The organism is Nocardiopsis kunsanensis DSM 44524 (genome assembly GCF_000340965.1).
Classification (GTDB): Bacteria; Actinomycetota; Actinomycetes; order Streptosporangiales; family Streptosporangiaceae; genus Nocardiopsis; species Nocardiopsis kunsanensis.
The window spans coordinates 57,672-114,926 of record NZ_ANAY01000001.1 but is presented as its reverse complement, the minus strand read 5'-3'; the positions used below and the strand labels follow the sequence as shown (position 1 = coordinate 114,926).

General features: G+C 70.8%; 54 protein-coding genes (2 of these 54 running past the window's edge). 33 read left to right on the top strand and 21 right to left on the bottom strand.

Annotated features, from left to right (window positions below; all coding sequences use genetic code 11):
* A protein-coding gene (locus tag D456_RS0100555) for a S9 family peptidase (protein WP_017574199.1) crosses the window boundary here: on the bottom strand, positions 1 to 2,031 show its 5' portion. Its footprint begins 168 nt before the window's first position; only the first 2,031 of its 2,199 coding nucleotides appear in the window; the start codon lies at positions 2,029 to 2,031; its stop codon lies beyond the left edge, outside the window.
* 93 nt (positions 2,032 to 2,124) lie between these two features.
* On the opposite strand from D456_RS0100555, the gene mshB reads away from it, so the two are divergent.
* Both mshB and D456_RS0100545 read left to right on the top strand, forming a co-directional pair.
* Positions 2,125 to 2,991 (top strand): N-acetyl-1-D-myo-inositol-2-amino-2-deoxy-alpha-D-glucopyranoside deacetylase, encoded by an 867-nt coding sequence (mshB, locus tag D456_RS0100550; protein ID WP_193373791.1) that lies wholly within the window; start codon positions 2,125 to 2,127, stop codon positions 2,989 to 2,991.
* Positions 2,992 to 3,027: 36 nt separating this feature from the next.
* On the top strand, positions 3,028 to 3,519 hold the full coding sequence (locus D456_RS0100545) for a hypothetical protein (RefSeq protein ID WP_017574197.1): 492 nt from the start codon (positions 3,028 to 3,030) through the stop codon (positions 3,517 to 3,519).
* A gap of 7 nt (positions 3,520 to 3,526) precedes the next feature.
* On the opposite strand, the gene D456_RS0100540 is transcribed toward D456_RS0100545, so the two are convergent.
* The 3 genes from D456_RS0100540 to D456_RS0100530 all read right to left on the bottom strand — a co-directional run bounded on the left by D456_RS0100540 (position 3,527) and on the right by D456_RS0100530 (position 6,384).
* Positions 3,527 to 4,546 (bottom strand): site-2 protease family protein, encoded by a 1,020-nt coding sequence (locus D456_RS0100540; protein WP_017574196.1) that lies wholly within the window; start codon positions 4,544 to 4,546, stop codon positions 3,527 to 3,529.
* Positions 4,547 to 4,628: 82 nt separating this feature from the next.
* A complete protein-coding gene (locus D456_RS0100535) occupies positions 4,629 to 5,984 on the bottom strand; it encodes a hypothetical protein (RefSeq protein WP_017574195.1) in 1,356 nt (451 codons plus the stop codon).
* A gap of 157 nt (positions 5,985 to 6,141) precedes the next feature.
* A complete protein-coding gene (locus D456_RS0100530; protein ID WP_017574194.1) occupies positions 6,142 to 6,384 on the bottom strand; it encodes a putative acetyltransferase in 243 nt (80 codons plus the stop codon).
* A 183-nt stretch (positions 6,385 to 6,567) separates the two neighbouring features.
* Here D456_RS0100530 and fdxA point away from each other — a divergent pair, with 183 nt between their 5' ends.
* The gene (fdxA, locus tag D456_RS0100525; protein ID WP_017574193.1) at positions 6,568 to 6,885 is read left to right on the top strand and encodes a ferredoxin; all 318 of its coding nucleotides are present in this window, start codon (positions 6,568 to 6,570) and stop codon (positions 6,883 to 6,885) included.
* A 223-nt stretch (positions 6,886 to 7,108) separates the two neighbouring features.
* On the top strand, positions 7,109 to 8,215 hold the full coding sequence (dapC, locus tag D456_RS0100520) for a succinyldiaminopimelate transaminase (RefSeq protein ID WP_017574192.1): 1,107 nt from the start codon (positions 7,109 to 7,111) through the stop codon (positions 8,213 to 8,215).
* Positions 8,216 to 8,269: 54 nt separating this feature from the next.
* Here dapC and D456_RS0100515 read toward each other — a convergent pair whose 3' ends face one another.
* Positions 8,270 to 9,139: a hypothetical protein gene (locus tag D456_RS0100515; RefSeq protein WP_017574191.1), complete on the bottom strand. Its 870-nt coding sequence runs from the start codon at positions 9,137 to 9,139 to the stop codon at positions 8,270 to 8,272.
* A gap of 206 nt (positions 9,140 to 9,345) precedes the next feature.
* Here D456_RS0100515 and D456_RS0100510 point away from each other — a divergent pair, with 206 nt between their 5' ends.
* The 7 genes from D456_RS0100510 (at position 9,346) to D456_RS0100480 (ending at position 15,672) form a co-directional block, all read left to right on the top strand.
* On the top strand, positions 9,346 to 10,182 hold the full coding sequence (locus D456_RS0100510; protein ID WP_017574190.1) for a 2,3,4,5-tetrahydropyridine-2,6-dicarboxylate N-succinyltransferase: 837 nt from the start codon (positions 9,346 to 9,348) through the stop codon (positions 10,180 to 10,182).
* A 141-nt stretch (positions 10,183 to 10,323) separates the two neighbouring features.
* Entirely contained in the window at positions 10,324 to 11,382 is a 1,059-nt protein-coding gene (gene dapE / locus D456_RS0100505; RefSeq protein WP_017574189.1) for a succinyl-diaminopimelate desuccinylase, read from the top strand.
* 211 nt (positions 11,383 to 11,593) lie between these two features.
* Positions 11,594 to 12,355 (top strand): LOG family protein, encoded by a 762-nt coding sequence (locus D456_RS0100500; protein ID WP_017574188.1) that lies wholly within the window; start codon positions 11,594 to 11,596, stop codon positions 12,353 to 12,355.
* Positions 12,356 to 12,409: 54 nt separating this feature from the next.
* Complete coding sequence (locus D456_RS0100495) at positions 12,410 to 12,907, top strand: hypothetical protein (RefSeq protein ID WP_017574187.1); 498 nt, start codon at positions 12,410 to 12,412, stop codon at positions 12,905 to 12,907.
* Positions 12,908 to 13,074: 167 nt separating this feature from the next.
* Positions 13,075 to 13,665, top strand: coding sequence for a hypothetical protein (locus D456_RS0100490; RefSeq protein ID WP_017574186.1), 591 nt, complete (start codon positions 13,075 to 13,077; stop codon positions 13,663 to 13,665).
* Between the two features lie 286 nt (positions 13,666 to 13,951).
* Entirely contained in the window at positions 13,952 to 14,119 is a 168-nt protein-coding gene (locus D456_RS25285; protein WP_017574185.1) for a DUF3117 domain-containing protein, read from the top strand.
* A 77-nt stretch (positions 14,120 to 14,196) separates the two neighbouring features.
* A complete protein-coding gene (locus D456_RS0100480) occupies positions 14,197 to 15,672 on the top strand; it encodes a leucyl aminopeptidase (RefSeq protein ID WP_017574184.1) in 1,476 nt (491 codons plus the stop codon).
* Positions 15,673 to 15,734: 62 nt separating this feature from the next.
* On the opposite strand, the gene D456_RS23405 is transcribed toward D456_RS0100480, so the two are convergent.
* Together D456_RS23405 and D456_RS0100470 are read right to left on the bottom strand one after the other, a co-directional pair.
* Positions 15,735 to 16,439, bottom strand: a complete 705-nt coding sequence (locus D456_RS23405; RefSeq protein WP_017574183.1) for a GNAT family N-acetyltransferase — start codon at positions 16,437 to 16,439, stop codon at positions 15,735 to 15,737.
* Positions 16,440 to 16,930: 491 nt separating this feature from the next.
* A complete protein-coding gene (locus D456_RS0100470; RefSeq protein ID WP_026115439.1) occupies positions 16,931 to 17,521 on the bottom strand; it encodes an O-methyltransferase in 591 nt (196 codons plus the stop codon).
* Positions 17,522 to 17,878: 357 nt separating this feature from the next.
* Between D456_RS0100470 and sigE the strand changes: the two genes are divergently transcribed.
* The 4 genes from sigE to D456_RS0100450 all read left to right on the top strand — a co-directional run bounded on the left by sigE (position 17,879) and on the right by D456_RS0100450 (position 21,840).
* Positions 17,879 to 18,463: an RNA polymerase sigma factor SigE gene (sigE, locus tag D456_RS0100465; RefSeq protein WP_040698448.1), complete on the top strand. Its 585-nt coding sequence runs from the start codon at positions 17,879 to 17,881 to the stop codon at positions 18,461 to 18,463.
* Complete coding sequence (locus D456_RS0100460; protein WP_017574180.1) at positions 18,463 to 19,149, top strand: anti-sigma factor family protein; 687 nt, start codon at positions 18,463 to 18,465, stop codon at positions 19,147 to 19,149. Before sigE ends, D456_RS0100460 begins: the two co-directional genes overlap by 1 nt.
* Complete coding sequence (locus D456_RS0100455; protein ID WP_017574179.1) at positions 19,146 to 20,210, top strand: hypothetical protein; 1,065 nt, start codon at positions 19,146 to 19,148, stop codon at positions 20,208 to 20,210. The genes D456_RS0100460 and D456_RS0100455 overlap by 4 nt, the downstream gene beginning before the upstream one ends.
* Positions 20,211 to 20,775: 565 nt before the next feature.
* Positions 20,776 to 21,840 carry a S1C family serine protease gene (locus tag D456_RS0100450; protein WP_017574178.1) on the top strand — a complete coding sequence of 355 codons (1,065 nt, stop codon included), beginning with the start codon at positions 20,776 to 20,778 and terminating at the stop codon, positions 21,838 to 21,840.
* A gap of 77 nt (positions 21,841 to 21,917) precedes the next feature.
* On the opposite strand, the gene D456_RS0100445 is transcribed toward D456_RS0100450, so the two are convergent.
* Positions 21,918 to 23,057: an Mrp/NBP35 family ATP-binding protein gene (locus D456_RS0100445; RefSeq protein ID WP_017574177.1), complete on the bottom strand. Its 1,140-nt coding sequence runs from the start codon at positions 23,055 to 23,057 to the stop codon at positions 21,918 to 21,920.
* 416 nt (positions 23,058 to 23,473) lie between these two features.
* On the opposite strand from D456_RS0100445, the gene D456_RS0100440 reads away from it, so the two are divergent.
* Positions 23,474 to 24,475: a CPBP family intramembrane glutamic endopeptidase gene (locus D456_RS0100440; RefSeq protein WP_017574176.1), complete on the top strand. Its 1,002-nt coding sequence runs from the start codon at positions 23,474 to 23,476 to the stop codon at positions 24,473 to 24,475.
* Here D456_RS0100440 and D456_RS0100435 read toward each other — a convergent pair.
* Entirely contained in the window at positions 24,465 to 24,926 is a 462-nt protein-coding gene (locus D456_RS0100435) for a hypothetical protein (RefSeq protein WP_017574175.1), read from the bottom strand. The genes D456_RS0100440 and D456_RS0100435 overlap by 11 nt on opposite strands.
* On the bottom strand, positions 24,923 to 25,420 hold the full coding sequence (locus tag D456_RS0100430) for a GtrA family protein (RefSeq protein WP_017574174.1): 498 nt from the start codon (positions 25,418 to 25,420) through the stop codon (positions 24,923 to 24,925). The genes D456_RS0100435 and D456_RS0100430 overlap by 4 nt, the downstream gene beginning before the upstream one ends.
* Positions 25,421 to 25,629: 209 nt before the next feature.
* Here D456_RS0100430 and D456_RS0100425 point away from each other — a divergent pair, with 209 nt between their 5' ends.
* The 3 genes from D456_RS0100425 to D456_RS0100415 all read left to right on the top strand — a co-directional run bounded on the left by D456_RS0100425 (position 25,630) and on the right by D456_RS0100415 (position 27,807).
* Positions 25,630 to 26,787 (top strand): 5-(carboxyamino)imidazole ribonucleotide synthase, encoded by a 1,158-nt coding sequence (locus D456_RS0100425; protein ID WP_017574173.1) that lies wholly within the window; start codon positions 25,630 to 25,632, stop codon positions 26,785 to 26,787.
* Positions 26,788 to 26,819: 32 nt separating this feature from the next.
* Positions 26,820 to 27,320: a 5-(carboxyamino)imidazole ribonucleotide mutase gene (gene purE, locus D456_RS0100420; RefSeq protein WP_193373794.1), complete on the top strand. Its 501-nt coding sequence runs from the start codon at positions 26,820 to 26,822 to the stop codon at positions 27,318 to 27,320.
* Positions 27,321 to 27,444: 124 nt separating this feature from the next.
* Positions 27,445 to 27,807 carry an NUDIX domain-containing protein gene (locus D456_RS0100415; protein ID WP_017574171.1) on the top strand — a complete coding sequence of 121 codons (363 nt, stop codon included), beginning with the start codon at positions 27,445 to 27,447 and terminating at the stop codon, positions 27,805 to 27,807.
* A 9-nt stretch (positions 27,808 to 27,816) separates the two neighbouring features.
* On the opposite strand, the gene D456_RS0100410 is transcribed toward D456_RS0100415, so the two are convergent.
* On the bottom strand, positions 27,817 to 28,392 hold the full coding sequence (locus D456_RS0100410; protein WP_017574170.1) for a TetR/AcrR family transcriptional regulator: 576 nt from the start codon (positions 28,390 to 28,392) through the stop codon (positions 27,817 to 27,819).
* A gap of 72 nt (positions 28,393 to 28,464) precedes the next feature.
* Between D456_RS0100410 and D456_RS0100405 the strand changes: the two genes are divergently transcribed.
* A complete protein-coding gene (locus D456_RS0100405; protein WP_017574169.1) occupies positions 28,465 to 30,006 on the top strand; it encodes an MFS transporter in 1,542 nt (513 codons plus the stop codon).
* Positions 30,007 to 30,073: 67 nt separating this feature from the next.
* On the opposite strand, the gene D456_RS0100400 is transcribed toward D456_RS0100405, so the two are convergent.
* The 3 genes from D456_RS0100400 to D456_RS0100390 form a co-directional block, all read right to left on the bottom strand.
* A complete protein-coding gene (locus tag D456_RS0100400; protein WP_017574168.1) occupies positions 30,074 to 31,405 on the bottom strand; it encodes a UDP-glucose dehydrogenase family protein in 1,332 nt (443 codons plus the stop codon).
* A 233-nt stretch (positions 31,406 to 31,638) separates the two neighbouring features.
* Positions 31,639 to 32,298: a hypothetical protein gene (locus D456_RS0100395; RefSeq protein WP_017574167.1), complete on the bottom strand. Its 660-nt coding sequence runs from the start codon at positions 32,296 to 32,298 to the stop codon at positions 31,639 to 31,641.
* Positions 32,299 to 32,309: 11 nt separating this feature from the next.
* Positions 32,310 to 33,824: an LCP family protein gene (locus D456_RS0100390; protein ID WP_017574166.1), complete on the bottom strand. Its 1,515-nt coding sequence runs from the start codon at positions 33,822 to 33,824 to the stop codon at positions 32,310 to 32,312.
* A 274-nt stretch (positions 33,825 to 34,098) separates the two neighbouring features.
* On the opposite strand from D456_RS0100390, the gene D456_RS0100385 reads away from it, so the two are divergent.
* Positions 34,099 to 35,094, top strand: a complete 996-nt coding sequence (locus D456_RS0100385; protein WP_017574165.1) for a glycosyltransferase family 2 protein — start codon at positions 34,099 to 34,101, stop codon at positions 35,092 to 35,094.
* Positions 35,095 to 35,204: 110 nt separating this feature from the next.
* A complete protein-coding gene (locus tag D456_RS0100380; protein WP_017574164.1) occupies positions 35,205 to 36,269 on the top strand; it encodes a DUF4429 domain-containing protein in 1,065 nt (354 codons plus the stop codon).
* A 77-nt stretch (positions 36,270 to 36,346) separates the two neighbouring features.
* Here the strand turns inward: D456_RS0100380 and D456_RS23400 are convergent, their stop codons facing one another.
* Both D456_RS23400 and D456_RS0100370 read right to left on the bottom strand, forming a co-directional pair.
* On the bottom strand, positions 36,347 to 37,108 hold the full coding sequence (locus D456_RS23400) for a glycerophosphodiester phosphodiesterase (RefSeq protein ID WP_017574163.1): 762 nt from the start codon (positions 37,106 to 37,108) through the stop codon (positions 36,347 to 36,349).
* Entirely contained in the window at positions 37,108 to 37,860 is a 753-nt protein-coding gene (locus D456_RS0100370) for an IspD/TarI family cytidylyltransferase (protein ID WP_017574162.1), read from the bottom strand. The genes D456_RS23400 and D456_RS0100370 overlap by 1 nt, the downstream gene beginning before the upstream one ends.
* A 407-nt stretch (positions 37,861 to 38,267) precedes the next feature.
* Here D456_RS0100370 and D456_RS0100365 point away from each other — a divergent pair, with 407 nt between their 5' ends.
* The 8 genes from D456_RS0100365 (at position 38,268) to D456_RS0100330 (ending at position 45,426) form a co-directional block, all read left to right on the top strand.
* The gene (locus tag D456_RS0100365) at positions 38,268 to 39,113 is read left to right on the top strand and encodes an ABC transporter permease (protein ID WP_017574161.1); all 846 of its coding nucleotides are present in this window, start codon (positions 38,268 to 38,270) and stop codon (positions 39,111 to 39,113) included.
* On the top strand, positions 39,113 to 40,024 hold the full coding sequence (locus D456_RS0100360; protein ID WP_017574160.1) for an ABC transporter ATP-binding protein: 912 nt from the start codon (positions 39,113 to 39,115) through the stop codon (positions 40,022 to 40,024). The genes D456_RS0100365 and D456_RS0100360 overlap by 1 nt, the downstream gene beginning before the upstream one ends.
* Positions 40,025 to 40,219: 195 nt before the next feature.
* Positions 40,220 to 41,026, top strand: a complete 807-nt coding sequence (locus D456_RS0100355; RefSeq protein ID WP_040698397.1) for a hypothetical protein — start codon at positions 40,220 to 40,222, stop codon at positions 41,024 to 41,026.
* Positions 41,023 to 41,667, top strand: a complete 645-nt coding sequence (locus D456_RS0100350) for a DUF5941 domain-containing protein (protein ID WP_017574158.1) — start codon at positions 41,023 to 41,025, stop codon at positions 41,665 to 41,667. Before D456_RS0100355 ends, D456_RS0100350 begins: the two co-directional genes overlap by 4 nt.
* Before the next feature lie 16 nt (positions 41,668 to 41,683).
* Positions 41,684 to 42,415, top strand: coding sequence for a phosphocholine cytidylyltransferase family protein (locus tag D456_RS0100345; RefSeq protein WP_017574157.1), 732 nt, complete (start codon positions 41,684 to 41,686; stop codon positions 42,413 to 42,415).
* Between the two features lie 5 nt (positions 42,416 to 42,420).
* Positions 42,421 to 43,470: an iron-containing alcohol dehydrogenase family protein gene (locus tag D456_RS0100340; protein WP_017574156.1), complete on the top strand. Its 1,050-nt coding sequence runs from the start codon at positions 42,421 to 42,423 to the stop codon at positions 43,468 to 43,470.
* Positions 43,448 to 44,218 carry a CDP-alcohol phosphatidyltransferase family protein gene (locus tag D456_RS0100335; protein WP_017574155.1) on the top strand — a complete coding sequence of 257 codons (771 nt, stop codon included), beginning with the start codon at positions 43,448 to 43,450 and terminating at the stop codon, positions 44,216 to 44,218. The genes D456_RS0100340 and D456_RS0100335 overlap by 23 nt, the downstream gene beginning before the upstream one ends.
* A 341-nt stretch (positions 44,219 to 44,559) precedes the next feature.
* Positions 44,560 to 45,426: a glycosyltransferase family 2 protein gene (locus D456_RS0100330; RefSeq protein WP_017574154.1), complete on the top strand. Its 867-nt coding sequence runs from the start codon at positions 44,560 to 44,562 to the stop codon at positions 45,424 to 45,426.
* A 139-nt stretch (positions 45,427 to 45,565) separates the two neighbouring features.
* On the opposite strand, the gene D456_RS0100325 is transcribed toward D456_RS0100330, so the two are convergent.
* From D456_RS0100325 to D456_RS0100310, 4 genes are all read right to left on the bottom strand, one after another.
* Positions 45,566 to 46,171, bottom strand: a complete 606-nt coding sequence (locus tag D456_RS0100325) for a malonic semialdehyde reductase (RefSeq protein WP_017574153.1) — start codon at positions 46,169 to 46,171, stop codon at positions 45,566 to 45,568.
* A 100-nt stretch (positions 46,172 to 46,271) separates the two neighbouring features.
* Positions 46,272 to 47,441, bottom strand: coding sequence for a glycosyltransferase (locus D456_RS0100320; protein ID WP_017574152.1), 1,170 nt, complete (start codon positions 47,439 to 47,441; stop codon positions 46,272 to 46,274).
* 272 nt (positions 47,442 to 47,713) lie between these two features.
* Positions 47,714 to 49,075 (bottom strand): nucleotide sugar dehydrogenase, encoded by a 1,362-nt coding sequence (locus D456_RS0100315; RefSeq protein WP_017574151.1) that lies wholly within the window; start codon positions 49,073 to 49,075, stop codon positions 47,714 to 47,716.
* Between the two features lie 100 nt (positions 49,076 to 49,175).
* Complete coding sequence (locus D456_RS0100310; RefSeq protein WP_017574150.1) at positions 49,176 to 50,903, bottom strand: glycosyltransferase family 4 protein; 1,728 nt, start codon at positions 50,901 to 50,903, stop codon at positions 49,176 to 49,178.
* A 191-nt stretch (positions 50,904 to 51,094) separates the two neighbouring features.
* On the opposite strand from D456_RS0100310, the gene wecB reads away from it, so the two are divergent.
* From wecB to D456_RS0100295, 3 genes are all read left to right on the top strand, one after another.
* Positions 51,095 to 52,207: a non-hydrolyzing UDP-N-acetylglucosamine 2-epimerase gene (gene wecB, locus D456_RS0100305; RefSeq protein WP_017574149.1), complete on the top strand. Its 1,113-nt coding sequence runs from the start codon at positions 51,095 to 51,097 to the stop codon at positions 52,205 to 52,207.
* Between the two features lie 212 nt (positions 52,208 to 52,419).
* A complete protein-coding gene (locus tag D456_RS0100300; RefSeq protein ID WP_017574148.1) occupies positions 52,420 to 54,162 on the top strand; it encodes a hypothetical protein in 1,743 nt (580 codons plus the stop codon).
* A 55-nt stretch (positions 54,163 to 54,217) separates the two neighbouring features.
* Positions 54,218 to 56,434 carry a glycosyltransferase gene (locus D456_RS0100295; protein WP_017574147.1) on the top strand — a complete coding sequence of 739 codons (2,217 nt, stop codon included), beginning with the start codon at positions 54,218 to 54,220 and terminating at the stop codon, positions 56,432 to 56,434.
* Between the two features lie 9 nt (positions 56,435 to 56,443).
* Here the strand turns inward: D456_RS0100295 and D456_RS0100290 are convergent, their stop codons facing one another.
* Positions 56,444 to 57,255, bottom strand: partial view of a sensor histidine kinase gene (locus tag D456_RS0100290; protein WP_026115435.1) — the 3' portion only. Its footprint extends 475 nt past the window's final position; 812 of the gene's 1,287 nt are visible here — the last part of the coding sequence; its start codon lies beyond the right edge, outside the window; it ends in the stop codon at positions 56,444 to 56,446.

Genomic DNA, 57,255 nt, shown 5'->3' with positions numbered 1-57,255 from the left:
GACCACGTTGTCGTCGGAGAGGCCGTGCACGAACATCACCGGCCGCTCCAGGCCACCGGCGTCGGCCAGCAGGGAACTGCGCTCGTAGGCCTTCGGCTCGCCCTCCGGGGTGCCCAGGTACCGCTCCGTGTAGTGGGTGTCGTAGAGCTCCCAGTCGATGACGGGGGCACCGGCCACGGCGGCGTGGAAGGCGTCCGGCCGACGCAGCACCGCGAGTGTGGCCAGGTATCCCCCGAAGGACCACCCCTGGATCCCCACGCGGGAGGTGTCCAGGCAGCCGAAACGCTCGGCGGCGTCCTCCAGCGCGGCGACCTGGTCCTCCAGGACGGGGCCGGCCAGGTCGAGGTGGACGTCCTGCTCCCACTCCACCCCCACGCCCGGGGTCCCACGACCGTCGGCGATGAGTACCGCGAAGCCCTGCTCCGCGAACCACTGGCTGCTCAGGAACGCGCCCCGTGCGTGCAGCACCCGCTGCGCGTGCGGGCCGCCGTAGGGGGCGACGAGTACCGGGAGCGGGCCGTCGCCGTCGGAGTACCAGGACGGCAGCACGAGGGCGCTGGGGATGCGGCGCTGCCCGGCACGCCAGAACTCCACGCGCGGCTCGGGCAGGTCCGGTTCCTGTGCGAAGCTCTCGATCTCGGTCCGGGACTGCCGTGTCTGCGTGCTGGCGTTGCGCACGACCACGGTGCGGACACCGGTGTGGTCCATGGACCGGTGCTGGAGCACGAGGGTGTCCCCGCGCAGGCGCCCGGAGCGGAGCCCGCCGTGTGCGTCGCTGTCGGACGGGCCGGTGTCGGTGAGGTCGACCGGGGCGGACAGGCCGCTCTCCAGGTCGACCAGCCACAGGGAGACCTCGCCGGGACGGTCGGCGGGCGAACCCGAGTACAGGATCCTCCGGCCGTCCACGCTCACGACACCGCGCACGTACACGTCCGCCGGGCTGACCGGGTCCTCGTCCACGTACACGCGCCGAGCACCGTCGCCGTCGCGACCGATCCACACCAGGGCACCGGAGGAGGTGTGGTCGGGCACGCCCGGCATGAGCTCGACCCACACGTCGTCGGTCTCGGTGAGGGTCTCCACGACGAGACCGGTCACCGGGTCCGCCGAGAACAGGATCAGGGTGCGCTGGTCGCGGCTCTGCCCGGTGAAGACCACCGTCGGGGTGCCGTCGGGGCCGGTCGTCCAGCCCGCGGTCGGCAGGTAGGGCAGGGCCTCGCGGTCCCACTCCACCCAGACGGGTGCCGGATCGCCCTCGGCCCGCTGCCGTGCGGCCGGGACGACCGGGAGGACGGCCAGGCGCACGTCCGGGTTGCCGGTGCCGGCGGCCGGGTAGCGGAGCGCGGTCGGCTCCTGCCCCGGGGAGGCCGGGTCGTCCACGTACCAGCGGGCCACACCGGACTCGTCGACCCGGGTGGCCAGCAGGGAGGAACCGTCCGGAGCCCACCAGAAACCGCGGAACCGGTTCATCTCCTCGGCCGCCACGAAGTCGGCCAGTCCCCAGGTGACGTGTTCGCCGTCGGGAGAGGCGATGACCCGGTCACCGTTCTCGGGTTCGGCGTCGGAGATGTCGATGACCTTGAGGGCGCCGCCGCTGACGTAGGCGACACGGTCGCCGGCCGGGTTCAGCTGCGGGTCCACGACGGGCTGGGTGGCCGGCAGCTCGCGGGGTTCGCGGTCGTCACCGGCCAGGTCGACGTGGAACAGGCGGCCGGAGAGCGTGAAGACGGCGCGGGTGAAGGCACGGTCGACGGTGTAGGAGACGATGCCGCCGCCGTGCTCGCGCAGGCGCTCGCGGCGGGCCCGCTCCTCGGGGGGCAGGTTCTCGTCGTCGGCACCGAGGGCCCGCGGGTCGGCGAGGATCTCGGTGGTGCCACGCTCGGTGTCGTGGATCCACAGGCACGTGGCCGGGTCCGAGCCGTCACGGGAGCGGAGGAAGGTCACCCGGTCCCCGTCGGCGGAGACCTGGAAACCACGGGGTACCCCGATGGTGAAACGCTGGGTTCGGGCCTGTTGGCGAGGAAAACTCATACGGCGATTGTGTCGTACGCGGGTGAGGACGGGTTCCGCGCCGGGGCACCCTGCGGTCCGGAAAGAACCGGCCCGAACGGTATCGTTCCCTGCGTGATGGACAGGCGACTGATGATGGTGCACGCGCACCCCGACGACGAGAGCATTGTCACCGGCGCCACTCTGGCCAAGTACGCGGCCGAGGGCGCCCAGGTCACCCTGGTGACGTGCACGCTGGGCGAGGAGGGCGAGGTCATCCCCGCGAACCTGGCGCACCTGGCCTCCGACCGGGACGACGCCCTCGGCGAGTACCGGGTCGAGGAACTCTCCCGGGCCTGCCGGGCGCTGAACGTGCGTGACCAACGGTTCCTCGGGGGAGCGGGACACTACCGCGACTCCGGGATGATGGACGGGCCGACCAACGACCACCCGGAGGCCTTCTGGGGCGCCGACGTCGACGAGGCCGCGCTCCGGCTCGCCGAGATCATCCGGGAGACCAGGCCTCATGTGCTGGTCAGCTATGACGAACACGGCGGCTACGGGCACCCCGACCACATCCAGGCGCACCGGGTCACACGCAGGGCCTGGGACCTGGCCGCGGACCGGTCGGTGCCGGGGGAACCGTGGCAGGTGGAGAAGCTCTACGCCATCGCGCAGCCGATCTCGCAGATCGAGGAGACGGTGCGGAGCATGAAGGCTTCCCCCGGACCCTTCACCGCCCCCGGATCGGTCTCCGACATCGCACGCGGAACACCGGACCCGCAGGTGACGACGCGCATCGACGCGAGCAAGCACTGGGCGGCCAAGGCGCTGGCCATGCGTGCGCACGCCACACAGATCACGGTGGACGGGGAGCGGTTCGCTCTGTCCAACGACATCGCGCAGAGGCTGGATGCGGTGGAGCACTTCACGCTGCTGCTCGGGCCGCCGGTGCGGCCGGGTGAGGACGGGTACGAGACGGACCTGTTCGCCGGGCTGTGAGGCACCGGTGCCCGTGACCGCCTACCCTCGGTTCACGTGACCACCACAGAGCCTCAAGAGCCCCGGCCGAGCAAGTCCTCCGATCCCGCCGAGACCCTGTCCGCGGCACTGACGGGGGCCACCTGTGTGGTCGTGTTCCTGCTCGGGACAGTGCTGGGCACGGTGTCCACTGTCAGCGCCGGATGGTTGACCCGGTACTGGGACGGCGGTCAGCCCGCGCCCGCGCTCGCGATCACCGGTCTCGTCGTCTTCGTGGTGCTGCTGTACTGCCTGTGCCGCCTGCTGGCCTGGGGCGGGCGGCGCCAGTCCGTGGTGGTCGCGTTCGCGCTCGGGTTCGCCGTGGTGCTCTTCGCGGCGACGAGCCACCTGCCGGGCGGGGACGTGTTGTTGCAGGACAACATGGTGCACTACGGGTTCCTCATCGGCGCGATGGTGGCCCTCGCCGCCGCCGTGGTCCGTTCCTCCCCCCGGGTTCCGGTCGCCGAGCCCGCCCGGCCGGAGACCGGTGAGGCCGCCGCAGGCCGGTGACGCTGCCTCAGGAGGCCCAGAACTGCCAGAGGAGCTGACCGAGGAAGGCCGTCCCGGGGAAGGTCGGGTTCGGCATGATCAGGCCGAACAGGGCGAACACCGTCTCCTGCAGCCACGTGTTGATCCCCGGCAGCGCGAGCACGGCGAACACTCCCACGGAGAAGAACAGCTGGTTGACGCGGGCCTTGCGCACCCACGGGCGGTCCGGGGCCAGGGCCTCGAACATGTCCAGCCCCGGCACCGGCAACAGGTTGACCAGTGCTGACGTCAGGTTGGCCATGCACAGGAACGCAAGAGCGGCCAGTGCCCAGTTCGTGGTGTCGTTGCCCGGAGGAACCATGATCGAGACGGCTCCGCCGAAGGCCGCGGCCAGCAGCAGGCTCGCGGCCGGCCCGGCGAGGGCGACGGCCGCACGCCGACCGCGTGTGGGGATCCGGTCCCAGTCGACGTACCCGGCGGGCCCGTTCATACCGAAACTGCCCACACCGAGGTAGAGGACGGGCAGGACCGTGCCGGTGAAGGTCTCCCGGTAGGCGAAGGGGTTGAGGCGCAGGTACCCCGAGCCGCGCAACGAGCGGTCACCCGCAAGGTAGGCGGCGAGCGCGTGGGCGAACTCGTGGACCGCGGTCGAGACGAGCCACCCGAGGAGGACCAGCAACGGCGGGATCAGGGGCGTGACATCGGTGTCGTCGGAGGCCCAGTCCATCTCGACGGCGGTCCAGGACAACCATCCGGCGAATCCCGCCGACCCGAGCAGGAACAGGAGGACGGGGCTGGGCAGGAAATCCGTCCAGGTTTCCCCGGCCCGGCCCTTCGCCGGAGCGGAGCCCTCCGCTGCCTCCGTGGCCCCAGTACCTTCGTCCGCCCCACGCTCCGAGGTGGCCCCGGCCCCGGACCCTGCGGACACCGTGCCTTCGGCCTCCTCCCCGGCCGAACCCTCGCCCGCCAGATCCGGAACGTTCGCGGCGTCGTCGGGCATCCGCTCCCACAGATCCTCGGGAGAGTCGGGCTTGTCGGGCGTGGGCATGGTGCTCCTGCTGGTCGCGGATGGATCCGCGCTCCAGGTTAGGCCCTGCGCGTGACCCCTCCGCAGCGGGTGCGGGTGAGCCTCAGACCACCGCGCGTGGCGCCACGGCGGACTTGTGCAGGCACGCGACCGCGAAGGCCCTCCCCGGGGAGGTCAGGTCCCGTTGTCCGCTCGAGTCCTCCTCCGTGACGAGGTTGAGCGCCTCCAACAGCCATCCCGTGGCCATCACCATCGCCCTGACCTGGTCCGAGGCGGACTCGGCGGTGCGCCGGTGCGCTGCAGCGTGTCGGCCCGCGGGTTTCTCCACGGGTTTCCAGCCGGTCTCGGTGAGCACCCGTTCGGCGGCCTCGATGTCCGGTTCGGCACGGCGGGCGTGTGAGCCGCTGCCCTGGGGCGTGTGTATGAGGAGGAGCCCCAGGAGGGTCTCCGCGGCAGCCTGTTCCAGCCCCCCGGTGCGGCACAGGGTCTCGGCGGCCGCTTCCCAGAGGGCCTCTGGGTCCTCCCGCAGCCGGCGCCCGCGCCGGGTCAGCACCAGGCGCCGCCCCGCCCGGCGCACCGCGCGCATGCCGCGCAGCACCTGGTGCAGCGCGATGAGCTGGGTGACGTCCGTCTCGCTCCGGGGCGGGTGCGGGCTGGTCCACCAGCCGAAGTCCTCACACATCTGCCGTACGACGCTGGGGGAGATGTAACCGATCTGGGTCAGCGGCACCCCGTCGGCGGCCAGACCGAGGAGGCGCTGGAGCGGCGCCAGGACGGCGTCCGCGGAGCGCGGGGCCTCGGTACCGGCGATGAGCTGCCCCACGAGGGGCCACAGCCGCAACCGGTGGGGGTGCGCGCTGGAGTTGAGCCAGGCGCGTACACGTTCCTCGCGTACCCGGTCCAGATGGCTGAGGCCGTGGCCGTCGGGTTGGGTGAGGAAGGACCGGGCGAAGCGCTCCTGCGCCGGCCGCCACCCGCGTTTTCCGGGGCGGATTTCCCGCAGTGAGATCGCCAGCTCCAGGGAGGCCGCAGTCTCCGCGCGGGCCCGCAGCTCGGCGTCGCCCACGGCAGTGCCCCAGGTCAGTTCCGGAAGATCGGGCGGCTCAACCCCGGATTCCCACATGAGGCGTTCGAACATGGCCAGGCCGGCTTCGTGGTCGTCGCGGTAGACCGACAACAGGGTCAGCGTCTCCGGTGCTCGGCAGATGTGTGCGTACTGGTAGAGCTGCAGCAACGAGAACAGGTTGCTGAGGGAACGCGCCGCGAACAGCTGGTCGTCGTGGTGGTTCTGGAAGCGCACCGGAAGCTCGTACCAGCAGAAGCGCTGAACGGAGTGCTGGGTGAGCCGCTCCAGGTTCCGCCCGGGTACGAGGGTGTCCAGTGCCAGACCCGCCATGTCGGCGGCCTGTTCGTCCCGTCGTGCCAGCTCTGCCAACGCGGACGTCACCGCTTCACGCACGAGCGTTCACCACCTCCCCGCGTGACTGGCGCCCGGGCCGCACGGTGTCGCGGCGGACGCGGAGCTCGATGTGGATGCCCGAGGCGGTGAGCAGGGGGCTTCGCCCGCGGGACTGTGCCTCCCCTACCCCGGACAGGAAAGAAGAATGCCTGGTGGCTCAGGGGCGTCCCCGGCGTTTCGGAGGTGTCTGAGGGACGATCCGGCTTGCCGCGATCGAGTCCTCCGCCACCTCGGCCAGGGAGTCGTCGCGCCGACGGAGCGTGAGGGCCCCCTCCTCCCAGGACTCCACCACCCCGATGATATCGGTGAAGCCCCCTTCCGGCAGGCGGATGCGCACAGTGACCCGCTTTCCGACGTCCTCGGGACCGATGCGGTGGACGAGTCGTCCGGACAGATGCATGGAACGCGCCCCCCGATTGTGCTTCGAGTATTCTCCGAAGCCATACTAGGAGTACGACATCTGTGCCAATAGCTTGCGGACCCCGGCAGGGGCGGCGCCCGCACGCCGTTCCTGGGGCCCGGGGCCCGAAGGTCCCCGCCTTCTCCTCCGTGGGAGGGCGGGGGTGAGATCAAGGAGTACGACGTGACCTACGTCATCGCGCAGCCCTGTGTTGATGTGTTGGACAAGGGCTGCATCGACGAGTGCCCCGTGGACTGCATCTACGAGGGTGAGCGCATGCTCTACATTCACCCGGACGAGTGCGTTGACTGCGGTGCGTGCGAGCCCGTTTGCCCTGTCGAGGCCATCTACTACGAGGACGACCTGCCCGACCAGTGGTCGGAGTTCTACAAGGCCAACGTCGACTTCTTCGACGACCTGGGCTCCCCCGGCGGCGCCTCGAAGGTCGGAAAGATCGAAAGTGACCACCCGATCGTCGCGAAGCTTCCGCAACAGGCCTGACCCGGTGACCGAACCCGATGAGGGACAGGCCTGACCGGTAGCCGCACCCAACGAGGGGCGGGCGCGGCCCTGAGCGGTCCCCGCCCCGGGGCACCCCTATGGCGCAGAGGGTGTCCCCGAGCACGTGTGTCGCGCCGGTCCCCACGCGGGCCGGCGCGACCCCGTTTCCCGTCTGCGCCCCGGCCGGCACCGGCCGGTCGAGATCCGGATGGAGTGATCAGCGATGGGCGAACGGCGACCGTTGGCGGACCGGCTCCCGACCTTCCCGTGGGACCGGCTGGCCCCGTACAAGCGCACCGCGGCCGCGCACGCCGGCGGTCTGGTGGACCTGTCCGTGGGCACCCCGGTCGACCCGGTCCCCGAGTCGCTCCAACGGGCACTCGCCGACGCCGCGAACTCGCCCGGGTACCCGCAGACGTGGGGTACTCCGGGACTACGTGCCGCCATCGAGGGCTGGCTGTCCCGCCGCCACGGCGTGGACGTGGCCGAGGGCGCGGTGCTGCCCACCATCGGCTCCAAGGAGACCGTCGCGTGGCTGCCGACCCTGCTGGGACTGGGGGAGGGCGACACCGTCGTCCACCCCGAGCTGGCCTACCCGACCTACGACGTGGGGGTGCGCCTGGCCGGGGCCGACCCGGTCGCCGCCGACGGGCTCGCGTCTCTGGGACCGGCCCGTGTGTCGCTGGTCTGGGTCAACTCCCCGAGCAACCCCACAGGACGTGTCCTGGGGGTGGAGCACCTGCGCAAGGTGGTGCAGTGGGCCCGTGAGCGGGGCGCGATCGTCGCCTCCGACGAGTGCTACCTCGACCTGGGGTGGGACGGGACCGAACCGGTGTCGATCCTGCACCCGGACGTGTGCGGAGGCTCCCACGAGAACCTGCTCGCCCTGCACTCGCTGTCCAAGCGCTCCAACCTGGCCGGGTACCGCGCCGCGTTCCTGACCGGCGATCCGGAGCTGGTCAGGGAGCTGCTGGAGGTGCGCAAGCACTCCGGGATGATCGTTCCCGCGCCCGTGCAGGCCGCGATGAGGGCCGCCCTGGACGACGACGCCCACGCCGATGAGCAGAAGGAACGCTACCGGGCCCGCCGCACGCGCCTGCGTGCCGCCTTCGAGGGCGCCGGCTGGAAGGTCGAGCACTCCGAGGCCGGCCTGTACCTGTGGGCGAGCCACCCGGACCTGGACGCCTGGGATGCCGTGGGACACCTGGCCGAGCGCGGCGTCATCGTGGCACCCGGCGACTTCTACGGCCGTGCCGGAGCCGGGCACGTGCGGGTCGCCTTCACCGCCACCGACGAACGTGTCCGGGAAGCCGCCGCCCGTCTGGCCTGATCCGGGCCGCACGGGCCTACGCGGCCCCGCCGGGGCCGGACCGGCCGGCCCCGGTCAGTTCAGGACGATCTGCCCGCCGTTGTCCTCAGCGGCCTCCTGCCACGCCTCGGCCTCGTCGGAGCCGTCGGTGGCGGTCCACCGGTACCCGTCGTGAACGACCGAGGTCAGCCCGTACTCCTCCGCGTGCGTGACCGACCACAGCGCCATCGCCCACCCGAGGTCCCCGGTGGCGGGGCTGTTGTCGACGGGCAGGTCCGCGGGGTCGGTGCCGAACACCCGTTCCAACTCCTCGTGCGCGCCCTCCAGGTCGGCCCCGGTCTCCTGCAGGTCGGTCAGGCGCTGTTCGTCGTACCAGCACGTGGCCGTCGGGCCCTCGGTGCCGGTGAGAACCACCGCCATCTCCTCGGAGAGCTGCTCGTGCTGGTCGTAGGCCCAGCCGTCGGCGCTGCGCTGCACCTGCTGGGCGGCTTCGTGGACCGGCATGTCCTGCCAGCCCCCGACCTCCGCCAGGGTGTCGTAGAAGCCCCGGCTGGAGAAGACGGGGTCGAGGATCTCCTCGGTGTCGCCCCACTCCTGCGACGGGCGCTGCTGGAACAGGCCAACGGAGTCGCGGTCGCCGTGCTCCACGTTGTGGAAGGTCGACTCCTGCCACACCGTCGCGTAGGCCACGGTGACCGCCTCGGGCGGCAGATCGCGGCTGAAGGCGACGCCGCCCACCGTCGAGGCGTTGGCCGCCTGTGAGACCCGCATGTCGTAGGAGCCCTCCGGCAGGTCCAGACGGCACCCCGGCTCGACCTCCTCCTTCTCCAACGGATCGACCGTGGTCAGCACGTAGTACCCTGCGGCGACCAGAAGACCGCACACGAGCGTGACACTGAACAGGATCTTGACGAAGGCAGAGAATCTGCGGCGCTTACTGGGCACGTATGCCTCAAGAGGTCGGGAGCGGGGCGGGTACGGCCCACCTCCGGCGGAGGGGGGGGCGGGTGGGCCGCGAGTGGCGCCACGGGGCGCCTGCGCCCGCATTCTAGTCGGGACCCGGGACGAGTGGAGGAGAACCCGGCCGTTGTGGGCTTCTACGTGCGTGGGATGGGGCCCGCCACTCGGTGGCGTCCGTTAACGTGAGGCACATGACCAGCTCGTACACCAGCCCGCTGCCTGCCCAGATCGACGAGCTCTGGGAGCAGCGCCCCGAACTCACTCCCGGCCACACCGAGGCGCGGGAGGTCATCACCGGCGCGATCGACATGATCGACGAGGGCAAGGCCCGCGTCGCCTTCGTCGATCCCACCACCGACGAGGTGGTCGTCGACGAGCGCGCCAAGCGTTCCATCCTCCTCGGCTTCAAGGTCCTGGACATGAAGGAGTCGCAGGTCGGCGACTTCTACCACCACGACCGTGTGCCGCTGAAGACCCGTTTCGACGGCGTGCGTGTGGTCCCCGGTGCCATCGCCCGCTGGGGTGCCTTCCTCGCCCCCGGCGTGGTCCTGATGCCCTCCTTCACCAACATCGGAGCCCACGTCGGCTCCGGCACCATGGTCGACACCTGGGCCACGGTCGGTTCCTGCGCCCAGGTCGGCGAGAACGTCCACCTCTCCGGCGGCGTGGGCGTCGGCGGCGTCCTCGAGCCCCCGCAGGCCTCGCCCGTGATCATCGAGGACGAGGCCTTCCTGGGCTCCCGCAGCATGGTCGTCGAGGGCGCCCGCGTGCGCACCGGTGCCAAGCTCGGTGCCGGCACGATCCTGACCTCCTCCACCCGTGTCTTCGACGCCGAGACCGGCGAGGAGCTGCCCCGCGGCGAGGCCCCGGCCTGGTCGGTCTGCGTGACCGCCAACAGGAACAAGAGCTTCCCGGGCGGCGACTTCGGCATGCCGGTGCTGCTGGTGCTCAAGCGCCTGGAGAAGGGCGAGGAGCACGACAAGCTCGCCCTGAACAACCTCCTGCGCGAGCACGGCGTCAACGCCTGACAGCGGTACGCCGCCGGAACGGCCGATGGCGTACCGTTTTTCTTCCGGGGCGTTCCCTCCCGTGCGGGAGGGAACGCCCCGGCGTCCTGTCGCAGGACGCCGGAGCAACGACACTGACCTGAAGCGAAAGCGGGCGAGAGCATGCTGGACCTGAACTCGGACGCGGTGGAACTCACCGGCGCCCTCGTGGACGTGCGTTCGGAGAGCGGTGACGAGCGTGCCCTCGCCGACCTCGTCGAGGCCGGGCTCCGGGAACTGGACCACCTCACCGTGTACCGGGACGGTGACGCCGTCGTGGCCCGCACCGAGCTGGGCCGCGACCGCCGGATCGTCGTCGCCGGCCACCTCGACACCGTGCCGATCGTGGACAACGTGCCCTCCCGCCTGGAGGAGGGGCGGCTCTACGGGTGCGGTTCCACCGACATGAAGGCCGGGGTGGCCGTCCAGCTGCGCCTGGCCCGGCTGCTCACCGAGCCCGTGCACGACCTCACCCTCGTCTTCTACGACAACGAGGAGGTCGACGCCTCCCGCAACGGTCTGGCGCGGCTCTCGCGCAACCGTCCCGAGTGGCTGGCCGGGGACTTCGCGATCCTCATGGAACCCACCGACGGAATGATCGAGGGCGGCTGCCAGGGCACCATGCGCGTCGAGGTCTCCGCCTCCGGCAAGCGCGCCCACAGTGCCCGGTCCTGGATGGGGGAGAACGCCATCCACAAGGCGGGGGAGATCCTCGACCGGCTGCGTGCCTACACCCCCCGTGAACCGGTGGTCGAGGGGCTGCAGTTCCACGAGGGGCTCAACGCCGTCTTCGTCGAGGGCGGGGTCGCCGGCAACGTCATTCCGGACGAGTGCGTCGTCAAGGTCAACTACCGCTTCGCCCCCGACCTGTCGGTGGAGGCGGCCGAGGCCCACCTGCGCGAGGTCTTCGACGGGTTCGAGGTCACCGTCGTCGACGCCGCCGCTCCCGCCCGTCCCGGGCTGGAGGACCCCTCCGCCGCCGCCTTCGTCGAGGCCGTGGGGGAGGGCCGGGCCCGTGCCAAGCTCGGTTGGACCGACGTCTCCCTCTTCTCCGGACTGGGGGTGCCCGCGGTCAACTACGGTCCCGGCGACCCGATGCTGGCCCACACCCGTGACGAGTACGCGGAGACCGCCAAGATCGCCGACGCCGAGGCGCGGATGCTCGCCTGGCTCCGCGGCTGACACGTTCGCGGCCCGTCCCGGACCACTGCCCGGGACGGCCGGCCCGCCCTGTCGGAGCCTCCCTCAGCGGCCCCTGGGGCGGGCAGGCGCGCGGGACGGCCCCGGGGCTTGTGGTGCCCAAGGGCTACGAACTGGCTTGTGAGCATTGTGTTGTCAGCGGATTCACTCGTGTGTCGCGTGTGAGCCCGGATCGGCCGGATAGCTTTGGCCCATGACGGAAGAAGAGCAGATTCGCCGAGCGGGCCCCCTGACCTACCGCGGTCGGGCCATCCCCACGACCACCACCGACCAGCGACTCCTCGACCGGCGAGGTCCCACCGACTGGGTACACACCGATCCGTGGCGGGTGCTGCGCATCCAGTCGGAGTTCGTGGAGGGTTTCGGCCTGTTGTCGGAACTGCCCTCGGCGGTGAGTGTCTTCGGTTCGGCGCGCATCGAGCCGGGTACGCGCTACTACAACCTGGGCGTGGAGGTGGGCCGCAAGCTCGCCGAGGCCGGGTACGCGACCATCACCGGCGGCGGTCCGGGGATGATGGAGGCCGCCAACAAGGGGGCCCAGGAACGCGACGGCCGTTCGGTGGGCCTCGGCATCGAGCTGCCTTTCGAACAGTCCCTCAACCCTTATGTCGACGTCGGGATGACCTTCCGCTACTTCTTCGTGCGCAAGACGATGTTCGTCAAGTACGCGCAGGCCTTCGTCGTGCTCCCCGGCGGGTTCGGCACCCTCGACGAACTCTTCGAGGCGATCACCCTGGTACAGACCAGGAAGGTGACCCGTTTCCCCGTGGTGCTGGTCGGATCCGACTTCTGGGGCGGCCTGCGCGACTGGATCGAGGGGGCCCTGCTGGAGAACGGGCTCATCAAGTCGGAGGACATGGACCTCGTGCAGCAGGTCGACGACCCCGCCGAGGTCGTGGAGCTCATCCGGCGCGTCCACAAGGACCTCGAACGGAAAAACGGGCAGGACTCCTGATCGGGACCGTCTTCGTCTCCCTGAGGACGGAGCGGTTGTGGCACGATCATCCACGTGCCTGTCTTCATCATGATCCTCATCGGGTTGGCCGCACTCGCCGTTCTCGTCGGCGTCGTCTACGCCGTGCTCGGCAAGGGCGGCCAGCTCGCCCGGTACGAGGCGGACTTCCCCCCGCTCGACCTGCCCGAGAACCGTCCCGTGCGCTCCTCCGAGCTCGGCCGCCTGATGGTGCCCCTGTCGCTGTGGGGATACCACGTGCGTGCGGTCGACGACCTCCTGGTGCGCCTGACCGGGACCCTCAAGGAACGCGAGGAACACATCGCCGACCTCGAGTGGCGCCTTTCCCGGCTCGACCCCTCCTACGTGCCCGAGGGCACCGGGCCGGCCGCGGACACGCGGGTGCCCGGGGACCCGGGGACGGCGCCGAAGGAGGACCACCGTTTCCCGGCCGAAACCCCTCTCCCGGGTGAGACCGCCGACACTTCCGGAGAGGGTGGACGGCCGGCGCAGGAGACCTCGGCGGGCGGTGGAAGCCGAGGCGGCGGCGCCTGAGGGCGTTCCGGGGCAGTACTCGGGCAGCCGGACCGTGTGGCGTGGATCATGGCGAGTCCGACTTTGTCGGGTGATGCTTCGCGGGACTGTGCTCTATTCTCGCTTGCTGTACATGCGTCTCCCCGCCCCTCCCGCGGACGGGGACCCTTTGGGTGAGGATGGCGAGGATGGACACAGCAGCCGAACTCGAACCGGGCTCCGACGGTGAGCACGGTGCGGACGCTTCTGCTTCACCCGTGCGCGGGATGTCCCTGTGGCCGCCGCCGCGTTCGAACCGGCACAGCGGACGGCGCCGCCGCAAGGTCGTGATCACAGCAGCGGTCCTGGCGTTCCTGCTGCTGCTCGGGGCGGGCGGCTACGCGCTCTGGAAATTCGTGCTCGACGGGGCTGCCGCGCCCTCCGGCGACGACGACGCCCCCGTCTCCGCCTTCGAGGGTTCCTGGTCGGGGCAGATGAAACAGGTCGACACCAACGGCGCCCCCGTCGCCGAGTGGGACGCCCAGGTGCGCATCGAGGAGGGTGCCGAGCGCGGCAGCACCGCATGGACCACCTTCAGCTGTTCGGGCACGCTCGAACTCAGCGCCCGCGACGGCGACCGGCTGGTCTACACCTACAGCGAGACCTCCGACCCGCAGGAGCGCTGCGTCGACGACTCCGAGCTGACGGTCTGGCCGAACGGTGACGGAGGGCTCGACAGCGAATGGGCCTCGGTCACCGACGACGGGACCCGCATGGTCTCCACCGGGGTCCTCGAGTAGGGCGGCGTACCGGCCGTCTCCTCGGCAGCGGTCCGTGCCGATATAACCTTACTGATCGACGATTCTTCGTTGGTGGGCGTCCGTGGTGGGCGATCCGGCTGTCGTCCGGCGCACATCCAGGGGTCAACGTCCGAGATAATGGACGAAGAGTGATTCACGTCCCTTGCGCCACATGGGCGTGGACACACGTAGCCGGCCCGGGGCTCCGGAGCCGGGACGCACCAGCGGATCGGCACCGGACCAGTGGCCCGGCCACCCGCGAGGAACACCAGAAAGGGGAAATGGCATGGCGGCCATGAAGCCGAGGACCAGTGACGGGCCCATGGAGGTCACCAAGGAGGGCCGCGGCATCATCATGCGCGTCCCGCTCGAGGGCGGTGGCCGCCTGGTCGTGGAGCTCACGGCCGACGAGGCCAACCAGCTCCGTGACGAGCTCCAGGGTGTCGTCGGCTGATCCGACACACTCATCTCCCCCGAAACCCCCGAGATGGACCCACCTCTCGACCCTGAGCGAACGATTGTGAGCGGCCTGTGCCATTCGCCACGGAGATCAGCCCGGTTCCGGGCACTCTCACCGAATCCACCGCGGACCTGCTGGTCCTGCCCGTGACGAAGGAGGACGGTTCTCCCTCCGGGACCGTCGACGGTGGTCTCACCGCGGTCCTCCCGGCTCCGCTCACCGATCTGATCGCTCACTACGAGCTCACCGGCGGGGCCGGGGAGCTCTCCCAGCTCCCGGTCCGGCGCGAGGCCGGACTGGCCCGACTGGCGCTTCTGGGGGTCGATGCGGGCACACCCGACGACCTCCGGAAGGCCGGGGCCGCGATCGCACGCGCCGCGCGCGGCAAGCAGCATGTGGCGGTGGCCTGGCCGGAACTGTCCCCCGAGGCCGCCACCGCCTTCGTCGAGGGCGCCCTGCTGGCTTCCTACGCCTTCACCCTCAAGACGGGTGAGGTCCCGAAGGACAAACGCCCCGCGCCCGCGATCGACCTCGTCGGCGATGTCCCCGCAGACGCCGTGGAGCGCGGCACCCGTCTCGCGGCCGCCACCGCACTGGCACGCGACCTCATCAACACGCCCTCTCGCACCAAGACCCCCGTGTGGATGGCGGAACGGGCCGGCGAGGTCGCCCGGGACGGCGGTCTGACCGTGCGCGTCCGGGACGAGGAGGAACTGCAGGACGCCGGTTTCGGCGCCATCCTCGGTGTCGGCCAGGCCTCCGACCGTCCGCCGCGTCTGGTCGAGCTCTCCTACACCCCCGAGAGCCCGACGGCACACGTGGTGCTGGTGGGTAAGGGCATCACGTTCGACACCGGCGGCCTGTCGTTGAAGCCGAACGACAACATGAAGCTCATGAAGACCGACATGAGCGGTTCGGCGATCGTCCTGGGCGTGCTCTCGGCCCTGCGCGACATGGGCAGCAACGTGCGGGTGACCGGGTTGCTCGCTCTGGCGGAGAACTCCTTCTCCGGTGACGCCACGCGCATCGGCGACGTGCTCACCACCTACACGGGCAAGACCGTCGAGGTCCTCAACAGCGACGCCGAGGGGCGCCTGGTCCTGGCCGACGCCATGGGGTACGCCTCCACCGAGCTCGATCCCGACGTCATCGTGGACGTGGCCACCCTGACCGGCGCGGCCAAACTCGCCCTGGGCACCGGGATCGGCGCGCTCTACAGCACCGACGACGGCCTGGCAGCCGAGCTGGAACAGGCCTCGAAGGACTCCGGTGAGCCGCTCTGGCGGATGCCGCTGACCGAGGAGTACGCCGAGACCACCCGGTCCCGGATCGCCGACCTGGCCAACATCGGCACCAGGGGCACCGATTTCGGTCCGGCAGGGGCCACCGACGCCGCCCTGTTCCTGAGGGAGTTCACCGGTGGGCTGCCCTGGGCCCATCTGGACATCGCAGGCCCGGGCCGCTCGATGCAGGAGACCGGGCTGTTCAGCAAGGGCGGGACCGCCTTCACCACGCGTACGCTGCTGCGCTGGCTGTCCGGCCGCTAGCGCCCCCACGGCAGCAGGACGCCCCGCCGGCCCGGTGCCGGCGGGGCGTCCGCGCGCCGGGGTCAGTCCCCCGGGAGAGCGCGCTCCAGGGCGAAGGTCCGCTCGACCGGACGGAAACCGAGCTCGGCGGCGGTCCCGCGGGCCGCCTCGTCCCCCGGGCCGGTCCGGACACGCACACGGTCCCGTTCGGGGAAGGCACGGGCCAGGTCGGTGAGGTTGCGCAACCACAGCCGACTGCCCAGGCCCCGGCCCCGGTGCTCGGGCAGTACGAGTGTGCCGGCCTGGTCGACGGCCCCGGAACCGGGCAACAGCACCAGCTCGCTCAGGCCGACCGCCCTCCCCGAGGCGTCGAGAGCGGCCGAGACCAGCGAATGCACACCCTCCTCGGCCCGCCGGGCCTCCGCCAGGCGCACGCGTTCGGTGCGGTCCGCCACGGTGTGCGGGCCCTCGTCGCCGCCCGCGGTGCCCTCCGCCGGACCGTGTCCCAGGTCCTCGCGCAGGAGGGCGCAGGGTTCCAGCAGCCCGTCGGGGCACTCGTCCTGCCAACCGGTCACCTCCGGCTCGCCCCTGCCCGGGCGTACACGTTCGCGCAGGAGGGCCTCGACCGCCGGTGGCAGCGGCAGGTCCAGGACGTGAAGGTCCTCGGCCCCGGCGACGCCGAACCCGTGGGCGAGGGCGAACCCGCCCCCGGGGCAGTCGGACAGGTCCCGTCCCGGTCCGGAGGAGACCTCGACGACCTGGGTGTTGCGCCCCAGCTCCGTCCCCACCGTCCCGGCGGTCCGGAGCAACGCGGTGCCGTGCCCGCGCCGCCGGGCCCCGGGAGGACCGCGATGTCGACCTCGACGGTGTCCGGTTCGGCGTCGTCGTACTCCAGGAGCAGCGCGCCCACGGGCGTGCCGTCCTCCTCCGAGGCCAGGAAGGCCAGAGCGTGCCCGCCGGGGCCCTCCGCCGCCAGGACCCCGCGCATCTCTTCCAGCGGCAGCACTGCCTCCTGCGCAGCCTCGGTGCCGCCTTCGTCCAGCGCCCGGGACAGGACCTCGTACCAGGCCGTCAGCGAGGCCTCCTCGGCCGGATCCACACGTCGCACACGGGTCGTCTGTGCACTCACTCAGGGGCCTTCCGTTCGGGGGCGGTCGGGAACCGGCCCGAACATAGCGGACAGCCCCCCGGCCCCGCGCGTTTTTCCGGCCCCCGGCCCCGATCCGGCCGGCTCCCCGGAACCCGGCGGAGGAGACCGAGCGCAGGGCGGGCCCGGCGGTCAGGAGCGGATCGCCGCGAGCAGACCCGACCCCACCGGCAGCAACAACGCCACCATGCGCTCGTCCTCGCGTACCGTCCGGATCACCTCGCGCACCGCCGTCTCCCCCGGGTCGGGAGCACGCAGGGGGCCGTCCGGTTCGGGGGAGCTCACCATCGCGTTGTGGAAGACCACCAGGCCGTTCGGGCGCAGGAGCCGCCGCGCCTCCTCCAGGTAGAAGGGGTAGGAGACCGCGTCCGCGTCGACCAGGACCAGGTCGTAACCGCCGTCGGTGAGCCGTGGCAGTACCTCGCCCGCCGACCCGCGGATGAGCCGGGCCCGCCCCGCGCCCGCACCCGCACGGGAGAACAGGCCGCGTGCGAAGTCCTGGCGGGCGCCGTTGACGTCGACCGTGGTGAGGATCCCCTCCGGTGCCATCCCGTGCAGCAGCCACAGGCCCGACGTCCCGCAGCCGGTCCCGACCTCCACGACCGAACGGGCGCGGGTGGCCGCGGCCAGGAACCGCAGAGCGGAACCCGCCGCGGCCCCTACCGGATCGGCCCCCGACCGGAGCCCGGCCTCGTAGGCCTCGGCGAGGACCGGGTCCTCCAGGGCGTCCTGTTCGAACCTCGTCTGCTCGGTCCTGGCCCAGCTCGTGTGGATCGTGCTCTCATCCGGCGCAGTGATGACGGCCTCCCACCGTGGTGTTGCGGGTGTCGGTCCAGGGCGATGACCAGGAAGAGGTCACTCACCGTAGGATGAAGATGGCCGCCAGGTCACGTCCCAGGAAAAGACTAGCCTGAACCGGTACGAACTCCGAGCGTGCCAGCGGGAACTCATCGGGCGTCCCCGAACGTTGGAACGGGATGAACGTACGTTGATCGCCACAATGCCTACCCCCCGGCCAGCCTCTCCTGAGGACGGGTCGGCCCGAGGAAGGGAGCAGCGGTGCCCGAGACCGGCCCTGCCGTGGACTTCGAACCATGGGAGCCCCCGAGCTGGGACGAGGTCGTCCGAAACCACTCGCCGCGCGTGTACCGGCTGGCCTACCGTCTCACCGGCAACAAGCACGACGCCGAGGACCTGACCCAGGACGTCTTCATCCGTGTCTTCCGGTCCCTGGCCAACTACACCCCGGGCACCTTCGAGGGCTGGCTCCACCGCATCACGACCAACCTCTTCCTCGACGGTGCGCGCCGCAAGGCACGTATCCGCTTCGAGGGTCTGGCCGAGAACGCGGACGAACGTCTGGAGGGCCGTGAACCCTCACCCGCCCAGCGCTACCACGACCGGCACTTCGACGCCGACGTGCAGGGCGCACTGGACGCCCTGCCCGCCGAGTTCCGTGCGCCCGTGGTGCTGTGCGACATCGAAGGGCTCTCCTACGAGGAGATCGCCGCAACACTCGGGGTCAAGCTCGGAACCGTACGCAGCAGGATCCACCGCGGCCGCGCCCAGCTGCGCCGCGCCCTGGAGCACCGGCGGTCGCTGGCCGCGCAGGCCGAGCGCGAGCAGGACCTGGGCGGGGCGAACGTGAACCAGGGGGAGGCGTAGTGAGCAGTGAACACCTGGGGGAGCGCTTGTCCGCGCTCGTCGACGGTGAGCTCGGACCCGATGAACACGAGCGCGCGCTGATCCACTTGGCCAAGTGTGAGCCCTGCCGCTTCGAGGCCGACATGACCAGGCGCCTCAAACGCCGTCTGCACGGTCTGGACGAGCCCGAGCCCGACCTCGACTTCATGGGGCGCCTGTCCGCCTTGGACGGACGCTCCGAGCGGGACGGGCAGAGCCCTTTCCCCCCGCCCTTCGGCGACGGGGGCTTCGGGGCCGGGCCGCCCCTGGGTTCCTCCCGCCCTCTCGGCGGCTTTCCCGGCTACCCGGGCGGCCTGGGCGGCGGGCCGATCGCCGCCGACGTCCCGGGGACCGCGCCACCGGCCCCCGGGGGCCCGCAGCCGACCGCGGAGGAACCCGGTGAGCGCAGCAGGTCCGAGTTCCTCGCCCAGCTGTTGACGCCTTTCCCCGGCGGCCGGTACGCCATCGCCGGGGCGGCCGTGGTCACTGCGCTGCTGGGCACCGCCTTCGTGGCGGGCGGCGAGGCCGAGGACACCCCCGTGGTCGAACCACGGCTCGCCGACTTCGCCGTCGAGCACGCCGTCACCAGCCGCCATGCCCCCGTCGGGGCCCCGCCCGCGGACCAGGAGACCCGGCCCGCGGGCGGAGCGGAGCAGACGAGCCGGTGAGCACGGAGGACCCCTCCTCCCGCCCGCGCCGCTCCGCACCCGTGGTACTGCTCGTCGTCACCGTCCTGTGCGTGCTGCTCCTGGCTTCCGCAACGCACCCCGGGGCGAACCAGGTGCCCGCCGAGGGCGCTGACGACGGCATGACCGTGCTGCGGTCCGCTGCCGAGGCCGAGGGGGAGACACACTACGCCGCCGTCCGACGGGTCACCGGCCCCGACGGGCGGCCTGCTTCTCTACGAGTGGCCAACCATCCCGACAGAGGGATCGTGTTCGCACCGGTCGCATCCGAGGACGAGCCCTTCGTCGTCGAGGCGTCCCAGGCTCTGGAGTCGCTCGACGACCGTCTCCTGGAGATGCTGCGCGACACCTACCGGGTGGTCGACGCCGGCCGTACCGAAATCGACGGACGCCCGGCCCGCCTGGTGGAGGCGGTGCGTGCCGACGGCACGGTGGCCGGCCGTTTCTGGGTCGACACCGGCAGCGGTCTGCTCGTGGGACGCACCGCCTACGGCCGCGACGGCGGCGCTGCCCTGTCCATGAACCTGACCGACCTGGAGATGGTTGAGGGGGAGTGGCCCGAGCGGGCCTCGACCGGCCAACCGTGGGGCGAGGCCCTGGACGCACGGGAACGCGAGGACCTGCGTTCGGAGGGCTGGGAGCTCCGGGAGCACCTCACCTGGGACCTGCGTCTGGTCGACGCCCGATCCACCCGGTACGAGGGCCGGAAGGTCGTGCACGCCGTCTACTCCGACGGACTCGCCCAGATCTCGCTCTTCCTCCAACGTGGGAAACTGGGAACGGATCACTCCTCGATCCCCTCCGGCGGATATGTCGGAACCGAACAGGGGGGAACGGGCATCTCACCCGGACATGACACCCTTTTCGGTGACGACGTCGGTCAGTACCGGACCATGTGGCAGGCGGACGGGTTCGTGTTCACCGTCCTGGCGGACGCCCCGGCCGACCTGGCCACTTCGGCGGTGACGGCGCTCCCGTCACCCGAGGGGCCGGGGTTCTGGGACCGGGTCGAACGGGGCCTGGACCGGATGGGACCCCTCTGACCACAATGCCGCGAACGAGCGTGCAGTCCCGCCGACCCCGAACACAGAGCGACCAACGGAGCAGGTCTTGAGCGCAGAGCACGGCCGGCCCGGCTGTGGTGACGAGCCCGGTCGACCCCCGGGTCCCTCCGGCCCCCACGGGCCACCCGGGGCCGGATCCCCCGACCCCCATGCCATGCCCTCCGGCAGCGGAGAACCCATGCACCCACCCCCGCCCCAGGGACCGGGAGGCCGCACCGGGCCCCCGCAACCCCCCGGCACCGGTCCCCAGCCCTCCTCCGTCCCGCCCCAGCCCCCCGCCGGAGCCCCGGGACAGCAGCAGTGGCAACGGCCCGAACCACAACAACCCGCGCCCCAGGGCGCCGGCCCACAGCAGGGTGTCCCGCAGGGACCGGGCCCGCAGCAACAGGGCACGCCCCAGGCCGGCGGCCCCCGGCCCCCCGCCGGAACCGAGCCGGCCGCCCAGGTCCCGCTCGGTGCGGGCGGGCAACCGCCCCTCGCCCCCGGGGACCGGACCCAGAACGAGAGCGGGGGAGCGTCCCGCCGGCGCGGGATCCCTGCCTGGATGGCGCTGTCGGGCATGCTCGTGATCGCCCTCATCGCGGGCGGGGCCGGCGGTGTCGCAGGGACCGTGCTCGGCCCCGGGGGGGACGGTACCGAGGAACAACAGGGCGGGTCGCCGCAGATGAACGAGCCGCCCCCCGAGGCTCCCGAACGCGATCCCGACACCACAGCGGGTGTGGCGCAGCGGGTCAGCCCCAGCGTCGTGCACATCATGAGCGCCGACCCCCGGATCCCCTCCACGGGTTCCGGCTTCGTGATCGAGGGCGACTACGTCGTCACCAATCACCACGTCGCCGAACCGCTGGAGGAGGGCATCCACATCGAGTACAGCGACGGCAGCACCTCAGAGGCCACCGTCGTGGGTACCGAACCCGAATACGATCTGGCGTTGTTGCATCTGGAGGACCCGCACGAGGTCGAGCCGTTGGAGTTCGGCGACTCCGAGCAGGCCATCGTCGGCGACGAGGTCATCGCCATCGGAGCGCCGCTGGGCCTGGCGGGCACCGTCACCCAGGGCATCATCAGCGCCATGGACCGGCCGGTGGGCTCGGAGGAGGGCGGCAGCCAGTTCTACGCCATCCAGACCGACGCCGCGATCAACCCCGGTAACTCCGGGGGCCCGCTCGTCGACGCCCAGGGGCGGGTGATCGGCGTGAACTCGATGATCGTCACGATGAACGACATGGGGGGCGAGCCCCAGGGCAACATCGGCCTCGGGTTCGCGGTGCCCTCCGCCGACGCCCAGGGGGTCGTCTCCTCCCTCGCCGGGAACGGAGGGGAGGCCGACGAGGAGTACGCCGACCTCGGGGTCGTCCTGGACACCGAGAGCCCCATCGCCGGTGCGGTCATCGACGACGGCGGTGTGGAGTCCGACGGCCCCGCCGACGAGGCGGGCCTGGAGGAAGGGGACGTGCTCGTGGAGTTCGACGGCCGGCGCATCAGCTCCGGTCAGGAGCTCATGGCGATGCTGCGCGACTACACGCCGGGCGAAGTGGTCGATGTCGGCTACGAACGCGACGGCACCAACGACTCGGCCACGGTCACCCTGGGGTCCTCGGGGGGCTGACCCCGAACATAGGACGCCCGCGCACACTCACCGGTGTGCGCGGGCGTCCTGCCGCGGATGGAGGACGGGAAGCTCGGTCAGCGGCTCGCCGGGGAGATCCCCAGCTGCATGCCCGCGAGCCCGCGGGGCTTGCCGACCAGGTTCCCGGCCATCTCGGTGATGATCTTGCTGACCTCGTTGTCGGGCTCGCCCAGGACCAGGGGCTCACCGGAGTCGCTGCCCTCGCGCACGAGGGGGTCCAGAGGTACCTGGCCCAGCAGCGGGATCTGGGTTCCCAGCGTCTTGGACAGCGCGTCGGCGACGTTCTGACCGCCGCCCTCACCGAAGAGGTGCAGCTTCTCGCCGCCCCCCGGCGGGAGGAAGTAGGACATGTTCTCGATGACCCCGGCGATGCGCTGGTGCGTCTGTGCGGTGATCGCACCGGCGCGCTCGGCGACCTCGGCGGCGGCCTGCTGCGGCGTGGTGACCACGAGCAGCTCGGCGTTGGGCAGCATCTGGGCCACGGAGATGGCGATGTCGCCGGTGCCCGGGGGCAGGTCCATGAGCAGGACGTCCAGGTCGCCCCAGAAGACGTCGGACAGGAACTGCTGCAGTGCCCGGTGCAGCATCGGCCCACGCCAGACCACCGGCTGATTGCCCTGCGTGAACATCCCGACGGAGATGACCTTGATGTTGTGCGCCGTCGGCGGCAGGATCATGTCCTCGACCTTGGTCGGGAAGTCCGACGCGCCGAGCATGCGGGGCACGGAGTGTCCGTAGATGTCGGCGTCGACCACGCCGACCTTGTGGCCCTCGGCAGCCATGGCGGCGGCGAGGTTCACGGTCACGGAGGACTTGCCGACACCGCCCTTGCCGGAGGCGACGGCGTAGACCTTGGTGAGCGAGTTCGGCTTGGCGAAGGGGATCTCCTTCTCCGCCTGTCCGCCACGGAGCTTGGTCTGCAGCTCCTTGCGCTGTTCGTCGCTCATGACGTCGAGCTCGACCGTCACGTGGCGGACACCCTCGACGGTGCGCACGGCCTCGGACACGTCGTTCTCGATACGCCCCTTCATGGGGCAACCGGCCACCGTGAGGTAGATCCCCACGTGCACGGCACCGTCGTCGGCGACGTCGACGCTCTTGACCATGCCCAGGTCGGTGATGGGTCGGTGGATCTCCGGGTCTTGCACCGTGGTCAGGGCCTTGTGCACCTGCTCGGTGGATGGTGTGGAGGACATGTACTCAATCGTAGGTCAGTGGGACGGGGAACTGGTCTGTGCACAGCCCACGCACGGACCATTGATGACAACGAGTGCGGCACACATGCCTATTCCGCGCCCGAGGTGTCCGGGACGTCCGTCATGACCGGATGTGAAGAGGTGTGAATCCGCTGCGTACGCAGGGGGTAACGGCGCGGTCTTAACACTGGCAATACATGGCCGGATAGTAGCCTCGGCGCACGATGGGAAATGTGCCGCCACCGCCTGGTTCGTCCTGGCCCACTGCCCCGGAGGGGGCCGAGGGGCCGGCCGACGGGCGGTACCCGCAGGATCAGGACTGGGCCGACCCGCCCGGTGGCAGGCTGACCCCCCAAGGGGGACAACCTCAGGTCGACGCCGACTCGGGGGTGTGGGCTTGGCCACCTCCGCGGCCCGTGCGCACCAGTGCCTTCGCGCCCGCGGAGGTCCCGTCCGGTGAGTCCTACCACACCCTGGCCCGGACCACGCGGTCGCGCTGGTGGATGACGCCGCTGACGCTGCTCGTCTTCGCGCTCCTGCTGTCCGTCCTGTGGATGGGCGTGGTCCTGGCGATGACCATCGTCTCGGTCATCGGCGGCAGCGGACTCGCCCCGGACTCGATGAGTATCGGCGTGATCGCCACACTCGCCTTCGGGCTCGCGTCCACGGCGCTGCTCATCCCCATCGTCTTCTTCCTGGTGCGTGTGGTGCAGTGGCGCCGCATCGGCTCGCTGATGTCGGTCGAGGGCACGCTCCGGTGGTCCTGGCTGGGCCGCTGCCTGGTGTTGGCGATCGGGCCCGTGGCGTTGTGCCTGCTGCTGTTGTGGGCGCTCTCCGACACGCTCGTGGCCGGTACCGCACCCGAGGCGGTCTCTTCCGTCGCGGTCTCGGGGACCGGGGTCCTCCTGGGAGCGTTGCTGGTCATCTTCCTCGTCGTGCCCTTCCAGGCCGCCGCCGAGGAGATGACCCTGCGCGGCATGGTCATGCAGCTCGTCGGGGCCCTCGTGTCCCGGGAGAGCACCAGCGCCGCCGCGCGTGTCCTGCGTTCGCCCTGGCCGGCGATCCTCGCGTCCGGAACCCTGTTCGCGTGCCTGTACGCGGCGGTCCACCCCGGCAACGTGTGGACCACCGCCGCCCTCGCCGTACTGGGTGTGGCGATGGCCTGGCTGACCTGGTACACCGGCGGTATCGAGGCCGCGGTCGGACTCCACCTGGTCAACAGCCTCGTGCAGTACACCCTGGTCGTCTACGACGGCCGCATCGACGAGATCGGGACCGGGGCCGTGGTCGGGGCCGGACTCCCACCGGGGGCGGGAACCCCCTTCGGGCTCGTGTTCACCGTGGTGCAGGCCGGCCTCTTCGTGCTGTTGGTCGTGGTCTCCGCACGCCGGCGAGGGGTACGCCGGGTCAGTCCCTGACCGGGCCCTCGCCGTCCTCGCCGCCGAACTCCCGGCCCACGTCCGTGTGCAGGAGTTCGGCCAGCGACGCGAGCACCGTGACCACCAGCAGCGACACCGACAGCCAGTACCCCGGCAGGTCCTGTCCCGGCGCGACGGCCTGCAGGGAACTCTGGCCCTGCACCACCGCCGCGGCCGCAGAGACGGTCGCCAACAGGCCCATGAGCACCATCAGGACCGACGGCCTGCCCAGATTCAGGAGCGCCGTGGTCGCCGAACCCACCAACAGTGCGGCCACCGGGCCCGGTCCCGGCGCACCCGACGGCGACAGCGCCAGTACCTCGAACCCGGTCAGGCTCTCCGGGGACGGGTGCGTGCCCGCGAGACCGTAGAACGGCAGTACGAAGCACGCCAGCGCCGCGGCCGGGGCCAGGGCCCGGACCAGGGCGAGTCCGCGCGGCGGGCGGCTCATGCGCTCCGCCGCGCGGTGCCGTCGCCGGTTCCGTCCGGGTCTGGGACGTCCTCCGGTGCGTGCTGCTCGGGGAAGACCCACGTGCGGTACGAGAAGAAACGGAACAGCGTGCCGAGCCCGACCCCCACGACGTTGCCCGCGAGGTTCTGTGCGAGGGGGCCGTCGAGCCCGAGCACGTACAGGGAGAAGGCCTGGCACCCCAGCTGGATGAGCATGCCGACCCCGTTCATCACCAGGAACAGCACCGTCTCGCGCCCGTACCCGGTCCGTGCGCGGGAGGCGAAGGTCCAGAACCGGTTGCCCACGAAGGCCACCGCGATGGCGCAGACGGTACCGACGACCTGGCCCGCCATCACCGGAAGGCCGGTCAGCGCCCACAACAGGTTGGTCACGCCCAGCTGCACCACGTACGCCAGGGCGCCCACGGACCCGAACCGGGCGACCTCCCCGGCCAGTTTCGCCAACCCGGGACGGTTTTCGAGGAAGTGACGCACGGACGGCCTCCGCTCGTTCGGTAGGGGTACTGCCCGGCGTTCCGGCGGCCCTCGGGACAACGGGCGCTTCGGGTTCCCCACCGTGCACGTCCTAGACTCTGACGGGGGATCTCCGTCGACCCCGGCCGCGGGTCCGGAGCCCTCGGGCCGGTTTCCATCCGGGTCGGAGCCGCCCCGCCGTCGCGGCGTCGAACATGAGCTGAGGAACTGTGAGCGAGCGTAACCGCACCCTGCCCCGTGTCGGCATGGTGGGCGGGGGCCAACTCTCCCGCATGACCCATCAGGCCGGTATCGGCTTGGGCGTGCACTTCTCGGTCCTGGCGGCCGACCCGTCCGACAGCGCCGCTCTGGTGTGCGGTGACGTCGCTCTGGGCGACGACCGCGGCCTGGAGGACGTCCTGGCCTTCGCCGAGGACCGCGACGTGGTCACCTTCGACCACGAACACGTGCCCGAACACGTCCTGAGTGCGGTCGAGTCGGCCGGCGGCCTGCTGCGCCCGGGCCGTGAGGCCCTCGGCTTCGCCCAGGACAAGCTCCGCATGCGCACCCGCATGGGGGAACTGGAGGCCCCGTGCCCCCGGTGGCGCGCCGTCACCACCCTCGACCACGTGACCTCCTTCGCGGAGGAGACCGGGTGGCCGATCGTGCTCAAGGCCGCACGCGAGGGTTACGACGGCAAGGGTGTGTGGATGGCCGGCAGCGCCGAGGAGGCCCGCAGGGTCGTGGACCGGGCGGCCGCCGAGGACGTGCCCCTGATGGTCGAGGAGAAGGTCGCCTTCTCCCGTGAGCTCGCGGTCCAGGTCGCCCGCTCCCCGCACGGGCAGGTCGCGGTCTACCCGGTCGTGGAGACCGTGCAGCGCGACGGCATCTGCCACGAGGTGATCGCCCCGGCACCGGGGCTGTCGGAGGACAAGGCCACCGGCGCCCAGCAGCTGGCCGTCGAGATCGCCCACGCCCTCGGGGTGACCGGGCTCCTGGCGGTAGAGCTGTTCGAGACACCGGACGGGGCGCTCGTCAACGAACTCGCGATGCGTCCGCACAACTCCGGCCACTGGAGCATCGAGGGCGCACACACGTCCCAGTTCGAGCAGCACCTGCGCGCCGTCCTGGACCTCCCGCTGGGCTCGCCCCGCACCAACGCGCCCTTCACCGTGATGGCCAACCTGCTCGGTGGCGAGGACCCCGACGTCTACAGCCGCTACCTGCACGTCATGGCCAAGGACCCCGAGGTGAAGGTGCACTTCTACGGCAAGGACGTGCGTCCGGGCCGCAAGATCGGGCACATCACCGTGATGGGGGAGGACCACCGGGACCTCCTGGAGCGTGCCCGCGATGCCGCCGCCTACCTGCGAGGAGATCAGCAGTGACCACCGACAAGCAGCCCACCGTGGGCATCGTGATGGGGTCGGATTCCGACTGGCCGGTGATGCGCGAGGCCGCTGATGCCCTGCGCGAGTTCGGTGTCGCCTTCGAGGCCGACGTCGTCTCGGCACACCGGATGCCGAACGAGATGATCTCCTACGGCAGTGAGGCCGCCGGACGCGGGATCCGGGCGATCATCGCCGGGGCCGGTGGCGCCGCCCACCTGCCCGGGATGCTCGCGTCGGTGACGACCCTCCCGGTGATCGGTGTGCCCGTCCCGCTCAAGCACCTGGACGGCATGGACTCGCTACTGTCCATCGTGCAGATGCCCGCCGGCGTCCCGGTGGCCACGGTCGCGGTCGGTGCGGCCCGCAACGCCGGTCTCCTGGCCGTGCGGATGCTGGCGGCCCAGGACCCCGACCTGACCGAGCGGATGTCCCGGTTCCAGGAGGAGCTGAAGTCGCAGGCACACGACAAGGGCGAGCGTTTGCGGCGCGAGGTCGCCGACGCGGACCGCGCGACCGGGTTCGGGTTCTGAACCCGAGGGACCCGTGCGGTCCCGGGGCGCACACCGCCCCGGGACCCGAACGGCACGTGCGTGGGAGCGTCCACGTCCTGTTGGTGCGGGGGAGTGCGTCCTGCTCACTCTGCGGGGGTCGTCGGTGCCCTTCGCCCCCGGTCTGTGGCACGCCGGGGCCGCCGGCAAGGTCGAGCCCGGCGAGGAACTCGTGGCGGCCGCGCTCCGGGAGAGCGGGGAAGAACTCGGGGTCAGACCCGAGCCGGAGGATCTGTCCCTGCGCCACGTCGTCCACCACACGAGCCCGGCGGGGGAGTGGGAACACGCCTTCTTCGTGAGTCACCGGTGGTCGGGTGTGCCGTACAACCGAGAGCCGCACAAGCATGCGGAGGTCCGTTGGTGGGCCTTCGGGGCTCTGCCCGGGGACCTGGTGCCCTACTGCGCGGCGGCACTGGCCCGCATGCGCTCCGGGGAGTCCGTCTCCCGTCTCGACGGCACGGCCGGATGAGGGCCGGCCTCAGGCGGGACCGGGCTGCACGAGCCGGTGCAGGCCCTCGACGGCCTGGTCGGGGCTGGGGAGCCCGTCGGGCTCGACCAGGTATTGCAGCACGTAGCCGGTGACGAGGTTGTAGAGGATCGAGCCCAGGCCGGCGGCGGTGGCGTCGTCGACCTCCTCGGGGGAGAGGTCGAGGAGCAGGGCGGCCATCTCCCTGCGGGCCTCGCGCAGCCCTTCGAGCAACGGCGCTGCGATGTCCTCGTCGAACTGTGCCTGACCGAAGGCCTGGACCCCGGCCACCATGAGGTCGTGGTGCTCGGGCACGCTCGCGAAGAGGGTCTCGAACAGGGCACGCAGGCGCTGGGACGGCCGTTCGGCCCGCGAGGCCTGCAGTGCGTTCCCGAAGATGTCGCCCCAGTCGCTGGTCGCCTCGATGACCGCGGTGTTCATGAGCTTGTCCTTCGAGCCGAAGTGGTACCCGATCGAGGCCAGGTGCGCACCGGAGACAGCGGCGATGTCCCGTGCGGTCGTCTTCCCGTAGCCCTTCTCCACCAGACACTTCTTGGCGCCGGCGAGCAGGTCCTCACGTTGGCTCATGGACGACAGCCTAGCACCTTTGTACGTACGTACATATTGACCGCTGATTTTGACGTACGTACGATCGAATCCATGGACACGCCTCACCGGGAACGCACCGGTCCCCGTAGTCGGCTCGGTGCTCTGCTCCTGCTCCTGCCGGCCCTGCTCGTCTCCATGGACATCTCGGTCCTCTTCGTCGCCGCACCCGTCGTCGTCGAGGACCTCGACCCGACCGCCACCCAATGGCTGTGGATGATGGACGTCTACGGCTTCGTCCTCGCAGGACTGCTCATCCCCATGGGCGCGCTCGGCGACCGGATCGGCCGCCGACGCCTGCTCCTCGCGGGCGCCCTCGCCTTCGGTGCCGCTTCGGCCCTGCTCGCGGCGGTGCCCACCCCGCAGCTCTTCATCGCCGGCCGTGTCCTGCTCGGCGCCGGCGCCGCGACCCTGGCGCCGTCCACGCTCTCCCTGCTCCGAGTGATGTTCACCGACCCGGGCCGGCGCCGCACCGCCGTAGGTATGTGGACCGCCGCCTTCGCGGGCGGCGCGGTCGTCGGGCCCGTCATCGGCGGAGCCCTCCTGGAGTTCTTCTGGTGGGGCTCGGTCTTCCTCATCAACCTGCCGGTCATGGCCCTGCTCCTGGCAGCGGGCCCTTTCCTGCTGCCGGAGTACCGGAGCGCCGGCCGGGACGCCTTCGACCTGACCGGTGCTGTGGCCTCCCTCGTGGCCGTCATCGCCCTGGTGCAGGCGGCCAAGCGTTTCGTCGAACACGGCCCGGACGGGGCCGGCGCGGTGGCACTCGCGGTCGGTGCCGCGGCCCTGACCCTGTTCCTCCTGCGCCAGCGCCGTGCCCGGAACCCGCTCGTGGACCTCTCGCTGTTCACCAGGCCGGCCTTCAGCGCCTCGGTCCTCGGCAACACCGCGGTGTCCTTCGCCGCCTCCGGGCTCGGCCTGCTCACCTTCACGTTCTTGCAGGTCGTGCACGGGGCGAGCCCGCTCTCCGCTGCTCTGTACACGCTGCCCACCGTGTTCGGGACCGTCACCGGGGCCACCCTCGCGGGGATCCTCGCCGCACGGATACGCCCCGCGGTCCTCATGCCGGGGGGACTGTCGGTGGGAGCGGCCGGTTTCGGGAGTGTGGCCGCGGTCGGTACCGACACCCACATCGCGGTCTTCATCGGCGGCTACACCGTCCTGACCCTGGGCATCGGGCTCGTGGCCACCCTCGCCAACACCCTGATCCTGGCCACCGCTCCCCCCGAGCGCGCCGGCGCCGCGGCAGGGGTCTCCGAGACCAGCACCGAGCTGGGCGGGGCCCTGGGCATCGCCACACTGGGGACCGTCGCGGCCTCCGTCTACCGGGACACCATGGCCGGCGCCGTACCCGGAGCGGGCCGGGCCGCCACCGAGAACGTCGCCGGAGCCTCGTCCACGGCCGCGCACCTGCCGCCCGAGGAGGCCGCTTCCCTGCTGGCCACCGCCTTCGACGCCTACACCTCGGGCATGTCCGCCGCCGCGGCGACCGGCGCCGGCACCCTGCTGTTGGTCGCCCTCGTCGCCGCCGCGTCACTGCGCCGAATCCACGCGGGAACGGGCCGGGAACCGGCTGTGGCCGGGCCGCCCCCCGTGTGAGGACACACGGAGGACGGGCTCCGACCGCGGAGGCCGCTGGAGCCCGCCCCTGGCCGGCGGTCCGTGGTTACTGGCGGCCCAGCGCCCGGTAGATCCAACCGGAGGACCGCCAGTACGTGGGGTCGAGGGCGTTGCGGCCGTCCACGATCTTGCGCTGGGTGACCACCTCGCCCAGCTTCTCGGGGTTGGCCTCCCGGAACTCCGTCCACTCGGTGAGCAGCAGCACCACGTCGGCGCCCTCGGCGGCCTCCATCATGCTGGGCGCGTAGTTGAGCTGCGGGTGCTCCTCACGTGCCCGGTCCATCGCCTGCGGGTCGTAGACGGTCACGTGCGCGCCCAGCGATGCGATGGTGGAGGCCACGTCCAGCGCGGGCGAGTCGCGGATGTCGTCGGAGTTGGGCTTGAACGCCGCCCCCAGCACCGTGACGGTGCGCCCGGCGAAGTTGCCGCCGATGAGCTGGCGGGCGATGTCGATGGTGCGCGCACGGCGGCGCTGGTTGATCGCGTCGACCTCGCGCAGGAAGGACAGCGCAGGCTCCACACCCAGCTCGTCGGCCCGCGCCATGAACGCACGGATGTCCTTGGGCAGGCACCCGCCGCCGAAACCCAGACCCGGACCCAGGAACTTGCCGCCGATGCGGTCGTCGTGGGAGAGCGCCTCGGCCAGTTTCATGACGTCGGCGCCGGCGGCCTCGGAGACCTCCGCCATGGCGTTGATGAAGGAGATCTTCGTGGCCAGGAACGCGTTGGCCGAGACCTTGACCAGCTCGGCGGTCTGCATGTCGGTCACGAGGAAGGGCACGCCCTCGTCGATCTGCTGCTGCCACAGGGCCCGCACGGCCTTCTCCACCCGTGGGGAGTCGGTACCGATGACGATGCGGTTGGGTTGCAGCGTGTCCTTGACTCCGAAGCTCTCACGCAGGAACTCCGGGCTCCAGCCGAGCTCGGCCTCGGCCCCGACCGGTGCGAGCGCGGCCATACGGGCGGCCAGGGTCGCGGCGGTGCCCACCGGGACGGTGGAGCGGCCCACGACCACGGTCGGGCGGTGCAGGTGCGGGGCGAGCCGGTCGACCGCGGAGTTGACGTAACTCAGGTCCGCGGCCCCGGAGTCGTCGAGCTGCGGGGTGCCCACACAGATGAGGTGCAGGTCGGCGAACTCGGCCACCTCGGCGAAGGAGGTGGTGAAACGCAGCCGGCCGGTCGGCAGGTTCTCGGTGAGCAGCTCGTCCAGGCCGGGTTCGAAGAAGGGGACGCGGCCTCGGCGCAGCATCTCCACCTTGGCCTCGTCGACGTCGACGCCGAGGACGTCGAAACCCATCTCGGCAAGGCACGCAGCGGTGGTTGCGCCGAGGTATCCGGTCCCGATGACCGAGACACGCATACGTTCTGCTTCGACCACTGGTGGTGTCCCTTCTTCCTTACTGTCCCGCTCGTGTGCTTCTTGTGCCCGTTCGGCCGGTCCAACACCCATGCGAAAGGTGTGGAACGGACATTCAGCTGGGGTGATCGAGTGACCCCACCAGGGCAAGGGCTCGCCTTGTGCGCCGCAGAACGGCATGTGACCGAACACGGCGTGAACAGTCAGTCGCTCAGATTACCGGCGGGTGCGGGGCAGTGGCCCACCGGAGGGCCTCAAGGCCGGTTGTCACCGTAGGTCCTGTTCTGTCCCGGGTCATCATCCAACGGGGCCCAGGAAGCGCCGTCCTCGCCACGCCGGAACGGGGTCGTGGTCTTTTCGGGGTCGCCGGCCAGGCCGCTGCCGGCCGGCGGGTCGTACGGAAGGGGCCGCGACGGATCGGGGAGTGTGTCCCCGGACGGGCCGTGCCCGTCGGGGACCGTCTCCTCCGACGGGGCCGCACGGTAGCCGTCCCGGCCCGTCCGGGCGGAGCCCCCGTGAGGAGCGCGCCAACGCACGGGCGTCAGCGCCGACCCGAACAGCAGGACCCCCAGCGGCAGGGCGACCGTCAGGCCGGGACCGGACGGGTACAGGAAACTCTCCGAGTTGAGCCAGCTCAGCGCCGTCCCCATCGTCTGCGGCGCCACCGCCGGCCACAGGGCGACCGCGGTCAGCAGCAGGCCGCCGGTGGCCGCGATCAACGGGGAGACACGTGTGGCGACCAGCCCGGCGCCGACTGCGCCGACCACCCCCGAGAGGACGGCCGCGGAGACCGTGGTGAGGGAGACCTGTCCCTCGAACAACTCCGGCAGGTTCCCGGCCGACCAGGAGAGCGCGGCCCACAGGAACGGGGCCAGAGCGGCGCCGATGAAGAAGCCGGCCAGATGGCGGAGCACGGGAAACCTTCCTACGAGCAGATGTTGTCCTCGGCGGTCGAGGTGGCGGGGGAGCCGGCGTCCGGCGACCCGGAAGGGGACCCCTCCGACCCCTCCTCGGCCTCGGTCCCCGGGGCGTCGAAAGTGGTGTAGTCGAATCCGATCACGACCTGGACTTCGCCGTCCAGGGTGTCGTCCTCGACGGCTTCAGAATCGGGGATCATCCCGGACACGTAGGCGGCCTCCTCGGCCATCCCGGGGCCGTGGCGCACCTGGGTGCCGGCCAGGTCCCGGCTGGTCCAGTTCTCGGCCCGGTCGGTCAGCTCGAACCCGGCCTCGGACAGCTGGTCGTCCAGCTCGGAGCCGGCCCCGGGGCTCGCGGTCCCGTTGAAGACCCGTACCGGCACGTCCGACGGGCCCGGGCCGTCGCCCCCTTCTGCCTCGGCTTCCTCCCCGCCGTCGATGGGGCGGTCGGCCCGGATGTCGGCGAACAGGTCGCGGGCGGCCGGCTCGTCCCACAGCACCGCGACGTCACCGCGGTCGGTCCAGTGCTCCATGTCGGCGATGGGCACCTGTGCGAAGTCCACGGCGGACAGGTCCAGGCCGCGCATCTGGTGGCCCAGCTCGTTGAGGGCGGCGGTGTCCAGGCTCTGGTCCACGGTCAGGGACGACAGGGAACTCTCCAGGAACGAGGTGAGCTTGGTCGGGTCGGAGAGGGTGTCGGTGCGCAACGCCCGGTCCATCATCGCCGCGACCACCTGCTGCTGGCGCTCGATCCGGTCCAGGTCGCCGCGGGGGGTGGCGCGTGTGCGTGCGAAGGCCAACGCTTCGGCGCCGTCCACCTCATGGGTCCCGGCCGCGAGGTCGAGCTGGGCCTTGGGGTCCTCGATCGACTCCTCCAGGCACACCTCCACCCCGCCGAGGGCGTCGACCACGTCCACGAACCCGGTGAAGTCCACCTCGACGTAGTGGTCGATGCGCACCCCCGTCAACTCCTCCATGGTCTGCACGGACTTCTGCGGTCCGCCGTGGGCGTATGCGGCGTTGATCTTGTCCTCGCCCTCGCCGGGGATGTCCACCCACAGGTCGCGGGGCACACCCACGACGGTGACGCGGTCGCGTTCGTGGTTGAGGTGCACGAGCATGATCGCGTCGGAACGCTCGCCGGGGGTGGAACCCACGCTGAGGGCGTCCTGGTCCTCGCTGCTCATCCCCTCGCGGCCGTCGGAACCGATGACCATGAACGTCAGCGCACCCGTCTCGTTCTCGGGCCGCTCGCCCTCGGCGAGGCCGCCGAACACGTCGGAGCGGTTGATGTTGCCCGAGACCCATGCGGTGGCTCCCCAGGAGATACCGGAGGCCAGCAGCACCAGTACCGACAGAGCGCTCATGAGCACGAGCGTGGTGCGGCGGCGGCGCACGGCGGCCGAGGGGACGACAAGACGCCCGCTACGGGGGGAACGCCGCTCGTGCGGGGGCAGGGGTTGTGACCGCTCGCGCCGGAACTCGCCCGCCGATCCCTGGTGTCCGGCGTTGTCGTCGCTCATCGACTTCCCGTCCCAACCCAGTCAACGGTGTGCTTCTCCCAAGGTTGTCACCCGATCCGCCGAAAGGCGCGGGATGTCAACGCTCGGCGTGTTGTACTCCCTTTGGTAGGACGTACACCAGCGCGTGACGGTTCGGTGGGCGCCGGATTCCGCGTGCGGCGTGTTCCGCGGGGACCGCAGGGTACTTCCGGCACCTCTCCGTCCCGTGCTGTCCGACTTCGTGCGTGCAGTACCGTTGGGGCGTCCCGACACGTCTTGATCCTGGGAAATACCTGTGTCCTGGCCTTCCGTCTCCGTCGTCATGCCCGTTCTCAACGAAGAGCACCACCTCGCCACGGCGGTGGAGCACGTCCTGGAACAGGACTACCCCGGCGAGCTGGAGATCGCACTCGCGGTCGGGCCCTCGCAGGACCGCACCCGCGAGGTCGCCGACGGTCTCGCCGACGCCGACCCGCGCATCACGGTCGTGGAGAACCCCTCCGGCAAGACCCCCTCCGCGCTCAACGCAGCCATCGGCGCCTCCTCCCACGAGATCGTGGCCCGCATCGACGGGCACGCGATGATGCCCTCCGACTACCTGAGGGTGGCCGTGGAGACCCTGGAGGAGACCGGCGCGGACAACGTCGGCGGGATCATGGCGGCCGAGGGCGTCACCCCCTGGGAAAAGGCCGTGGCGGCCGCGATGACCTCCAGGATCGGGGTCGGCAACGCCCGCTTCCACACCGGGGGCGAGGGCGGGCCCGCCGACACCGTCTACCTGGGTGTGTTCCGACGGTCGGCCCTGGAACGTGTGGAGGGTTACGACGAGGCGTTCCTCCGTGCCCAGGACTGGGAGATGAACCACCGCATCCGGCAGACCGGCGGCACGGTCTGGTTCCAGCCGCGCATGCGCGTGACGTACCGTCCCCGCCGCACCGTGCGTCTGCTCGCCAAGCAGTACTTCCACTACGGGCGCTGGCGGCGCGTGGTCGCCCGCCAGCACAAGGGCACCATCAACATGCGTTACCTGGCCCCTCCGGTGGCCGTGGCCGGCAACCTGGCAGGTCTGGTCGGCGGGTTCCTGTGGTGGCCGTTGTGGCTGGTCCCCGCCGCCTACGCAGCCCTGGTCACCGCGGCGACCCTGCCGCTGGGCCGGGGGCTCCCGGCCGCTTCCCGGCCGATGATCCCGCTGGCGTTGGCCACCATGCACATGTCGTGGGGTGTCGGCTTCATCACGAGCCCGCCGAGCCTGGGAGCGGACTCGCGCACCGCAAGGGCCGCCCGGGCCTGAGCCGGGCCGTCGGCGGCCCGGCTCAGGCCGGAACCGGACTTTCGCCCCCGTGCCCTGCCACTACGCCCGTTGTTCTGTTAAGCAGAGGGTGAAGCACGGAAAGGGTGGGAATGGACGACCTGCACGGGAACGAGGCCGTCTGGAACTTCGACGGCGAGGCGCTCGGGATCCGGTACGAGACCAAGGGCTGGTTCAGGAGCCCGCTGCTCAAACAGTTGGGGTCCCTGACCGTCCCAGTGGCGGCGGTGGAAGCGGTCGAGTTCGAGCCCAAGGCCGGACGGAAGAAGGGCTGGGTACTCTCCCTGCGCCTCCGGGAGCGCACCGACCCTTACCTGGCCGTGGGATCCCAACTCGACCCCAAACTCCAACCCTTCCGCCTCACCGGACCGGCCCGCACCGAACTGGTCGCCGAGTACCTCGCCGACCAGGTGCGCTTCGCCGCCGAGCAGGCCCAGGGGCCACAGGACCCGTACCTGCCCGCACGCCTGACCCCCGACCTGCCCCTGCACATCAGCACGTCCGAGGGATCGGCCGTACTGGACTCCGACGGTCTGCGCCTGCTGTGGTCCGGGTCGGGCGCGAGCTCGTACAAACGCAGGAAACAGCGCCGCGAGTACACGTTCTCCGAGATCACCGGTGTCGAGACCGTCCCGGTGGACGACTGGGGATGGACCTTCCTGCGGGTGGTCACCGCCAGGAGCGCCGCGGGGGCCGCGGCCCAACCCAAGAACGACCCCAACATCCTGCGCGCGAACGAGGACGACGAGGGCCCGTACCGGATCTTTCTCATGGCAGCCACCATCATGGCTCACCTGTGGGCCCGCGGTGCGGCCTCACGCGCCCGCACGGGCCCGGACGGGGCCCCGGACACCGACCCCCGCGACCGGGCGGGGCTCAAGGACCCGAACTGGTGGCGCGAGGCCGCCCAGAACACGGTCGAGGCGCTGGTCGGTCCGCGCTCGGCCCTCAACCGCCCCGGACGCGCGGGAGGGAAGGAGAAAAAGGAGAAAGGGGAACGGGAGCCTGCGGGGGAACGGGCCCACACGGACGGCACCGGGCACGACACCGATTGGGTCTACGCCCAGATCGAGCGCCTCGGCGGACTCCGGGACAAGGGCCTGCTGTCCGAGGAGGAGTTCAGCGCGAAGAAGGCCGAGCTCCTGCGCCGCATCTGAGCCGCGCACAGCGGGACGGGCCCTGCTACCGGCGCCCGCCGGGGCCTACCCCGGTGCCGGGGCAGGCCCCGGCCGCCTCAGTCCCGTCCGCGCAGCGCCGCCAGGGCACCGGGCACGTCGTCGACCACGACCGCGTCCACGCCCGCTGCGGCGTACCGCGCGGCGTCCTCGGGGCCCGGACACCACGACACGAGTTCCAGCCCGGCCCGGTGCGCGGTCCCGACCGTGTGCTCCAGGGTGCGGCGGCCCGGTCGGGGCTCCTCACCCCCCAGGCCGAGCGCCCGGGCGTCGACCGCCACGACCGGGCAGCCCAGGCCCACCGCGCCGGGGATCGCGGTGTCGGCCGGGTTGCGTACGTACGGCATCCAGGCGGTCGGCACCTCGGGGGCGCCCTCCCGAACCGCCAACAACAGGCCCGGGTCGAAGGAGCACACGAACACCCGGCGGCGCTGGGCCTCGCGGCGCAGGCGGGGCAGGAGCAGCGACACCGTACGCCGGGACGGCGCGTCCACGGCGTCCTCCATGACCGTCTTGACGTCCACGTCCAGGCCCACACCCTCGGGGAGGGCTTCCAGCCCCTCGGACAGGTCCGCCAGACCCGCCTCGGCGCACTCCGCGGCGCTCAGGTCGATGATTGCGCGCCCGTCGGCCAGAGCGGCGTCGTGGTACAGCACCAGGGTGTCGTCGGCGGTGCGGCGCACGTCGATCTCCACCCAGTCCGCCCCCGCTTCGGCGGCGGCCGCGTAGGAGCCCGGGGTGTTCTCCCTGTGGCCTTCCACCAGGCCGCGGCCCAGACCACGGTGGCCGATGACCTCGGTGGGTTCGAAGACGCCGCCCATCACACGGTCCCCGCCGCTGCCGAGCGGGTGCGTGCGCGGGACAGCAGAGTCTCCGCGATCTCCACGTCACCGGGGTTGGTGACCTTGATGTTGGACTCGTCCCCGGGAACGATCCGTACCTCCTCGTCGGGCAGGTAGCGCAGTACCACGCCGCAGTCGTCGGTGGCGACCAGTCCGGGGTCGGCCATCGCCAGGCCGTAGGCGCGGCGGACCACCCCGAGCCGGAAGCCCTGAGGGGTCTGCATACGGCGGAGTTCGGAGCGCAGGGGTACGTCCGCGACGGCCTCGCCGCCGGTTCCTCCGGGCACGACACGGACCACGGTGTCGCCGGCGGGGACGGCCACACCCACGGCTCCCGCCTCTCCCAGAGCCTCGACACACGCCGAGATCGTGGCCGGCCGCACCAGGGGGCGGGCCGCGTCGTGCAGGAGCGCGAGGTCGCCGTCAGGGGCTCCGGACATCGCCTCCAGCGCAGCGTTCGAGGTCTCGGTGCGGGTGGCGCCGCCCGGCAGCACGCGGGAGACCTTGGTGAACCCGGCCCCGGAGACCAGGTCCTCGACCCGGCCCACGTGTGTGTCCACCATGAGCACGATGATCTCGTCGACGTCCGGGCAGGCTTCGAAGGCTGCCACGGAGTGCTCGATGATCGGCCTGCCGTCCAGCGGGAGCAGCTGTTTGGGGGAGGGCGACGACATCCGGGCCCCCACCCCGCCGGCCAGGACGGCCGCGATCACCTTGGGCCGTTCGGTCATGGCGGCCCACCCCCTCGTCGACGAAGTTCACGGTCGCGGCCGAGACTAGCCCAACGCGCCGGGCAGACCACAGTGACGGTGGCAGGGGCCTGCGGTCAGGTGCTTCGGAAGGAGCGCCGGCGCCGGCGCGGCGATACGTTGGGAGCCAGGTGTTGGACGAGGCCCGTCCTCCACGGCGGTACCCTGATGGACGCCTGATATGGCGTGCTCGGTCCAGACCTCCTCTGATTCGGTCGTGGAGCCGGGCGCGGTCCGTGACACTCCCCCGGTCACCCGGACACACTCTCCCCCGTGCCGGAAGCCGTTGCCGTGGGTCGGACCGCGTGCAGAGGCCTGGTGCGCGCAAGGCAAGACACATGCACGCGGCCGTCCGGCGCATCGCGTTCCGGGCGAAGAGAACTCAACCCTTGGAGGTGGCGGTGGCGTCAAGGGCGCTGGCCGTCTGGGAGCACCGGAAGGTCGTCGGCCTCCTGGTCCGGCGCGACCTGAAGGTCAAGTACCAGCAGTCCGTATTGGGGTACGCGTGGACCATGTTGGAGCCGTTGGCTCTGACGATGGTCTACTTCTTCGTCTTCGGAATGATCCTCCAGGCCACCCGCGGGATGCCGGAGGAAGCCATGGCCCAGGGCGGGTTCCTGCTCTTCCTGGTCGCGGGGATCCTGCCGTGGAACTCGTTCGGGTCGATGCTCAGCGAGGCGCCCCGTGCGATGATCACCCACGGCAAACTCATCACGACGATGAAGGTGCCGCGGGAGATCTTCCCGATGGCCACCGTGGGGACCAAGTTCATCGAGTACCTGCTCACCCTGCCGGTACTGCTGGTCTTCGTGGTGGTTCTGGGAGGTTCCTTCAGTGTGATGGGGCTGCTGGTCTGGTTGCCGGCCGCGGTCCTGCTGCAGTTCGCGTTCGGCCTGGGGATGACCCTGTTCCTGTCCTCGGTCAACGTCATGTTCCGGGACGTCGAACGTATGGTGCGCATCATCACACGCTTGTTGTTCTACGGATCGGCGATCCTGTACCCGGCGGTCATGGTGCTGCAGGCGGGCATTCCCGGGTGGCTCAAGACCGTCTATCAGCTCAACCCGTTGCTGGGTATCTTCGAGATGCACCGGGCCGTGTGGTTCGCTGACTTCGCGGAATTGACCCCGACCGCGATCGCGTTGTGGTCGTCGGTGGTGGGTTCGTTCCTGATGCTCGTCATCGGATACTGGACGTTCCGCCGTCTGGAGATGTCCGTCCTGAAGGAGTTGTGATGGCACAGCCCTCCACCTACGAAACGGATGGCGCTGGCCCTGTCATCGAGGCCAAGGGCCTCGGTGTCAAGTTCGCCGTCAACCGTCGGCGCAAGCGCAGCCTGCGCGAGATGTTCATCCACGGCAACAAGCGCGACCCCAATGCCGAGGGTGACGAGTTCTGGCCGTTGCGCGACGTCTCCTTCGAGATCGGCAAGGGCGACTGCGTGGGCATCGTCGGTAAGAACGGCACCGGCAAGTCCACGCTGCTCAAGATGATCGCCGGTGTGTTGATCCCCGACGAGGGCAATGTCAGCGTGCACGGCAAGGTCGCTCCGCTGCTGGAGCTGCGGGCAGGTTTCAACGACAACCTGACCGGCCGCGAGAACGTGTACCTCGTCGGTTCCCTGCACGGGATGAGCGAGAAGCAGATCGACGAGCGCTTCGACGACATCGTCGACTTCGCCGAGATCAAGTCGAAGTTCATCGACACCCCGGTGCGCCACTACTCCAGCGGCATGAAGGTGCGCCTGGGTTTCGCGCTCATCTCGCAGCTCGAGCACCCGATCATGCTCGTGGACGAGGTCCTGGCCGTCGGTGACAAGGCCTTCAAGCTCAAGTGCTACGCGGCCATCGACCGCATGCTCGCCAACGAGCGCACGATGGTCCTGGTGTCCCACAGCGAGAAGGACCTGCGCCGGTTCTGCAACCGCGGTCTCTACATCCGCAACGGCAGCCTGGCCCTGGACACCGACATCGATTCCGCGCTGGCGGCCTACAACAAGGACACCAAGGCCGAGGTCGAGGAGCGCAAGAAGCGCGACGAGGCCAAGAAGAAGCGTGCCGAGCAGAAGACCGAGGACGGGAAGAAACCCGAGGACGGCGGGGAGCCGGGCCGGAAGAAGGACGACCCCTCCGGCGGCGGCCAGTAGCTTCCCCTCCGAAGTATGCGGCGAGCCCGCTTCCAGTGAGCGCACCCCGGGGTTCCGGTGGTGCGCTCTTCTGGCTCACGGGTCGTCCGAAACACCCTCTGACCAGGGGTTACCCTTCTCCGTTCGCGTGTCGGCGTTGAATGGTCACGCAGCGTGAGCAACCGTGTCCCTCGGTGCATCTGGGAGGGTACGGACATGGCACACGCTTCACCCGCACGGGCGGTCGCACGCGTCCTCGAGCGCCGGGACGTCACCCGGGCCGGCATGGCGCGGATCAGTGTGCTGGTCGCGCTCGGCGCGGCCGTCTGGTTCGCTCAGGAGGAGGGCGAGGGGGCACTGGCCGGCGCGGTCCTGCTCGTGCTGGTGCTGGGCTGTGACGCGGTCGGCGGGGCCATGAGCGCCAACGACCGCGACTCCCTGACCCTGTGGCTCGTGACCATGCTCGGCCAACTGCGTGAGTACGTCGTCTACACGGGGCTGGCCCTGGGCGCGGTCGCCGCCGGGGTCAACGGGGCCTGGGCGTGGGCGGCCGGCGCCCTCATCGCCCTGGCACTGCGCGACTCGCTCCTGGTGGCCCGCACGGCCCCGCCGGCCCTGCCGCGGGGGCGGGGTACGGTTCGGGGCGCGGGAGCCGGGCAGCAGCTTTCTGAGGGGCTTCTCGGCGCGGCCGGGGTCCCTGTCCCGTGCCGGCCCGGCGAAGGCGACCCCGAACTCACCGGCCGTCTGCTCGGGGGCGGCGGCGAACGGGCCGGCCGCACGCGTGTGGCCCGGGACGCGCGGCAGGAGGAGGCCGCCGGGCGCGGGCCGGCCGCCACGGTGGTGCCCCTGCCCGACCTCGCCCGCCGCTGGCTGTCCTTCACCCAGCCGGTGCGTTTCCTCGTCATCGGGGTCACCACCGTCGTGTGGGACCCCCGGGTCGCCTTCGTCACCCTTGTCATCGGGTGCGCCCTCGCCGTCACGAGCGAACTCGTCGGTGCCTGGGAGCAGGTGGAGCGGCGGTGAGTGCGGCCGTGCGTGAGACCGACCCGCGCAGGCCGGACCTTCGGTTCCTTCGTGATGACAGTCACATCGGCAACCTCCTGGGCAGGCTCGTCCCGGGTGCCTTCCCGCCTCTGCTCACCGTGCTCACGGGGGCCCTCGTGGTCAGTGTCCTCCTCCTGGCAGACCAGGGACGGTTGACAGGCATTACCCTGTGCGCACCGGTCGCATCCCTGCTACTGTCCGGCCTTACTTCGGGCCACCCCCACGACGGACGGTTCGACTGGCTCGTTCCACCCGTTCTACGCCTCAGCGAGTACGGATTCCTGGCGGTTCTGGGACTGGCGTCCGGTGTACCCGGTCCCTTGGTGTTCGTACTCTTGGTGGCGGTCGTCCTCCACCATCGCGATGACGCAGCCCGGCCCGCGGTCGGTATGGTCCGACCCGGATGGGTACGTGCCGCTGCCCTCGGCTGGGACGGGCGCATGCTCGTCGTCGCCGCTGGGGGAGCACTGGAGTCGCTCACGGCCGCCTACGGCTTGCTCGCCGCGTACCTGGTGGCACTGCTCGTCCGCGAGTCCGTGCGCACCTGGAGCGCGACACCGGTGACCGACGTTCGTGACGGCCACAACGACCGAGGAGGCGTGGACGCCTCCTCAACCTAAGGAGGAACACGCCCTCATGCTCGGAATGGTTCTCGCCGCGGGCGCGGGACGCCGGCTGCGTCCTTACACCGACACCCTGCCCAAGGCCTTGGTGCCCGTCGACGGTGAGACGACCATCATGGACATCTCGCTGCGCAACCTGGCAGCCGCCGGTCTGACCGATGTGGTCGTGGTGGTCGGATACGCCGCGCAGGCCGTCGAGGAACGCAAGGAGGCCCTCGAGGAGCGCCACGGCGTCAAGATCACCCTCAGCTACAACGACAAGGCCGAGGAGTGGAACAACGCCTACTCCTTGTGGACCGCGCGTGAGTTCTTCTCCGAGGGTGTCCTCCTCGTCAACGGCGACACCGTGCACCCGGTGAGCATCGAGGAGACGCTGTTGGCCGCCCGCGGCCCCGAGCTCCTCCTGGCGGTCGACAACGTCAAGAAGCTCGGCGACGAGGAGATGAAGGTGACCCTGGACGGTTCCGGGCACCTGGAGAACATCACCAAACTCATGGACCCGGGTACCGCCGCCGGCGAGTACATCGGCGCCACCCTCATCGAGGGCTCTTCGGACGCCCGCCTGGCCGACGCGCTCAAGGCGACCTGGGAGCGCGACCCGCAGCTGTACTACGAGGACGGGTACCAGGAACTCGTCGACCGCGGCGAGAAACTCGCCATCGCGCCCATCGGCGACGTCGACTGGGTCGAGGTCGACGACCACGACGACCTGGCCGAGGCGAGGGAGATCGCGTGCCGCTACTAGCCCGAATGCTGCAGTCCCCCCTGGCCATCGACGTGCGCCGGGGGGCCATCGCCCGGCTCGGCGACGTCCTGGCCGACCGCCGCATCGCCACCGAGGGCCGTATCGCCCTCGTGGTCGGCCCCGGCCAGGGTGAACGTATCGAACGCGACGTCGACCTGCCCCAGTGCGAGGTCTTCCAGGTCAGTGAAGGCACTGTGGACGCCGCCACCGACCTCGGCAAGAAGCTGCGCTCGGGCGCCTACGAGGCCGTGGCGGGTATCGGCGGCGGCAAGACCATCGACGTGACCAAGTTCGCCGCGACCATGGCGGGCATCCCGATGGTGGCCGTGGCCACCAACCTGGCCCACGACGGCATCGCCTCCCCGGTGAGCTCCCTGGAGCACGAGGGCGGCAAACCGTCGATCGGCGTCACCATGCCCATCGCCCTGGTCATCGACGTCGACTACGTCCAGGCGGCCCCCACCCACTTGGTGCGTTCCGGTATCGGCGACGTGGTCAGCAACATCTCCGCGATCGAGGACTGGGAACTGGCCGGGCGCGTCAACGGTGAACCGGTCGACGGGATGGCGGTGACCTTCGCCCGTGTCGCGTCCGAGGCGATCCTGCACCGCCCCGACTCGGTGGAGTCCGACGCGTTCCTGACCGTGCTCGCCGAAGGTCTGGTGCTCTCCGGCATGGCGATGTCGGTGGCCGGCTCGAGCCGGCCCGCCAGCGGTGCCTGCCACGAGATCCTGCACGCGGTCACGCAGCTCTACCCGGGCACCAGCAACCACGGCGAGCTCGCCGGCCTGGGGACGCTGTACGCGTCCTTCCTGCGGGTGACCCGGCTGGGCTGGTCCGAACCGCGCATGCACGAGATCCGCGACTGCCTGCTCCGCCACGAGCTGCCCGTGGTCCCCTCGGACGTGGGCCTGTCCCAGGAGGAGTTCGTCAAGGCGGTGGCCCTCGCGCCGGACACCCGTCCCGGCCGGTTCACGATCCTGGAACACCTGAACCTCTCCGAGGACGAGATCGGGCGGAGTGTCGCTGAGTATGTCGAAACCGTCGGTCGCTGAGGTCCGCGCGGGCGGCCAGCCCGTGGGGATCAAGGAGCGAACCAACGAGGAACACTGGGCCGGACGGCTCTACATGCGGGACCTCTCCCCGTACGTGAGCACCGTGTTCGTCCGGCTCGGCGTCCCCCCGAACCCCATCACCTACCTGATGATGGCCTTCGGGGTCCTGGCCGGTGCGGTCGTGGCCTTCGGCGGACTGTGGTCCGCGGTCCTGGCCGCCGTGATGGTCCAGATCTACTTGCTCCTGGACTGCTCGGACGGCGAGGTCGCCCGGTACACCGGACGCACCAGCGTCGCCGGGATCTACCTGGACCGCATCGGGCACTACGTGTCCGAGATCGCCCTGCTCATCGGCCTGGGCATCCGTGCCCAGGGTGAGTTCGAGGCGGGCGGCTGGGTCGTCCTGGGGATGGCGGCCGCTCTCGGTGTGGCCCTGATCAAGGCCGAGACCGACAACGTGGTGGTGGCCCGCGCCAAGGCGGGGCTGCCCGAGGAGATCACCGACGCCGCGATGAGTCCGCGGTCGTCCGGCCTGAGTCTGGCCCGGCGCCTGGTCTCGGCGCTGAAGGTGCACCGCGTGATCCAGGCGGTCGAGCTCTCCCTGCTCGTGGTCGTGGTCGCGGTCGTGGACGCCTTCCTGGGCGACCTCACCGCAACCAGGGTCCTCGTCGCGGTCTGCGCGTTCGTGGGTGTGCTGATGAGCGCGGCCCACTTCGTGAGCGTGGTGGCCTCACGCCGGCTCGAATAACACGGATGTGACGTTTCCGTCGCACAGGGGGCCGTGGACGATACCCCGTCCGCGGCCCCTTACACTTCCACTTTAGGTTTTCGTTGGCCCGGATCCGCGATTCCTTTAGGCCTTCGTTAGTCTGTTTCTGCGACCGTTGCTGGTACTCCACCTGCCCGTCGCACGTCGTCCACTGATCGGTCGAACACATGGCTACTCCTGTCATTCCGCCCGCATCTGGTTCCGGTACGCCCCAGGCGGAGGGCACACGGTCCACCGCTTCCGCCCCTCCCGTATCGGGTTCCGGTACGTCCGATGCGGTGGACCTCCGGCCCACCGCAGCTGAACGGAGCCGCTCCGAGGTGTCCGCACCCACGTTGTCCTGTGTCCTGCTCACGATGGGGACCCGTCCGGCCGAGCTGCGCCGCGCGATCACCAGCGTGTTCGAGCAGGAGGGCGCCGACGTCGAGGTCGTCGTGGTCAGCAACGGCGCCGAACTGCCGGAGCTGCCCGAGGGCGTCCGGATCGTCCAGCTGCCCGAGAACGTCGGTATCCCCGCCGGGCGCAACGAGGGTGTGCGCGCCGCCGAGGGCGACGTCGTGCTGTTCCTGGACGACGACGGCTGGTACCGCTCCACCGACCTGGCCCGCCATGTGCGGGAGCGGTTCGGCTCCGACCCGTCGCTGGGCGCGATCTCGTTCCGCATCGCCGACCCCGACGGTGGCCCCGACCAGCGCCGCCACGTGCCCCGGCTGCGTGTGGGCGACCCGCGCGAGTCCAGCGTGGTGACCACGTTCCTGGGCGGGGCGTGCGCGATCCGGCGTTCGGCCTTCGAGGCCGGGGGCGGGCTCCCGGGCGACTTCTTCTACGCCCATGAGGAGACCGACCTGGCCTGGCGCATCATGGACGCCGGCTACACGATCGAGTACGACGCCGACGCGGTCATGTACCACCCGGCGGTCGCACCCACGCGGCACGCCGACTTCTACCGGCTCAACGCCCGCAACCGGGTGTGGCTGGCGCGCAGGAACCTGCCGTGGGCGCTGGTGCTGCCGTACCTGGGCACCTGGGTCGGGCTGACACTGTTGCGCGAGCGCGACGGCGACGCGTTGCGGGCCTGGTTCCAGGGCTTCCGGGAGGGTTGGCGTGAGGACGCCGGTCCGCGCACACCGATCGGCTGGAGCACCGTGTGGCGGATGACGCGGGCGGGGCGCCCCCCGGTCATCTGATCCCTGCACCGCAGGGACCTCGAGCGACGAAGGGGCCGCACACCTCGGGTGTGCGGCCCCTCCTTCGTGTGTGTCCTGCCGGAGCAGGAACGCCGGGAACCGTCGGGGTACGGCCCCGGCACGTGTCGTCCGCGGCCGATCAGACCTCGGTGACGACCTCGTCGTACTCCAGGCGCGGCTGGCGGTCGAACCAGGCGTCGGGGCCGGGCTTGCCGATGTTCATGACCACGAGCGGCTGGATGGTGGAGCCCTCGCCGAAGAACTCCTTGCGGACACCGTCGATGTCGAAGCCGGTCATCGGGCCGGCGGCCAGACCCGCGGCGCGCACGCCCATGATGAGGTAGGCGACCTGCAGCATCGCGTTCTCGAAGGCGGCCTTCTCACGCGCCTCGGTGGGCATGCCGGCGAACGTCTCACGAGCGTCCGGGGCGATGGGGAAGGTCTTCGGGAAGAGCTCGTGGAAGGAGCTGTCGGCCGTCAGGATCAGGGTCAGCGGCGCAGTGGCGGTCTTGGGACCGTTGTTTCCGGCCATGTGCTGTACCAGGCGCTCCCTTGCCTCGGCCGAACGCACGGCCGTCACACGCAGCGGCTGGTTGTTCATGGAGGTGGGGCCGTACTTGACCAGGTCGTAGATCGCGCGTACCTGCTCCTCGGTCACCGGCTCGTCGGTGAAGGTGTTGGCCGTACGGGCGTCACGGAACAGCAGGTCCTGGGCGCTCTTGTCGAGGATCAGTGCGTCGCTCATGGGGAAACCTCGGTGATCGTGGGTGCCGGGTGCGGGCCCGGTCCTGTCACGGCCACCAACCTAGTTGCCTAAGAAGATATTTCCTACACCAAGTGTGGTCTCATTCACTCGCCAGGGCCGGGCCCGTCGGCGCACGCCGACTCCTCCGGCGTTGGCGCGGTACCCGCACCGTCGGCCCGGCCGCCTCGTCCACCCAGCTCTCCAGCCGTTCGACGAAGGTACGAGCCTGTACCGGCCAGTGGAAAGAAGTCCGGGCGACGGCGTGCCCGGTGCGTGCGTACTCGGCACGCAGCTGCGGGTCACGGCGCAGCCGCAGGACCGCCTGGGCGGCGGCGAAGGCGTCGCCGAAGGGCACGACCGTACCGGCCGGCCCCTCGGGGCGTTCGTGGACCAGGGCCGTGGCCACCGGGCCCGCGGTCGTGACCACCGGCAGACCGTGTGCCATGTACTCCACGATCTTGGTAGGCATCGAGTGGCGGTAGTTGGGTTCGTCGTGCAGCAGGCTCACCCCCGCCATGGCGCCCGCGCACATGCGCAACGCACGGTCGTTGGGCACGTAGCCGTACCAGTGCAGGGCGCCTTCCTGCGCGGCCTCCCGCAACAGGGGGCGCACGCCCGGGTCCGCGCCGCCGATGACCTCCAGCCGGATCCCGTGGGGCTGGAGGAGCCGGCCCAGGTCGACCAGCTCGTGGGCCCCCCGGGCCACCGATACGTGTCCCAGGTAGACGACCCGGTCGTCGCCGGGCTCGCGTGCCGGACGTTCGGGTACCTCGGTCGTGTTGGGCACCACCGGGTGGTCGAAACGGAACCGGGAGCGGTATCCCTCCTCGGCCAGCAGCAGGCGCATGTTCCGTTCGGCCCGGCGCTCGAAGAGTCGCATGAGCCCGCCCAGGGGCTTGCGCAGCGGTTCGGGTACCCAGGGTTTGGTCAGCAGGGCCGACGCGGTGTCCTCGTGCACGTCCCACACGGTCAGCGGCCGGTTCTCCGGAAGGGCCAGCATGAGTTCGGGGTCGTGGAACAGCAGCAGATCCGCGTGCGGCGCGTGTTCGGCCAGGATCGCACGCGCCGCCCGCAGGGACGCCATACGGTCGCGTCCGGAGGCTCGGGGCACGTCGACGGCCTGCAACCCGTTCCAGGGGACGACCCCGCACTCGCGGAAGGGGGCCACGTAGGTGACCGTGTGTCCCGCGTCGAGCAGTGCCCGGATCTGGCGGTGCAGGATGCGAGCGTCCTCGGGATGGTGCACGACCGTGGCCACGAGCACGTGCATGGAGATCACCTACCTGTGTCGCCTGTAGCCTGTGTCGCTCGGAGAAGGGCCGCCTCAACCGATGATCTGCTCTCCGGCGGCGCGACCTGCTTTTCGACACGGTATTCACCTGCGGAAACGTGGCGAGAAAAGCCTGATGGACACGAGGGGGGTATTCGGTGAACCCTCGTGCAGAGGCAGGTGAACGGCGAACGGCACGCCGGGGGACACGAACCGTCCCCGACGTGCCGCCGGTGGTGCGGGGGCCTGCACGGGCCCCCGGGAATCGGCTCTCAGAGCACCTGCATCCCCTCGCGGTCGACGTGCCGGCGCCCTTGTGCGGGCACCTCGGCCTCGGTCTCGGGCGGGGTACGGCGCAGCACCCCGCGGGTGTCCAGCAGCAGCCGGGCGTACTCGGCCAGCCGCTTGGGCTCGTAGTCGGCGTGGTCGGTGAGCAGCACGGTCAGGTCGGCGTCGGCCAGGGCCTGGTCCAGGTCGGTGGACCTGGGGATCTCCACGCCGTCGACCGTCCACGACTCCACGTGCGGGTCGTGGTAGGTCAGAGTGGCGCCCTTGGCGGCGAGCCTGCGCGCCACCGGGCGGGCCGGGGACTCACGCTGGTCGGCGATGTCGGCCTTGTAGGTCACGCCCAGGACCAGGACTCTGGAGCGTGACAGGGCCAGTCCGCTCTCGTTGAGCAGCTCCTGGGAGCGCTGGGTGACGTAGGCGGGCATGCGCCCGTTGATCTCCTGCGCCAGCTCCACGAACCGGAACGGGTACCCCAGCGTCTTGACCTTGTAGGACAGGTAGTTCGGATCGATGGGGATGCAGTGCCCGCCCACACCCGGTCCCGGATAGAAGGCCTGGAAGCCGAACGGCTTGGTGGCCGCGGCCGAGATGGAGTCCCACAGGTCGATCCCGAGCTCCTGGCAGAACACGGCCATCTCGTTGACCAGGGCGATGTTCACGTGCCGGTAGGTGTTCTCCAGCAGTTTGGCCATCTCCGCCTCGCGCGTACCGCGGGCGCGGACCACGGTGTGGACGAAGGAGCTGTAGAAGTGCGCGGCGCGCTCACCGCAGACATCGGTGAGGCCGCCGACGACCTTCGGGGTGTTGGCCACGCCGAAGGCCGTGTTGCCCGGGTCGATGCGCTCGGGCGAGAACGCCAGGTGGAAGTCGGCGCCGGCGACCAGGCCGGACTCCTCGAGGATCGGGCGCACGACCTCGTCGGTCGTACCGGGATAGGTCGTCGATTCCAGGATCACCAGCGTGCCCGGGGTCAGGTTCCCGGCGATGGACCTGGCCGCGGAGGTCACCGCGCTCAGGTCCGGGCCGCCCTCGGGCGACAGCGGCGTGGGAACACAGATGACGATGGTGCGTGCCGAGGCCAGGCAGGCCGGGTCGTCGGTGGCGGCGAACCCCTGGTCGAGCATCATGGAGATGTCGTCCGGGGACAGGTCGTCGATGTGCGAGATGCCCTGGTTGAGGCTTTCCACGACCGAGGTGCTGACGTCCAGTCCCACGACGCGCAGACCCGCGGCGGCTGCCTCCGCTGCCAGGGGCAGTCCTACGTAGCCCAGACCCAGGACGACGAGGTCGCTCGCCGGTGGCCCGGGCCGGTCGACGGTTGCTGGGTTGGAGGATGTGGCATCCACTTCGCTGTCACACTCGCATTCGTTTCGAGAACGGGCGTACGTCGGCGAGGTCTGCTTTGTCGGCGCCGGCTGTCCGAGTCTAGGCGTGCATTTGCCGGTATTACGGGATGTGGCCTGGTCCGGACATTTTTTGAATGAGACCTCTGTACGCCACGTCGTAGCGGTATGCGGCTCCGGCCCAGGTTCGTTCCTCTTCCACCACGCTTCTACCTGCGCATCCGTAAGAGGTGCGCGTTTTGTGACTATAAGAGAGATTTGAGAGAACATCGGCGAGACATACCGATTGTCCTGCCGGAATTAACTCACCGGTCACTCCCGGTTCGACGATCTCTCGCAATGCAGGAAGATCACTGGCCACAATGGGAAGCCCCCCTGCCATAGCTTCCACGGGTTTGAGGGGAGTGACGACACGACACACCCGTTCGTTCCGACGCGGCACCACGAAAACGTCCAGAGCGCCGTGGTACTCACGAACCCTGCCGGAGGGCACACGGCCGGTGAAATGGGCCGCTCCCGCCAGGCCGAGGTCCTGCGCGCGTGCGCGCAACGCAGGCAGTTCCGGACCGTCACCGACCACCAGTGCGTGGGCGTCCTCGCCGCGCTCCCGCATCAGGGCCACGGCCTCCAACAGGGTGTCCAACCCCTCGTAGCCGAAACAGCTCGTCGTCGTGCCTGCCACGAACGCACCCCCACCGATACCCAGCGGCTCGCGTACACCGCCGGCCGGGGGCAGAGGCTCCAGGAACGAGGGGTCCACGGCGTTGGGCACCACCAGGAGCCGGTCGGGGTCCACCCCGCGCTCGACGATGTCGGCGCGCATCGTTCCACCCAGCGTCACCACCAGGTCGGCCGCGAGCATGCAGGCGCTCTCGCGCGCCCGCTCCGCCCGGTAGAAGGCGTCCTCCGTGCTGCGTTCGGGATCGCGCGAGAGCCAGGACTCCTCCAGGAACCCGCGCACCTCGTAGACCACCGGCAGACCGAAACGTTCACCCAGGGCCAGCGCCAACCGTGCGTTGTGGTGGTTGCTCGCCGCGTGCAGCACGTCCGGGCGCAGCGCCTCCACCAGAGCGGAGCCCATGCGCAGCCCTGCCCCGAACTCCGCGTCGGCGTCGGCAGGGGCGGTCCACGGGATCATGCGGTGGTAGGGAACCCCGTCCACCGTCACCAGCGGGCGCGGATCGGCCACCCCCTTGTTCAGCGGATACCCCGCCCGCGTGACCACGTGGGCGTCGATGCCGCGCTCCCGTTGGGCCACCGCGATGCGGTGCGTGCGTTGTGTGTAACCGGCGTTGGTGTGCGGCAACGCGTTGGTGACCAGGTGCAACACCCGTGGTGGCTCTCCGGTGCCGGGCGGTCGCCGAGCGTTCACCGTGTCGTCGGGCCGTGTTCGGTCACCGCGGGTTAACGTGATCCCGTGATGATCAGGCGATACGGACGAAGCGGGAACGGCACGGCCGGTGGCCAGCTCCGTCCTGTGCTCGGCCGCGTCCCTGGTCCTCCCCCGGGGCAACCGTTCCACCAGCTCGCGGGCGGTGGAGGCATCACCCGCGGCCAGGCAGGCCGTCACCAGACGGCAGACCGCGCGGTCCCCGGCGCCGTCGGCCGCGGCGAGCACCGCCTCCCGGGCCTCCTCGCGCCGGCCCTGGTCCCACAACGCGTAGGCCAGGGGCAGACCGCCGAGCCGGGACGCGGCCGAGCGCACCGCCCGGCGGGGCGGACCGGGGGCCAACCGCAGGGCCAACAGCGGCAGCCGGGCCGGTTCGGCTCGCAGATGCCGCCAGGCCAGGGACGCGGTGAAGGTCAGAGCGCGCGGCCATCGGGAGCGCACGTGCGGTACATGGGCTTGGTGAGTCCGGTTCTCGTGCACGGTCAGAAACACAACCACGCGGACGTGGCCGAGCGGTGACGCCACGGCGACGTGCGGTGGACGGCTCGGGCAAGGCCCGGGCCCTCCGCCGCAGACAGCCCGTGACACCGCGCCGGCGAGCCGATCCACAGCAGAAGGAGACGTGAACAATCGTGGCAGCGAGCGCTCCCCTCGGAACCAGGGAAACCGGGATCGTGCACGTCGTCGGCGCGCGGCCCAACTTCGTCAAGGCCGCACCGGTCGTCTCCGCCCTCCGTGGACGCGGGGCCCACCAGTCGGTCGTGCACACCGGACAGCACTACGACGACCGCATGTCCGCGGTCTTCTTCCGCGACCTCGGGCTGCCCACACCCGACGTCGACCTCGGTGTCGGCTCCGGTTCACACGCCTCCCAGACCGCCGCGCTCATGGTCGGACTGGAGGAGGAGTTCACCCGCCGGGAGCCGGGTGTCGTCGTGGTCTACGGTGACGTGAACTCCACGGTGGCCGCCGCCCTGGTGGCCGCCAAACTCCAGATCCCCGTCGCCCACGTCGAGGCGGGACTGCGCTCCTTCGACAACAGCATGCCCGAGGAGATCAACCGCCGGGTCACCGACCGGCTCAGCGACCTGTGTTTCGCCACGAGCCCGGAGGCGGTGGGACATCTGGCCGGTGAAGGGGTCGCGACCGACCGGGTCCACCTGGTCGGCAACCCCATGATCGACACCCTGCTGGATAACCTGGACCGGTTCGACGCCGACGCCCTGCGCGCACGTTTCGAGCTGCCCGACAGCTACGTGGCCGCGACCCTGCACCGCCCGGCCAACGTGGACGACCCCGACAACGTCGCCCGCCTGACCGGGCGCCTGCACACCATCGCCGACCAGATCCCCGTGGTCATGCCCGTCCACCCGCGCGGCAAGGCCGCCTTCGACCGGGCCGGTCTCGGCGACCACCCCGGCGTGCGCCTGCTCGACCCCCTCGGTTACCTCGATTTCGTCGCGCTCACCCGCGGCGCGGCCGCCGTGGTCACCGATTCCGGGGGCGTTCAGGAGGAGACGACCATCCTCGGGGTGCCCTGCTTGACCCTGCGCCCCAACACCGAACGGCCCGTCACCATCACACACGGAACCAACCAGCTCGTCACCGAGGACGACCTCGTCCAGGCCCTGGCCAAGGTCCTGGACGGCCGACCCGAGAGCCGAACCGGTGACGACGTCCCGCCCCTGTGGGACGGACGCTCCGGCGAGCGCATCGCCGCCGTGCTGTCGGGGTGGGTCCGATGACCCCCCGTCACCGCATTCTCCCCCTACAACGAACCCCGGTCGAGGTGATCTCCCCATGCCAGGCCCACCGACCGCCGAGCGCGGACGTCCCACGAGTTCAGGTGCCAGTGCCCGCCTGAAGCAGGGAATCCGCTCCCGGCCGGGAGCGGCGCGCCGGACACACCGGCAGTCCCTGCTGATGCCGACCCGACCAGAACACAAGGTGGCAGACCGTGAAACGGCGTGAACAGAGCCAGACCGAACAGCTCCGACAGGCCCTGGCCGAACGCGAGGCCCAGCTCCAGGAGGCACAGGTGCGGCTGGCCTCCCTGGAGGGGTCGACGTCGCTCCAGGTCGGCCGTGCCCTGACCAACGCCGCCAAACGGCCGGGCCGTTCCCTGGTCCGTCTCCCACGCGACCTCTACCGGCTCTGGCGCAGCAGCGGCAACACCAACCACTCCCAGCGGCGGCGAGTGGAACCGGTGCGCTCCTTCGACGCCGACCGCCAGGAGGCGCGCCTGCTCAGCGGCCTCGTCGGCCAGGGAGAGGAACATCTCGTGGCCGCCACCGTCGTGGGCGCAGGGATCCAGCAGGCGGTCGACCCCTACTTGAGATCGGTCCCGCTGCGCCCCCACGACGCGCAGATCATCATGGACGGTGTCGACATCGACCTCGTCCTGGTCTCCTCGTCGGCCGCCGCGCCCGGGTCGCCGTGGGCACACGTGGGGGACCCCGCCGTCGCCGACCGCACCCGCGCCCTGAACTGGGTCCTGGAATCGGCCGCCTCCCGTGGTGTGCCGGCGCTGCTCCTGGAGGACGCTCCCACCCCTCCGGCGCTGCGCCGACTGGGCTTCGACCGCATCCACCACGGTGACGCCGGCGTCCCGCTGCACCTGTTCAACCCCGTCGCCGCCGATCTGGCACCCGGACCCGAGGCGGTCTACGTGCGGGGCGACCCCGGAGAGCGGGTCCCCGACGTGCTCAACGACCTGGGCGTGCGCGTGGTCGAGGCCGACGCCCCGGACCTCGCAGAGGCCCTGCGTGCCGCCAACGTCGCCGTCGTGCCGGACAACGGTCCCGGGAGCGGGCCCCTGCACCGCCGGGCCAGAGCCTGCGGCGCCCGGACCGTCACCTACTCCGCCGCGGCCGCCATGGCAGGGGAGGAGGACCTGGCGGTGTCCGTGCCGCGTCTGCGCACGGACGAGCCCACGGACGCCGAGCAGCGCGAGATGCTGCGCCGGGTCTTCCTCGACGAGGCCACCCCCGTGCGCCTGGCCGAGGTCCTGGGCGGGCTCGACTTCCCGCCCGGCACCCCCGGGACCGAACTGCCCCTGCGCGGACGTGCCGTGGCCGTGCTGGCCGACCCCTCGGGGGAGGACGAGGCCGAACGCCTCGCCGACGACCTGCTCACCTTCCGCCTGCGTCCGGCCGAGGTCGTCGTCCCGGCCGCCGCGGCCCGCCTGTCCGGGATCCGCCGCCTGAGGGCGGAGGGCCTGACCGTACGCACCGTACGTTTCACCGCCCCCGACACCCCGGAGGAACTCACCCGCGACACCACCGGCGACGACGGGTTTCCCGTCGAACGCTGGGCCACCCTCGCCCACCGAGCGAGCGCCCGGTGGGCCCACCCGTGGACCGCGTCCGCGGGCCGGGACCGCCTCGCCGACCTGATGTGTGCGGCAGAGTGCTCCGGGGCCGACGCGGTCGGCGCCCGCCCCCGGAACACCTTCCCCGAGGACACCGGTGACCGCGGTTTCTTCGACCGCTCCCAGGACGAGGGGGACCAGTACGTTTTTGTCAACGAGATCAGGCCCGAGCTGGCCCGTACCGCACTGCTCCGGCAGGGGTGGCCGCCCGCCCAGTGGTACCGCCGCGGCAGCCTCCTGCTCGCCCTGGGGCCGGAGACCGGGCCCGGCCGGACCCCTGGTGCCGACGGATCCACCCACACCTCCGCCGACGCGGGTGCCGTCGGTTGACCGCGGCGAACACCGGCGCCGCAAGGGCCATTCGAAAGCATCCGAAGGGAAGATCGTGAGTACTCCTCCTCCGCGCGCGCTCCTGTACGGGGACGTGGACCTCAACATCATCGACGGTTCCGCGGTCTGGGCCCAGTCCATGGCGCAGGCGCTGGCCGCCGCGGGGTGCGAGGTCACCGTGCTGCTCAAGGCGCCCGTGCGCACCGACCGGCTCACCGAACCGCTGACCCGTACCCCGGGCGTGCGCCTCCTGCGCCCCTACGAGGACAAGCTGCTCGGGGACCTGGGCCCACGCGGGCTCACCCCGGAGCAGGCCGTGGCCCTCATCCGCGCCCGGGACGCCCGGGACCCCTTCGACCTGGTCGTGGTGCGCGGACGCCGCCTGGCCGGACTGGCCGCGCAGGAGGACTCACTCTCCGGCCGGTTGTGGACCTACCTGACCGACTTCCCGCACACCGTCGGGGAGATGAGCGCCACTGCCACCACCGAGCTCACCGAGATCGCCGTGGCCTCCCGGTTCCTGCTGTGCCAGACCGAGGAACTGCGGGCGTTCCTGGAGTCGAACGTGCCGGCCGTGTGCGGGCGTGCGGTGCTCTTCCCGCCGACGGTCGTGGTGCCCGAGGGGGTGCGCGCCGACGGTGAGGTGCACGCCAGTGCCCGCCTGGCCTACACCGGGAAGTTCGCGCCCGAGTGGAACACCCTGGAGATGACGGGGCTGCCCGAGGAGCTGGACCGCCGAGGCGTGGACTCCGAGGTCGTCATGATCGGCGACAAGATCCACGCCGAACCGGCCGACTGGGCCAAACGCATGCGCCGTGCCCTGGAATCCACCCCCGGGGTGGACTGGCGCGGGGGCATGTCACGGGCCGAGGCCCTGACACAGTCAGCCGAGTGCGGGTTCGGCCTCTCCTGGCGGGACGGGTCCATGGACGCCAGCCTGGAACTGTCCACCAAGGTCCTCGAACTGGGTGCCCTGGGCCTTCCGGTCGTGCTGAACCGTACGCCCATGCACGAGAACCTTCTGGGCGCCGACTACCCGCTGTTCGTCGGTGAGGACGTGGATTCGGTCGCCGACGCCGTGGCTCGCGCCCACAACGACCGGTCCGTCTACGCCGACGCAGCCGAGCGGTGCCGTGCCGCAGCGGCCGAGCACACACTGGACCGGGCCGCCGAGCGCCTGCGCGGGCTCCTCGACGAGGCGCTGCCGTCCGCACCGGCCGGGACCGACCCCGGCCTCCCGCTCAAGGTGGTCGTGGCCGGGCACGACATGAAGTTCTTCACCCGACTGGCCGAGTACCTGACCTCCCTTCCCGGGCTGGACGTGCGCATCGACGAATGGGAGGGGCTGCGCACCCACGACCAGTACCGTTCCCGTGAGCTCGCCGCCTGGGCCGACGTGGTCATCTGCGAGTGGTGCGGCCCCAACGCCCTCTTCTACGCCAAGTGGAAACGCCCGGGGCAGCGCCTCATCGTGCGCCTGCACCGGTTCGAACTGTACGCGGAGTGGCCGCGCAAGCTCGAGATCGACAAGGTCGACGCCGTCGTGTGCGTGAGCCCGCACTACGCGTCCCTGACCAGGGAACTCACCGGATGGCCCGACGACAAGGTGGTGGTGTTGCCCAACTGGGTCGACGACCGCCAGCTCGAGCGGCCCAAACTCGCCGGTGCCGAGTACTCCCTCGGGATGATCGGTATCGCGCCTTCACGCAAACGCATCGACCGGGCCCTGGACGTGCTCGCCGAACTGCGCCGCCTCGAACCGCGGTTCACCCTGTCGGTCAAGACCAAACAGCCCTGGGACTACTGGTGGGTGTGGAACCGGCCCGAGGAGCGTGCCTTCTTCGAACAGTCCTATCGCCGTATCCAGCGGGACGAGGCCCTGGCCGGAGCGGTGGTCTTCGACCCGTTCGGGCCCGACGTGGCTACCTGGCTGCGCCGTATCGGTTTCACGCTCTCCACGAGTGACGACGAGTCCTTCCACCTGGCCCCGGCCGAATGCGCTGCCTCCGGCGGTGTGCCCGCCATGCTGCCCTGGCCCGGAGCGGACACCATCTACGACACCGAGTGGATCCACGAGGACCCGGTCGCCATGGCCGAGGCGATCCACGACGTCGTCGCAGGTGGACGGTTCGTCGAGACGGCCGAGCGCGCCCGGGGCCAGATCGTGGGTTCTTACGGCCTGTCCCGGGTGCGATCGCTGTGGGTCGATCTCGTGGTCCGGGGAAAACGTCCCGACGGGACCGAGGCGGCCACTGCCGCCGCGGCACCTTGAGCGGGCTCCTCACGCGGGACCGGTCCTCTTCGACAGCCCGTCGGCCCCGGCGGGCAGGAAGATGGCGAACGTGGCCGGGCGGTTCTGAACGAGCTCGATACGGGCACCCTCGGACTCGGCGATGTGGCGGGCCAGGGCCAGGCCGAGCCCGGTCCCCTCGTCACCGCTGACCTCGCGGTCGAAGATGCGGCCGGACAAGTGCTCGGGTACGCCCTCGCCCTCGTCACTCACCTCGATGCGTACGGAGTGACCGGTGTCGACACGATGGATCGTGACCGTTCCGGCGCCGTGTTTGTAAGCGTTCTCGACGAGGGTGGCGAGGATCTGTGCGAGGTCGGCCGGCACGGTCATCGCGGTCAGGCCCGGGTCTCCGGTGACGAGCAGGCGGCGGCGTTCCTGTTGGAGGACGGGCTCCCACTCGGCCTGGAGACTGTTGAGGAGCGGGTCGAGTTCGACCGGTTCGACCTCGGCGTTCTGGCTCTTGCGGGCCCGGCCCAGAAGGTTCTCGACGGTCTCCACGAGGCGTTCGGTCTGGGACAGGGCGGCCTCGCCCTCCTCGCGGACGACCTGGGGGTCGTCCGCGACGGCGATGATCTCCTCCAGGCGCATGGTGAGGGCGGTGAGCGGTGTGCGCAGTTGGTGGGAAGCATCGGTGGCGAAGTGGCGTTCGGTGGCGATGAGACCCGCGATACGTTCGGCGCTGCGGTCCAGGACCTCGGCGACCCGGTCGGCCTCGGGGATCCCGTACCGGTGCCCCCACGGGGTGGCCACCCCGGAACCGAGGCGTTCGGCGGTGGCGGCCAGGTCCATGAGCGGCAGGG

Coding starts and splice junctions, on each gene's coding strand:
- D456_RS0100540 (WP_017574196.1), bottom strand. CDS start 4,546: ATGCCCACGCCCGACAAGCCCGACTCTCCCGAGGATCTGTGGGAGCGG.
- D456_RS0100530 (WP_017574194.1), bottom strand. CDS start 6,384: ATGCATCTGTCCGGACGACTCGTCCACCGCATCGGTCCCGAGGACGTC.
- dapC (WP_017574192.1), top strand. CDS start 7,109: ATGGGCGAACGGCGACCGTTGGCGGACCGGCTCCCGACCTTCCCGTGG.
- D456_RS0100510 (WP_017574190.1), top strand. CDS start 9,346: ATGACCAGCTCGTACACCAGCCCGCTGCCTGCCCAGATCGACGAGCTC.
- dapE (WP_017574189.1), top strand. CDS start 10,324: ATGCTGGACCTGAACTCGGACGCGGTGGAACTCACCGGCGCCCTCGTG.
- D456_RS0100500 (WP_017574188.1), top strand. CDS start 11,594: ATGACGGAAGAAGAGCAGATTCGCCGAGCGGGCCCCCTGACCTACCGC.
- D456_RS0100490 (WP_017574186.1), top strand. CDS start 13,075: ATGGACACAGCAGCCGAACTCGAACCGGGCTCCGACGGTGAGCACGGT.
- D456_RS25285 (WP_017574185.1), top strand. CDS start 13,952: ATGGCGGCCATGAAGCCGAGGACCAGTGACGGGCCCATGGAGGTCACC.
- D456_RS0100450 (WP_017574178.1), top strand. CDS start 20,776: ATGGCGCTGTCGGGCATGCTCGTGATCGCCCTCATCGCGGGCGGGGCC.
- D456_RS0100445 (WP_017574177.1), bottom strand. CDS start 23,057: ATGTCCTCCACACCATCCACCGAGCAGGTGCACAAGGCCCTGACCACG.
- D456_RS0100435 (WP_017574175.1), bottom strand. CDS start 24,926: ATGAGCCGCCCGCCGCGCGGACTCGCCCTGGTCCGGGCCCTGGCCCCG.
- purE (WP_193373794.1), top strand. CDS start 26,820: ATGGGGTCGGATTCCGACTGGCCGGTGATGCGCGAGGCCGCTGATGCC.
- D456_RS0100410 (WP_017574170.1), bottom strand. CDS start 28,392: ATGAGCCAACGTGAGGACCTGCTCGCCGGCGCCAAGAAGTGTCTGGTG.
- D456_RS0100405 (WP_017574169.1), top strand. CDS start 28,465: ATGGACACGCCTCACCGGGAACGCACCGGTCCCCGTAGTCGGCTCGGT.
- D456_RS0100390 (WP_017574166.1), bottom strand. CDS start 33,824: ATGAGCGACGACAACGCCGGACACCAGGGATCGGCGGGCGAGTTCCGG.
- D456_RS0100380 (WP_017574164.1), top strand. CDS start 35,205: ATGGACGACCTGCACGGGAACGAGGCCGTCTGGAACTTCGACGGCGAG.
- D456_RS23400 (WP_017574163.1), bottom strand. CDS start 37,108: ATGGGCGGCGTCTTCGAACCCACCGAGGTCATCGGCCACCGTGGTCTG.
- D456_RS0100370 (WP_017574162.1), bottom strand. CDS start 37,860: ATGACCGAACGGCCCAAGGTGATCGCGGCCGTCCTGGCCGGCGGGGTG.
- D456_RS0100360 (WP_017574160.1), top strand. CDS start 39,113: ATGGCACAGCCCTCCACCTACGAAACGGATGGCGCTGGCCCTGTCATC.
- D456_RS0100355 (WP_040698397.1), top strand. CDS start 40,220: ATGGCACACGCTTCACCCGCACGGGCGGTCGCACGCGTCCTCGAGCGC.
- D456_RS0100345 (WP_017574157.1), top strand. CDS start 41,684: ATGCTCGGAATGGTTCTCGCCGCGGGCGCGGGACGCCGGCTGCGTCCT.
- D456_RS0100340 (WP_017574156.1), top strand. CDS start 42,421: ATGCTGCAGTCCCCCCTGGCCATCGACGTGCGCCGGGGGGCCATCGCC.
- D456_RS0100335 (WP_017574155.1), top strand. CDS start 43,448: ATGTCGAAACCGTCGGTCGCTGAGGTCCGCGCGGGCGGCCAGCCCGTG.
- D456_RS0100325 (WP_017574153.1), bottom strand. CDS start 46,171: ATGAGCGACGCACTGATCCTCGACAAGAGCGCCCAGGACCTGCTGTTC.
- D456_RS0100320 (WP_017574152.1), bottom strand. CDS start 47,441: ATGCACGTGCTCGTGGCCACGGTCGTGCACCATCCCGAGGACGCTCGC.